General features: G+C 63.9%; 47 protein-coding genes, 1 pseudogene and 2 riboswitches (2 of these 50 cut by a window edge). Of the genes and pseudogenes, 17 read left to right on the forward strand and 31 right to left on the reverse strand.

Annotated elements, in window-relative coordinates:
* The 6 genes from argS to FLQ44_RS06645 form a co-directional block, all read right to left on the reverse strand.
* A protein-coding gene (argS, locus tag FLQ44_RS06620; RefSeq protein ID WP_147693638.1) for an arginine--tRNA ligase crosses the window boundary here: on the reverse strand, positions 1–1,509 show its 5' portion. 210 nt of this gene lie to the left of the window's left edge; 1,509 of the gene's 1,719 nt are visible here — the first part of the coding sequence; it begins with the start codon at positions 1,507–1,509; the stop codon falls past the left edge of the window.
* A 115-nt stretch (positions 1,510–1,624) separates the two neighbouring features.
* Positions 1,625–2,665 (reverse strand): MBL fold metallo-hydrolase, encoded by a 1,041-nt coding sequence (locus FLQ44_RS06625; RefSeq protein ID WP_170252854.1) that lies wholly within the window; start codon positions 2,663–2,665, stop codon positions 1,625–1,627.
* An 84-nt stretch (positions 2,666–2,749) separates the two neighbouring features.
* Positions 2,750–4,099 carry a prephenate-dependent tRNA uridine(34) hydroxylase TrhP gene (gene trhP, locus FLQ44_RS06630; protein ID WP_147693640.1) on the reverse strand — a complete coding sequence of 450 codons (1,350 nt, stop codon included), beginning with the start codon at positions 4,097–4,099 and terminating at the stop codon, positions 2,750–2,752.
* 15 nt (positions 4,100–4,114) lie between these two features.
* The gene (locus FLQ44_RS06635; RefSeq protein WP_147693641.1) at positions 4,115–4,534 is read right to left on the reverse strand and encodes a hypothetical protein; all 420 of its coding nucleotides are present in this window, start codon (positions 4,532–4,534) and stop codon (positions 4,115–4,117) included.
* Between the two features lie 156 nt (positions 4,535–4,690).
* Positions 4,691–4,903, reverse strand: coding sequence for a hypothetical protein (locus FLQ44_RS06640; RefSeq protein ID WP_147693647.1), 213 nt, complete (start codon positions 4,901–4,903; stop codon positions 4,691–4,693).
* Positions 4,887–5,738 carry a ferritin-like domain-containing protein gene (locus FLQ44_RS06645; protein ID WP_147693649.1) on the reverse strand — a complete coding sequence of 284 codons (852 nt, stop codon included), beginning with the start codon at positions 5,736–5,738 and terminating at the stop codon, positions 4,887–4,889. Before FLQ44_RS06645 ends, FLQ44_RS06640 begins: the two co-directional genes overlap by 17 nt.
* A 108-nt stretch (positions 5,739–5,846) precedes the next feature.
* Here FLQ44_RS06645 and fliW point away from each other — a divergent pair, with 108 nt between their 5' ends.
* From fliW to FLQ44_RS06660, 3 genes are all read left to right on the forward strand, one after another.
* A complete protein-coding gene (gene fliW, locus FLQ44_RS06650) occupies positions 5,847–6,287 on the forward strand; it encodes a flagellar assembly protein FliW (protein ID WP_147693651.1) in 441 nt (146 codons plus the stop codon).
* A gap of 191 nt (positions 6,288–6,478) precedes the next feature.
* Positions 6,479–7,195 (forward strand): GTP cyclohydrolase I, encoded by a 717-nt coding sequence (gene folE / locus FLQ44_RS06655; protein WP_147693653.1) that lies wholly within the window; start codon positions 6,479–6,481, stop codon positions 7,193–7,195.
* 8 nt (positions 7,196–7,203) lie between these two features.
* Positions 7,204–7,632, forward strand: coding sequence for a BLUF domain-containing protein (locus FLQ44_RS06660; protein WP_147693655.1), 429 nt, complete (start codon positions 7,204–7,206; stop codon positions 7,630–7,632).
* A gap of 319 nt (positions 7,633–7,951) precedes the next feature.
* Here the strand turns inward: FLQ44_RS06660 and FLQ44_RS24560 are convergent, their stop codons facing one another.
* From FLQ44_RS24560 to FLQ44_RS06685, 5 genes are all read right to left on the reverse strand, one after another.
* On the reverse strand, positions 7,952–10,804 hold the full coding sequence (locus tag FLQ44_RS24560) for an HD domain-containing phosphohydrolase (protein ID WP_170252856.1): 2,853 nt from the start codon (positions 10,802–10,804) through the stop codon (positions 7,952–7,954).
* A gap of 314 nt (positions 10,805–11,118) precedes the next feature.
* Entirely contained in the window at positions 11,119–12,363 is a 1,245-nt protein-coding gene (locus FLQ44_RS06670; protein ID WP_147693658.1) for a GGDEF domain-containing protein, read from the reverse strand.
* A 123-nt stretch (positions 12,364–12,486) separates the two neighbouring features.
* On the reverse strand, positions 12,487–13,194 hold the full coding sequence (locus FLQ44_RS06675) for a GntR family transcriptional regulator (protein ID WP_147693659.1): 708 nt from the start codon (positions 13,192–13,194) through the stop codon (positions 12,487–12,489).
* A 173-nt stretch (positions 13,195–13,367) separates the two neighbouring features.
* On the reverse strand, positions 13,368–14,795 hold the full coding sequence (locus FLQ44_RS06680; protein WP_147693661.1) for an aldehyde dehydrogenase family protein: 1,428 nt from the start codon (positions 14,793–14,795) through the stop codon (positions 13,368–13,370).
* A gap of 82 nt (positions 14,796–14,877) precedes the next feature.
* Positions 14,878–15,780, reverse strand: coding sequence for a dihydrodipicolinate synthase family protein (locus FLQ44_RS06685; RefSeq protein WP_147693663.1), 903 nt, complete (start codon positions 15,778–15,780; stop codon positions 14,878–14,880).
* Between the two features lie 314 nt (positions 15,781–16,094).
* Between FLQ44_RS06685 and FLQ44_RS06690 the strand changes: the two genes are divergently transcribed.
* From FLQ44_RS06690 to FLQ44_RS06700, 3 genes are all read left to right on the forward strand, one after another.
* Positions 16,095–17,096 carry a 4-hydroxyproline epimerase gene (locus FLQ44_RS06690; protein WP_147693665.1) on the forward strand — a complete coding sequence of 334 codons (1,002 nt, stop codon included), beginning with the start codon at positions 16,095–16,097 and terminating at the stop codon, positions 17,094–17,096.
* A 2-nt stretch (positions 17,097–17,098) separates the two neighbouring features.
* Positions 17,099–18,352 carry an NAD(P)/FAD-dependent oxidoreductase gene (locus FLQ44_RS06695; protein ID WP_147693666.1) on the forward strand — a complete coding sequence of 418 codons (1,254 nt, stop codon included), beginning with the start codon at positions 17,099–17,101 and terminating at the stop codon, positions 18,350–18,352.
* A 258-nt stretch (positions 18,353–18,610) separates the two neighbouring features.
* Positions 18,611–19,738, forward strand: coding sequence for a branched-chain amino acid ABC transporter substrate-binding protein (locus tag FLQ44_RS06700; protein WP_147693668.1), 1,128 nt, complete (start codon positions 18,611–18,613; stop codon positions 19,736–19,738).
* 98 nt (positions 19,739–19,836) lie between these two features.
* Here the strand turns inward: FLQ44_RS06700 and FLQ44_RS06705 are convergent, their stop codons facing one another.
* The gene (locus tag FLQ44_RS06705; RefSeq protein ID WP_147693670.1) at positions 19,837–20,760 is read right to left on the reverse strand and encodes a LysR family transcriptional regulator; all 924 of its coding nucleotides are present in this window, start codon (positions 20,758–20,760) and stop codon (positions 19,837–19,839) included.
* Positions 20,761–20,864: 104 nt separating this feature from the next.
* On the opposite strand from FLQ44_RS06705, the gene FLQ44_RS06710 reads away from it, so the two are divergent.
* The 3 genes from FLQ44_RS06710 (at position 20,865) to FLQ44_RS06720 (ending at position 23,411) form a co-directional block, all read left to right on the forward strand.
* Positions 20,865–21,641 carry an SDR family oxidoreductase gene (locus FLQ44_RS06710; protein ID WP_147693672.1) on the forward strand — a complete coding sequence of 259 codons (777 nt, stop codon included), beginning with the start codon at positions 20,865–20,867 and terminating at the stop codon, positions 21,639–21,641.
* Positions 21,642–21,737: 96 nt separating this feature from the next.
* Entirely contained in the window at positions 21,738–23,132 is a 1,395-nt protein-coding gene (locus FLQ44_RS06715) for an aldehyde dehydrogenase family protein (RefSeq protein ID WP_147693674.1), read from the forward strand.
* Between the two features lie 9 nt (positions 23,133–23,141).
* Complete coding sequence (locus FLQ44_RS06720) at positions 23,142–23,411, forward strand: hypothetical protein (protein ID WP_147693676.1); 270 nt, start codon at positions 23,142–23,144, stop codon at positions 23,409–23,411.
* A gap of 131 nt (positions 23,412–23,542) precedes the next feature.
* Here the strand turns inward: FLQ44_RS06720 and katG are convergent, their stop codons facing one another.
* The 11 genes from katG to FLQ44_RS06775 all read right to left on the reverse strand — a co-directional run bounded on the left by katG (position 23,543) and on the right by FLQ44_RS06775 (position 39,545).
* Complete coding sequence (gene katG / locus FLQ44_RS06725) at positions 23,543–25,753, reverse strand: catalase/peroxidase HPI (RefSeq protein ID WP_147693678.1); 2,211 nt, start codon at positions 25,751–25,753, stop codon at positions 23,543–23,545.
* A gap of 189 nt (positions 25,754–25,942) precedes the next feature.
* Positions 25,943–27,139, reverse strand: coding sequence for an amino acid aminotransferase (locus FLQ44_RS06730; RefSeq protein WP_147693679.1), 1,197 nt, complete (start codon positions 27,137–27,139; stop codon positions 25,943–25,945).
* Positions 27,140–27,473: 334 nt separating this feature from the next.
* The gene (locus FLQ44_RS06735) at positions 27,474–28,523 is read right to left on the reverse strand and encodes a porin (RefSeq protein WP_240801200.1); all 1,050 of its coding nucleotides are present in this window, start codon (positions 28,521–28,523) and stop codon (positions 27,474–27,476) included.
* A gap of 387 nt (positions 28,524–28,910) precedes the next feature.
* Positions 28,911–29,666, reverse strand: a complete 756-nt coding sequence (gene cobA, locus FLQ44_RS06740; protein ID WP_147693681.1) for a uroporphyrinogen-III C-methyltransferase — start codon at positions 29,664–29,666, stop codon at positions 28,911–28,913.
* Positions 29,667–29,778: 112 nt separating this feature from the next.
* On the reverse strand, positions 29,779–32,472 hold the full coding sequence (locus tag FLQ44_RS06745) for a nitrate reductase (RefSeq protein WP_147693682.1): 2,694 nt from the start codon (positions 32,470–32,472) through the stop codon (positions 29,779–29,781).
* 30 nt (positions 32,473–32,502) lie between these two features.
* Entirely contained in the window at positions 32,503–32,817 is a 315-nt protein-coding gene (nirD, locus tag FLQ44_RS06750; RefSeq protein WP_147693684.1) for a nitrite reductase small subunit NirD, read from the reverse strand.
* Positions 32,818–32,989: 172 nt separating this feature from the next.
* Positions 32,990–35,422 (reverse strand): nitrite reductase large subunit NirB, encoded by a 2,433-nt coding sequence (nirB, locus tag FLQ44_RS06755; RefSeq protein ID WP_147693686.1) that lies wholly within the window; start codon positions 35,420–35,422, stop codon positions 32,990–32,992.
* A gap of 352 nt (positions 35,423–35,774) precedes the next feature.
* Positions 35,775–36,566 (reverse strand): ABC transporter ATP-binding protein, encoded by a 792-nt coding sequence (locus FLQ44_RS06760; RefSeq protein ID WP_147693688.1) that lies wholly within the window; start codon positions 36,564–36,566, stop codon positions 35,775–35,777.
* A 1-nt stretch (position 36,567) separates the two neighbouring features.
* Positions 36,568–37,446 (reverse strand): nitrate ABC transporter permease, encoded by an 879-nt coding sequence (ntrB, locus tag FLQ44_RS06765; protein WP_147693690.1) that lies wholly within the window; start codon positions 37,444–37,446, stop codon positions 36,568–36,570.
* Between the two features lie 11 nt (positions 37,447–37,457).
* Complete coding sequence (locus tag FLQ44_RS06770) at positions 37,458–38,723, reverse strand: CmpA/NrtA family ABC transporter substrate-binding protein (RefSeq protein WP_147693692.1); 1,266 nt, start codon at positions 38,721–38,723, stop codon at positions 37,458–37,460.
* A 243-nt stretch (positions 38,724–38,966) separates the two neighbouring features.
* Positions 38,967–39,545, reverse strand: a complete 579-nt coding sequence (locus FLQ44_RS06775) for an ANTAR domain-containing response regulator (RefSeq protein WP_147693694.1) — start codon at positions 39,543–39,545, stop codon at positions 38,967–38,969.
* A gap of 98 nt (positions 39,546–39,643) precedes the next feature.
* On the opposite strand from FLQ44_RS06775, the pseudogene FLQ44_RS06780 reads away from it, so the two are divergent.
* A pseudogene (locus FLQ44_RS06780) lies at positions 39,644–39,871 on the forward strand (TfoX/Sxy family protein); the annotation flags it as partial.
* A complete protein-coding gene (locus FLQ44_RS06785; RefSeq protein ID WP_147693697.1) occupies positions 39,864–40,436 on the forward strand; it encodes a DNA-3-methyladenine glycosylase I in 573 nt (190 codons plus the stop codon). The pseudogene FLQ44_RS06780 and the gene FLQ44_RS06785, both read left to right, overlap by 8 nt.
* A gap of 5 nt (positions 40,437–40,441) precedes the next feature.
* On the opposite strand, the gene FLQ44_RS06790 is transcribed toward FLQ44_RS06785, so the two are convergent.
* Positions 40,442–41,197: a substrate-binding periplasmic protein gene (locus FLQ44_RS06790; RefSeq protein ID WP_170252858.1), complete on the reverse strand. Its 756-nt coding sequence runs from the start codon at positions 41,195–41,197 to the stop codon at positions 40,442–40,444.
* A 146-nt stretch (positions 41,198–41,343) separates the two neighbouring features.
* Between FLQ44_RS06790 and FLQ44_RS06795 the strand changes: the two genes are divergently transcribed.
* Complete coding sequence (locus tag FLQ44_RS06795; protein ID WP_206208707.1) at positions 41,344–42,897, forward strand: flavin monoamine oxidase family protein; 1,554 nt, start codon at positions 41,344–41,346, stop codon at positions 42,895–42,897.
* Positions 42,898–43,268: 371 nt separating this feature from the next.
* Positions 43,269–44,651 carry an ATP-dependent RNA helicase DbpA gene (gene dbpA / locus FLQ44_RS06800; RefSeq protein WP_147693700.1) on the forward strand — a complete coding sequence of 461 codons (1,383 nt, stop codon included), beginning with the start codon at positions 43,269–43,271 and terminating at the stop codon, positions 44,649–44,651.
* A 68-nt stretch (positions 44,652–44,719) separates the two neighbouring features.
* On the opposite strand, the gene FLQ44_RS06805 is transcribed toward dbpA, so the two are convergent.
* The 5 genes from FLQ44_RS06805 to FLQ44_RS06825 form a co-directional block, all read right to left on the reverse strand.
* A complete protein-coding gene (locus FLQ44_RS06805) occupies positions 44,720–45,355 on the reverse strand; it encodes a YitT family protein (RefSeq protein ID WP_147693702.1) in 636 nt (211 codons plus the stop codon).
* A gap of 192 nt (positions 45,356–45,547) precedes the next feature.
* Complete coding sequence (locus FLQ44_RS06810) at positions 45,548–46,186, reverse strand: YitT family protein (protein WP_147693704.1); 639 nt, start codon at positions 46,184–46,186, stop codon at positions 45,548–45,550.
* A 192-nt stretch (positions 46,187–46,378) separates the two neighbouring features.
* Positions 46,379–47,326, reverse strand: coding sequence for a homocysteine S-methyltransferase (gene mmuM, locus FLQ44_RS06815; RefSeq protein ID WP_147693706.1), 948 nt, complete (start codon positions 47,324–47,326; stop codon positions 46,379–46,381).
* Between the two features lie 140 nt (positions 47,327–47,466).
* The gene (locus FLQ44_RS06820; RefSeq protein ID WP_240801201.1) at positions 47,467–49,335 is read right to left on the reverse strand and encodes a methyl-accepting chemotaxis protein; all 1,869 of its coding nucleotides are present in this window, start codon (positions 49,333–49,335) and stop codon (positions 47,467–47,469) included.
* A 344-nt stretch (positions 49,336–49,679) separates the two neighbouring features.
* Entirely contained in the window at positions 49,680–50,561 is an 882-nt protein-coding gene (locus FLQ44_RS06825; protein WP_147693707.1) for a LysR family transcriptional regulator, read from the reverse strand.
* Between the two features lie 104 nt (positions 50,562–50,665).
* Between FLQ44_RS06825 and FLQ44_RS06830 the strand changes: the two genes are divergently transcribed.
* The 4 genes from FLQ44_RS06830 to FLQ44_RS06845 all read left to right on the forward strand — a co-directional run bounded on the left by FLQ44_RS06830 (position 50,666) and on the right by FLQ44_RS06845 (position 55,080).
* Positions 50,666–51,313, forward strand: coding sequence for an NAD(P)-dependent oxidoreductase (locus tag FLQ44_RS06830; protein ID WP_147693709.1), 648 nt, complete (start codon positions 50,666–50,668; stop codon positions 51,311–51,313).
* On the forward strand, positions 51,310–51,759 hold the full coding sequence (locus FLQ44_RS06835) for a nuclear transport factor 2 family protein (protein ID WP_147693710.1): 450 nt from the start codon (positions 51,310–51,312) through the stop codon (positions 51,757–51,759). Before FLQ44_RS06830 ends, FLQ44_RS06835 begins: the two co-directional genes overlap by 4 nt.
* Before the next feature lie 170 nt (positions 51,760–51,929).
* A riboswitch (glycine riboswitch) is annotated at positions 51,930–52,017 on the forward strand.
* Between the two features lies 1 nt (position 52,018).
* Positions 52,019–52,110, forward strand: a riboswitch (glycine riboswitch).
* A 148-nt stretch (positions 52,111–52,258) separates the two neighbouring features.
* Positions 52,259–53,515, forward strand: coding sequence for a serine hydroxymethyltransferase (gene glyA, locus FLQ44_RS06840; protein WP_147693712.1), 1,257 nt, complete (start codon positions 52,259–52,261; stop codon positions 53,513–53,515).
* Positions 53,516–53,679: 164 nt separating this feature from the next.
* Positions 53,680–55,080, forward strand: coding sequence for an L-serine ammonia-lyase (locus tag FLQ44_RS06845; RefSeq protein ID WP_147693713.1), 1,401 nt, complete (start codon positions 53,680–53,682; stop codon positions 55,078–55,080).
* An 88-nt stretch (positions 55,081–55,168) separates the two neighbouring features.
* Here FLQ44_RS06845 and FLQ44_RS06850 read toward each other — a convergent pair whose 3' ends face one another.
* Both FLQ44_RS06850 and FLQ44_RS06855 read right to left on the reverse strand, forming a co-directional pair.
* Positions 55,169–56,410, reverse strand: a complete 1,242-nt coding sequence (locus tag FLQ44_RS06850; RefSeq protein WP_147693715.1) for an NAD(P)/FAD-dependent oxidoreductase — start codon at positions 56,408–56,410, stop codon at positions 55,169–55,171.
* Positions 56,411–56,522: 112 nt separating this feature from the next.
* On the reverse strand, positions 56,523–57,008 hold the 3' portion of the coding sequence (locus tag FLQ44_RS06855; RefSeq protein ID WP_147693717.1) for a transporter substrate-binding domain-containing protein. It continues 297 nt past the right edge of the window; only the last 486 of its 783 coding nucleotides appear in the window; its start codon lies off the right edge, out of view — the gene reads right to left on this strand; its stop codon occupies positions 56,523–56,525.

Here is a 57,008-nt window from a genome sequence, read left to right on the forward strand (position 1 = left end):
CACCACGTCTTCAAACTGGGTCAGCGCCACGGCCAGCTGCTTCTCGGCCGCCTCGGCAATGACAATGCTGGCGGCCGGGTTGAAGTCTTCCGCCTTGCGCAGCACGCTCTGTACACGGGTGTAGGCGTATTGCAGATAGGGCGCGGTGTTGCCCTCGAAGCTCAGCATTGCGTCCCAGTCGAAGATGTAGTCGGTGTTGCGGCTCTTGCTCAGGTCGGCGTACTTCAGCGCGCCAATGCCGACTGCCTGGGCAATGCTGCGGCGCTCGGCTTCCGGCAGCTCGGCGTTCTTGCTGCTCACCAGCTGGTAGGCACGCTCGATGGCTTCGTCCAGCAGCTCGACCAGCTTGATGTTCTCGCCGGAGCGGGTTTTCAGCGGCTTGCCATCCGGGCCCATGATGGTGCCGTGGCCGATATGCTCGAAATCAGCCCCTGCCGGCAGCCAGCCGGCCTTGCGCGCTACGGTAAACAGCTGCTGGAAGTGCAGGCTCTGACGCGAGTCCACCACGTACAGCGCACGGTCGAGCTTCAGCGTGCCGATACGGAAGCGGATGGCGCCCAGGTCGGTAGTGGCGTACAGGTAGCCACCGCCCTGCTTTTGCACGATAAAAGCCGCCGGCTCGCCTTCCTTGTTTTTGAACTCGTCCAGAAACACCACTTGCGCGCCCTGGTCTTCGGTAAGCAGGCCTTTTTCGCGCAGCTCGCTTACCAGCACCGGCAGGTCGGCGTTATAGAAGCTTTCGCCACGCACGTCGCCGTCGTCCAGCAGCAGGCCCAGCTTCTGGTAAATGGCGTTGCAGTGGGTCAGCGACAGCTTCACGAACTGCTGCCACAGCGCCAGCACCTCGGCGTCGCCAGACTGCAGTTTCACCACGTAGTCGCGGGCCAGGTCGGCAAAGGCTTCGTCTTCGTCAAAGCGTTTTTTGGACTGTTTGTAGAAGGTGTCCAGGTCTTTCAGCTCGACCGCGGCGTCGCCGGCTTGCTGGGTTTCCACCATATAGGCCACCAGCATGCCGAACTGGGTACCCCAGTCGCCCACGTGGTTCTGGCGGATCACGTCGTGGCCGATAAAGCTGTTCACACGCACCAGTGCGTCGCCGATGATGCCGCCACGCAGGTGGCCGATGTGCATCTCTTTGGCCAGGTTCACCGACGAGTACTCCACCATCACGCGGCGCGATTCGGCCTTGGCAATGCCCAGGCTGTCGTCGGCCAGCGCTTTTTCCACACGGCCAGCGATAAAGGCCGGGTCGAGGTGGATGTTGATGAAGCCGGGGCCGGCGATGTCCACCTTGCTGGCGATGCCTTGCAAGTCCAGCAGGGCAATGACTTGTTCAGCCAGCGCACGCGGGTTGGTCTTCAGCGCCTTGGCGGCACCCATCACGCCGTTGGCCTGGTAGTCGCCGAATTCCGGTTTGGAGGCAGGTTGCACGACGGCAGGGGCGCCGGGCGCGCCGGCGGCGGCCAGGGCAGCGGCAACGCGGTCGCTGATCAGTTGCTGAATGGTCATGGTGGGCCTTTATAAAATCAAAGGCCGGGCGACAAAGCGCCCGGCTCGAATGCAATGCAGCAATTTTACGACCAAAGCGCCCTGCGGCCAACCTTTGCCGCAAGCTGCACACACTTTATGGCAGGCGCAAGGTGCCACCCAGCGGCAACAGGCGAAAGGCCTGCTCGCTTACCCCCAGCTGGCGGCGCGCGGCAGCCAGGTCGTCCAGCGGCGCGTCCACCGCCTCGCTGGCCAGCGCAAACACGCCCCAATGGATGCCCACCGCCTGGCGCGCCTTCACATCGCGGAACATCTGTACGGCTTGCAATGGGTCCACGTGCTGCGAGGCCATGAACCAGCGCGGCAGGTAAGCGCCCACCGGCAACAGCGCCAGGTCGATAGTGCCCAAGCGGCGGCCGATATCGGCAAACAGCGGCTGCACATAGCCGGTATCGCCCGAGTACCACACCGTCTTGCCCTGCCCTTTTACCGCCCAGCCGGCCCACAGCGTTTCGTTGGTATCGGCCAGGCTGCGCTTGCTCCAGTGCTGCGCTGGCGTGGCGGTGTACTGCAGGCCGCCCACGTCGGCACTTTGCCACCAGTCCAGCGCGGTGATGCGGGTGGCACCACGGTCGCGCAGCCAGGCGTCCATACCCAGCGGCACCACAAACTGCGGCTGGCCGCCGGGCTGCGCCAGCAAGGCGTCGATGCTGTCGCGGTCGAGGTGGTCGAAGTGGTTATGCGAGATCAGCACCACGTCGATACGCGGCAGCTGTGCCAGCGTGGCCGGTACCGGCAGGTAGCGGCGCGGCCCTAGCCACTGCACCGGTGACACGCGCTCGGAGAAGATCGGGTCGATCAGCACGTTTTGCCCACCCAGCTGCAGCAGGCCACTGGCGTGGCCCAGCCAGGTGTAGCTGGGCGTGCTGCGGTTGGCCGCCAGCCAGGCCAGGTCCGGCTGTACGCGCGGGATGCGTTCGGGGCGCTGCACCACGTCGGGGCCGGTCCACTCTTCCCAGCGCCAGCGCAGGATGTCGCCCAGCCCCGGCTGCCGGAAGGGGTACAGGTTGCGGTAGCCATCCGCCGTGTGATGGGGCGGGCTGCCTGGCGGCGGCGCATCGCCCCCGCATGCGGTCAACGTCAGGGCGGCCAGCGCCGCGGCGATACCGTGCTTCATGCCTGCTTCCTGCGCAAAAAAACGCATTATGACAAAAGGCCGCCTCTGTGGGCGGCCTTTCGATACAACTAGCGCGGTGGCAACTTACAGCAGACGTGCCAGCAGTGCTTTTTCCATACCGGCCATACCTGGAATCTTCACCTTCACGCCGTTACCCGGTGCCACGCTGGTGGCTTCGCCGTTGCGGGTCATTTCGGTGAGCTCTACGGTGCGGTTGCCGCTAGGGTGGATGATTTCCACGCGGTCACCCACAGAAAAGCGGTTTTTCACGTCGATCAGCGCCCAGCCGTCGGCGTCCACTTCCATCACGTCGCCTACGTACTGGCTTTGCTTGGCGATGGAATGACCAGACAGGTAGTTCTGGTGCTCTTGCGTCTGGTGGCGCTCCAGGAAGCCCGGGGTGTAGCCACGGTTGGCCAGGCCGTCCAGCTCGGCCAGCAGGCTGTAGTCGAACGGGCGGCCAGCCACGGCGTCGTCGATGGCGCGGCGGTAGGTCTGGGCGGTACGCGCCACGTAGTACAGGCTCTTGGTGCGGCCTTCGATCTTCAGCGAGTCCACACCGATTTTCACCAGCTTCTCCACCTGCTCGACGGCGCGCAGGTCTTTGGAGTTCATGATGTAGGTGCCGTGCTCGTCTTCGATGATGGGCATCAGCTCGCCGGGGCGGTTGGCTTCTTCGATCAGGTAGGTCTTGTCGGCCAGCGGGTGGCGCTGCTGGCTGCCGCAGGACGAGAAGCTCTGGTTGGCTTCTTCCAGCGCTTTGCCAAAGTCGAAGTCGATTTTTTGCGGCTTCACGTCACCGGCGTCGTCGCCCTGGGTGTCGTGCACCTTGTAGTCCCAGCGGCAGGCGTTGGTACAGGTACCCTGGTTCGGGTCGCGGTGGTTGAAGTAGCCGGACAGCAGGCAGCGGCCGGAATAGGCAATGCACAGCGCGCCGTGCACGAATACTTCCAGCTCCATATCCGGGCATTCCTGGCGGATTTCGGCGATTTCGTCCAGGCTCAGCTCGCGCGACAGGATGATGCGCTCCACGCCCATCTTCTGCCAGAACTTCACCCCCATGTAGTTGGTGGTGTTGGCCTGTACCGACAGGTGGATAGGCACGTGCGGCCAACGTTCGCGCACCATCATGATCAAGCCGGGGTCGGCCATGATCAGCGCGTCCGGCTTCATCTCGATCACCGGCTCCATGTCGGCCATATAGGTTTTGATCTTGCTGTTGTGCGGCAGGATGTTGCTGGCCACAAACAGCTTTTTGCCGCGGGCGTGGGCTTCTTCTATGCCGATGCGCAGCTCTTCCAGCTTGAAGTCGTTATTGCGTGCGCGCAGGCTGTAGCGCGGCTGGCCGGCGTAGACGGCGTCGGCACCAAAGTCGTAGGCGGCGCGCATTTTGTCCAGCGTGCCGGCGGGCAGAAGCAGTTCGGGTGATTTCATTGATCTTCTCGCGTCTCAGTGCAACAGGCAGGACATGGGCAGCGGCGCGCGATCTGGCGCGACAAAACCGCGGCGGGCGTCATGTTCCTGCAGTTTTTGTTCGGAATAATGCTGCGCTACCAGTGCCTGGGTGCCACCGAGCAAGTCGGGGTTGGCCGCGACAAAGTCGTCCCAGCAGGCCTGCTGTGCGGGCGCGGCGTCCAAGCGGCTGTACATGATGGCCAGCAGGGCCATGGTCAGCGTGTGATGATACTTTTCTGCCGCGCCGTGGGCCATGGCGTAGCGCGACAGCGTATGCGCGCAGCGGGCGGCGGCTTCGCGTGCCGGGTAGCGGCTGCGGTAAGCCCACGCCGCCTGCAGGTGCGCGCGGTGGTTAAACTCGGCGGCAGGCAGCGCGTGGCTTTCCAGCTCGCGCAAAAATGCCTGAAAATCCATGGGTGTCTCCGGATACAAGACAATACAAAAGGCTCCGGGTAGGAGCCTTGTCTGGTTAAGGGTTTGTTGCGGCGCGATTATGCGCGTGCCCCTATCCAGCGTCAAGGTAGCAAACGGTCACAATGGCGACATAAAGCCCTGTTTTTCAACACCCTTTTAGCGACGGGGTTTTTTCATCAGCGCCAATATGCCCATGAACTGACCCACTACGCCGGCCAGCATCAGCAGCGCCGCCAGCGCGGCCTCCCAACCATTACCACCCGCCGCGGCGCGCGCGGCAGAGGCCAGGGTAAACAGCACGGTGCCGGCCAGGGTGACGACGATGGCCAGGCGGCGGTTGTGCCGCAGGGTGTCAAACAGCTTGTTCATGCTTGCTCCGTGTAACAGTACGCTGCCGGGTAACGCTAAAGTCTTCCAGCATGCTAAGTTCGAATTCGGTAAAACCGGCTGCCAGCCGGGCCGGGCGGTTCATCTCGCCGCGCAGCAGGGCCACATGGTACTGGCCCAGCAGGCTGCGAAAAGTTTCCAGCGGGTCTAGCCCGCGGGCGTCGCACAGCGTGGTAAACCAGTAATTGCCGATGCGCACGTGGCCTACCTCGTCGTGCAGGATGGTGGCCAGCACCGCCGCGCTGTCGTGGTCGCCAATAATGGCCAGGCGGCGCTGTATCGGCGGCACGGCATCCAGGCCGCGCGCCTCCATCACCCTGGGCACCAGCGCCATGCGCGTCAGCACGTCGTGGCCGGTTTGCACCGCCATGTCCCACAGGGTGTTGTGCGCGGGAAAGTCGCCGTAGTCGTAGCCCAGTGCGGCCAACCTTTGCTGCAATAGCAAAAAGTGCTGCGCCTCTTCTGCCGCCACGCGCAACCAGTCTTCCACAAAGGCATCCGGCATATCACGAAAGCGCCAGGCGGCGTCCAGCGCCAGGTTGATGGCATTGAACTCGATATGCGCAATGGCGTGCAGCAGTGCCGCCCGCCCCTCGGCGTTACCCAGGCCACGCCGTGGCACCTCGGTGGCCGCCACTAGCGGCGGGCGCGCCGGCCTGCCTGGCGCAGGCACCGGGTACAGCGGGCCACCGGCGCGCGCATAGCCGCCCGCCAGCCATTGCCGGTACAAGGCTTGCGCCTGCGCGGGCTTGGCCACGATGCAGTCGCACATCAGCGCGGCTTCTATTGCCGGGTACAGGGAAAGGGCGTCGGTCATGGGGCGGCATTGTACCTGCCACCCCCGCCAACAGAAAGCTGACAAAAGTCAGTGGCCGGGCCGCACGCCTTGTGCATAATGAAAGCCTGACCACACAAGGAGCACGCCATGCTGTTCAATTCCAGCCTGCTGGGCGAAGTAGACGTCGACGAAAACACCATCATCACTTTTGCGCATGGCCTGGCGGCGTTTGAAAACTGCACCCGCTTCAAGCTGTTTCACGACGCAGACCGCAACAGCCCGCGTGTGTACTGGCTACAATCGCTGGACAACCCGGACGTGCTGTTCAGCGTGACCGACCCCGGCCGCCTGGGCATACGCTACGAAGTGCTGCTGACCGACGACGAGATCGCCAGCCTGGCGCTGGCCCGCCCGGAAGACGCCATGGTGCTGCTGATTGTTTACCGCGAGGTGGACAGTAAAGAAACCAACCCGCTGCTGGCCCAGCTGCGCGCCAATGTACGCAGCCCGCTAATCATTAACCTGGCCAGCCTGCGCGGCATGCAAAAGCTCAACCTGGAATGCGATATCGTGTTCCGTAATACCTGAGCCCGCTGCAACGCCACGCTGGCGCACCCTGACGGTGCGCTGCTGGCTGGTGCCACCCCGTGGCGGCATCTGCCGCACGCAAACCCCTACTTCGCAAGGTGTTGCCTTTCGCCGCCCGCACAGCTATCTTCCAAGCGCCCTACTCTATAGAAACCCAAGCGTGCTACCCGCACGATGAGGAGCATAACCGCGTGAGCCAAGACAGCACCCAGCACACCGCCCCGACCTACGTACCGGTATCCGCGCGTATTCGCGAGCGTATCCGCGGCGCAAAACGCCGCTTCCACGCCAATGACAATATTGCCGAGTTCATCCAGCCCGGCGAAATGGACGAGCTGCTGGACGAGGTGCAGTCCCGCATGAAAGACGTGCTGGACAGCCTGGTGATCGACACCGAAAGCGACCACAACACGCAGGACACTGCCCGCCGCGTGGCCAAGATGTACCTGAACGAAGTGTTCAAGGGCCGCTATACCAGCCAGCCGCCGGTTACTGAATTCCCCAATGCCGAGCGCCTGAACGAGCTGATGATCGTAGGCCCCATCACCGTGCGCAGTGCCTGCTCGCACCACTTCTGCCCCATCATGGGCCGGGTGTGGATCGGCGTGATGCCCAACGAGCACAGCAACCTGATTGGCCTGTCCAAGTACGCCCGCCTGGCCGAGTGGATCATGAGCCGTCCGCAAATCCAGGAAGAAGCCGTGATCCAGCTGGCCAAGCTGCTGATGGACAAAATGAACCCGGACGGCCTGGCCATCGTGATGGAAGCAGACCACTTCTGCATGCACTGGCGTGGCGTCAAGGACGTGGATTCCAAGATGATCAACAGTGTGATGCGTGGCGTATTCCTGACCAACCCGGACCTGCGCCGCGAGTTCCTGTCCCTGCTGCCCAACAAGAAAGCCTGAGGAAAACCATGCTTGTTCGCCTGCTCTACGCCAGCCGCAGCAGCCAGCCGCATACTGCCGCACTACTGGAAACCATTCTGACCCAGTCCCATGCCCACAACCCGGCCCGCGGCATTACCGGCATCCTGTGCTATAGCGGCGACATTTTCATGCAGGTACTGGAAGGCAGCCGCGCCGAAGTCAGCGCGCTATACAACAGCATCGCCAAAGACCCGCGTCACCACGATGTGGAAATCCTGATGCTGGAAGAAATCAGCCAGCGCCGCTTTGCCGGCTGGACCATGGGCCAGGTCAACCTGGCCAAGGTGAACCCCAGCCTGCTGCTGCGCTACTCGGAAAAGCCGCAGCTGGACCCGTTCCGCCTGACCGGCTGCAGCTCGCTGGCCCTGCTGGAAGAGCTGATCGCCACAGCCGCTATTGTTGGCCGCAGCCACTGACATCACCGCAGCGGATACACACGCCCGGCCAGCACTGCTGCCCGGGCGTTTTGCTGCCTGAAACGGCAGTAGCCACAACAGGCGGTATGCGTTGCCATCGGCACCGCCCTGCCCCTCCCCAGCCGCGCCACGCTGTAAGCGTGACGTTGGCTAACCAGATGCAGCCCCCACGGTTATCACGCTTGCGCTGATAGCGCAGGTCAGCCCACAGCAGCCAACCGCTTGCCAAGCCTTGCTGATGGCTCGCTACACGGCAATATGCGCGCAGCTGACGCCGGGAGGGTTGCCGCTAGCGGCGTGCCTTGCCATGGCCGCATTTTCATGGCTGGCTCCCGTTTATCTTGCTACTGCCGGCGGGCAGATAGGCGGTGACATCGTCCACATCTGCCTGCTCCGCCACCAGAAAGCGCGCGGCGTACTGCCGGGCCACGCCGCCCTGCAGAAAAACGGTAAACAGCTCGGCATCGATATGGCCCTGCTCTGCCATGCTTTTCATGATGGCCAGGGTTTGCGACAAGGGCTTGGCCGGTTTGTAGGGGCGGTCGGATGCCGTGAGCGCCTCGAATACGTCGGCAATGGCCATCATGCGCGCCAGGGGGCTCACCTGCTCGCCACGCAGGCCACGCGGGTAACCGTTGCCGTCGATGCGTTCGTGATGATTGCCGGCAATTTCCGGCACGGCGGCCAAATGGCGCGGGAACGGCAGCGCCGATAACATCATGATGCTCTGCATGATGTGCTCATTGATTTTGAAGCGCTCTTCTTCGGCCAGCGTACCGCGGGCGATCTGCAAGTTTTTCAGCTCGCCGCGGTCGTACTGCAGCGCGGGCACCGCCATGGCAAAGCCCCACGGGTTGCCGGGGCCAAAACGCTCACTATCGCTACGGGCGATACGGTGCTGCGGCTTGTCGGCCAACAGCGGCTCAGCCACCGGCAGTGCGGGCGCGGGCGTGGCTTCCATGCGGCGCAACTCGTCGGCAGATACGCCCAGCCTGTCATCCAGCGTGCGCTGCCATTGTCGGGCAGCAATGCCCTGCAGGCGTGCCACCCGCTCCGGTGCCATGTACTCGCCACCCTGATTGCAGGCGGCAACAAAGGCAAACTCTTCGTCCAGCTGCGCCCACACCGCCTCGCACTGTTGCTGCGCCTCGGCCGCCGGTACGCCGGCAAGCTGTTGCTGCAGGCTGGCAATGCGGGCATCGCGTTTAAGCACCTCAAAGCGCATGCGTACCTCGTGGATACGGTCGTACAGCGTTTCCAGCTTGGTGGCTTTGTCCACCACGTACTCAGGGGTAGTCACCTTGCCGCAATCATGCAGCCAGGCGGCAATGTGCAGCGCTTCCCATTGTTGCTCATCCATGCTGAAGCCGGCGTAGGGGCCACTTTGCTGGCGGCAGGCAGCATCGGCCAGCAAGCGGGCCAGCTCGGGCACCCTGGCGCAATGGCCGCCGGTGTAGGGGCTTTTTGCATCGATGGCGCCGGCCATCAGCTCAATAAAAGCAGCAAACAGCGCCTTCTGGCTGGCAATCAGCTCCCGGGTTTCCAGTGCCACCGCGGCAAAGCCGGACAGTGCCTGCACAAAAGACTGCCGGGCGGCATCGAGCGGTGCCGCCGCCAGCAGCACCAGTACGCCGATAGCTTGCCCCTGGCGGTTGCATAGCGGTACCGACCAGGCATGCGGGGCAGCAATGGCCAGCGCCTGCTGCAGGGCGGCATCCGGCTGCCAGGGCTGCGGTTGGCGGCTAGCCAGCACGGTGGCAGCATGTGCCAGCAAGGGCTGCAGTGCCTCGCCCGCTGGCGGCGACAGGGCCGCGCCCTGCCAGTGCGCGGCGGCCAGCTGCAAGCGCTCGCCCTCCCCCATCAACAGCAGGCCACCGGGTAGCCGGGTAACGTGACAAGTACCGGCCAGCAGCTGGGGCAGCAGGCGCTGAAAATCTTCTTCCTGGCTGATACGCGCCAGCAGCGCCAGAAAATCGCCCAGCGTCGTCTGGGTAAGCTCTAGCGTGGCCGCCATGTGATCTACCTCGACAATGCGCGAGCGTATGGCGAGCGGCTGATCGAACTGCAGCCGGCGCATGCTTTCAGACGCCTGCATCAGGCGGGCAAGCGGGCTGGCGATGCGTGCGGCCAACCACCAGGCCAGCAGCATGGCTGCCACCAACAAACCCAGGCAAAGCAGCAACAATTGCTGACGCATGGCCAGCGCGTCGGCCAGTAACGCCTGCTCCGAAACCGCCAAGGCCAGGAACAGCGGGCGGCGTTCTACCTGCGGCAGCGGCAGCCGCCCACTGAGCCAGCGCTGGCCAGACAGTGACACCGCTTGCAGCGTGGCAGAGGGCGCAATGGCCTGCCAGGCCGCTGCCAGCCCGGCATCGGCGCCGGCGGTTGTCGCCGCCAGTACACCACCGTGTTCATCCTGTAGTTGCAGGCTGGCCCCCACAGGCAGGGGCATGGCCGCCAGCTGGTTCGACAAGGTTTGCAGGCGCAGGTCGGCCCCTACTATGCGGCGCCCGTCGGCAAGCGACTGCGCGAGTGAAATACCTTGCTGTCCGGTGCTGAAGAAACGATAAGGTGCGGTGAGGATGCGCTCGCCGGCGGCGGCCTGCGCCTGCAGGTACCAGGGCCGCTGCCTGGCGTCAAAGCCCAGATGCTGCTGCGACTCGCGTAGCGAAAGCTGGCGGCGTGCGGCATCCAGAAATACATAGTGTGACCGGCTGGCGTCCGGGTAGCGTTCCACGGTCTGCACCAGATAATGCGCGGCATCGGGGGCGGCAAAGTGCTGGCGGTCGGCATGGCCTAACAGGCGCCTTACCAGAAAATAATTACCGTCTTCGTCGGCACTATAGAACGCTACCGCCGCCGGGGCAGCCTGCAGGGCCGTCAGGTACGCCGGCAACGCACGCAGCCGTTGCGCCACGTCGCCTTGCAGGCCATTAGCGACATCGGCAGACAGCAGCAATAACGATGACCGTACCGGGTCCAGCAAGCGTTCAAAACCGCTTATCAGGCTATGGCCCGTATGGGTAGCGGTACTCACCGCTGCACGCTCCAGCATGATGGATGATCGCTGATAGGCCAGCCACACGATGCTTCCGCTGGTGAGCAATACCAACAGGCAAAAGGCGGTGGCGATATGGATGCGCAGAGAATAAGTACGGGTGGGCAGAGGCATGGAAGCTTTCCGGAAACGGGGGGCTGCCGCATCGGCTTGCATTCGGCATCAGCAAAATAATGCAATCACATTGCATTAAAGTCGATGGATTCCATGTTAAAAAGCCAGCCTGTCGCCACCCTGCAACGCCGGGGCAAGAAAAAGCCCGCCCCACTGGGGCGGGCGCGGCTAACTGGCCAGGCAATCTAAAGGAGCAACATTTTCCGAGAAGCAGACACCACTATAGCGGGCCAAGCTGTCAATTCGCTTTCAGCGCCACCATGGCCAGCGCCGCTACGGCGCCCTGTCGCAGCCACCGCCTCTGCATACACACGCTAGCCCGTTACCACTACGTTGCGGCCAGCATGCTTGGCCTGGTACAGCGCGGCATCAACACGGCTGATCAGGCCATGCAGCGCCTCGGCAGGCTGGTGCTGTACCACCCCCTGGCTGATGGTAATCGCCGGCAAACCATCATGCACCATGCCGGCCACCGTTTGACGCAGGGTATCGGCCAGCTGCAGCGCATTACCCAGCTTGCCAACCGGCAGCAGCAACAGAAACTCCTCCCCACCCCAGCGACACAGCGTATCGCTCTCGCGCAGGCGAGACGCCAAGGCATGCGCCAGCGCCACCAGCAGGCGATCGCCAGCCTGGTGGCCATAGTTATCGTTAACCTGCTTGAAATGATCCACATCCACCAGAATCAGGCAGAAATCGGCATCCTGCGCCCGTTTGCCAGCCAGCGCCTGCTCCAGCTGTACCATCATGTGGCGGCGGTTCCATAGCCCGGTAAGCGGGTCTCGCAGGGCCGCTTGCTCCAGCTCGCGCTTGCGCTGCTCTTGCTCGGTAATATCGTGAATCACGCACAGCATCAGCCGGCGGCCGTCCAGCACAATAGGGCCGGCGTACGTCTGCACATGGCGCAGGCTGCCATCGGCCAGCCGGTGTTCAAAACGCAAGGGCCGGTGCCCGCCCGGCAGCTGGGCTACGGCGTGCATTACCGGCAGGATGTTGCGCCCGGCTGCATTGATTTCCCAGGTATGCTTGCCGGCAAACACCTCGCGGGGGTAGCCGTAAAAGCGCGTGGCGGCTTCGTTGGCATCCAGAATGCGGCCGTCGGCGTGCGGGTCGATCAGCAGCATGGGGGCAGAGTTGGTGCGAAACAGCAGCTCGTAAAAACCGCGCACTTCAGTATCTGGCGCGGGGCTGGACAAGCATGCGCCTGCCGGTGGCCAGCCATGCAGCGTGGCATCGCCCGAGGCCAGCGCTTCTACCAGAATGGCCCCGGCGTGCTCACCCATGCTTAACAAGGCAAGCCGGCAGGACAAAGGCACCGCCTGACCGTGGCGCTGGAAGGTCCAGATTTCTACAACCTGCTCGCGAGCCAGCACCGCTGGCGTGTAGTCGGCCAACCTCGCCAACGGCCTGGCGGACAGGCTACCGTGGCGCAGCGTACTCACACCGCAGCCATCGGCTAGCGCCTGGGCGACATGGTTGGCAAAAAGCACCTCTTCGGTGTGTGGCGACACAATCCACACCGGGGTGCTTAGCGCGTTCAGAGCTGGGTAAACAGACATGGTTCCGACACCAACCATTGGCATATCGTTAGTTTGATACTAGCGATGCGCCGGATTGGTTTCAATAAAATAAACCGGCAAATGATGCGCCGCACAAAGAACAGTTTGTCCCCAAAAACAGGCTTAACCTGCCGCAGGCTTGCGGCCACGGCGTGGCTTGGGCGTGGCCTCGTGCGCGCGGTACCAGGCTTCCAGCGCCTCTTCGGCGTGCAGGATGTGCTGGCGTAAAAAAGCGGCGGCGCTGATGGCGTCCTTTTGCTTGCACAGCGCCAGCAGCTGGCTGTGCTCGTGGTGGGCGCGGTCGCTAAAACCGGTCAGCAGAATCTGCATGCGCGTGTAGCGGTCGGTACGGTTGTGCAGCTGCTCGATGATGGCCTGCGTCTGGCTGCGCCCGGCCGCACGGTACAGCGCCAGGTGAAACTGGGCATTCAAAATACCCCACGCGCCAATGTCCTTGTTGCGCAGCGCCACTTCAAACTGCCCCAGCAATGCCTCGGCTTCGGCGATATCCGCGCTGGTCTGGCGCGGTATGGCCTCCAGCAGCACATCGCACTCCAGCAGCACGCGCACGCGCAGCAGCTCGACAATCTCGGGCAACGATAGCTGCGCCACCACCGCACCACGGTTTTCATTAATGGTGACCAGCCCTTCGGCTTCCAGCTGGCGCAGCGCCTCGCGGATCGGCACCCGGCTCATGCCCAGCTGGCGCGACAGCGCCTCTTGCCGTAGTTGGCCGCCATCGGCCCATTCGCCTGCCAGAATGCGCTGGCGAATGGCCTCGGTAGCCACTTGCACCAGGCTTTGGCTGCCTGTCTCCTGCTGTGTACTCATAAAGCATCACCTGTAAAAGATGGCCCAACCCTAACACAGCGGCAAAAAAAACGCCCCCATGCGGGGGCGGCAAGCTGCACAAGGCAGAGCAAACCCTGTTGCCGGCAGCGCAGCGGGGGCCGCACTACCGGCCAGGCACGTTCAACAGTGGCGCAACAGTACGTCAAGCATGCCTACAGGCCGAGATAAGCGGTTTTCACCGTGGTGTAAAACTGTGCCGCGTAGCGCCCCTGCTCACGCGGGCCTTGGCTGGAGCCTTTGCTGCCGCCAAACGGCACGTGATAGTCCACCCCGGCGGTGGGCAGGTTCACCATCACCATGCCCGCCTGGGCGTGGCGGCGAAAATGCGTCGCCAGCGCCAGCGACTGCGTACAAATACCGGCGGCCAGGCCATAAGGCGTGTCGTTGGCCAGCGCCAGCGCGTGCTCGTAGCTGCTAGCGCGCAGCACGGCCGCCACCGGGCCAAATATTTCCTCGCGGCTGATGGCCATCTGCGGCGTGCAGCCGGCAAACAGCGCCGGCTGCTGGTAGTAGCCGGGCGTGTCCAGCTGCAAGGCCTCGCCACCGTACAGCAGCGTGGCGCCCTCGGCCTGCCCCTGCGCCACGTAGCGCAGGTTGGCCGCCAGCTGTGCCTCGCTGGCTACCGGGCCGATCTGCGTGTCCGGCGCCAGCGCGTGCCCTACCCGCAAGGCAGCGGTGCGCTCGGCCAGCCTGGCCACAAAAGCATCGTAGATACCCTCACAGACAATCAGCCGGCTGCTGGCGGTGCAGCGCTGGCCAGTGGAATAGAACGCCCCGTTGATCGCGCACTCCACCGCCTGCTCCAGCCTGGCGTCGTCGGCCACCAGCAAGGGGTTCTTGCCGCCCATTTCCAGCTGCAGCTTGATACCGCGCGCCGCACAGCTGGCGGCCAGCGCCTGGCCGGTGGCTTGCGAGCCGGTAAAGCTCAGCGCATCAATACCCGCCTCCAGCATGGCCGGGCCCAGCACGCGGCCGCTGCCCATCACCAGGTTGAACACGCCGTCCGGCAGGCCGGCACGCTGCAGAATATCCGCCAGCGCCCAGCTGCTGGCCGGCACCAGCTCGGCCGGTTTCAGTACCACGGTATTGCCAAATGCCAGCGCCGGGGCGGCTTTCCACGCCGGTATGGCAATAGGAAAGTTCCACGGTGTAATCAGCCCCACCACGCCCACCGGCTCGCGGCTGATGGTGACTTCCACGCCGGGGCGCACCGACTCCAGCCACTCGCCCTGGCCACGCAGCGCCTCGCCGGCAAAAAACTTGAAGATCTGTCCGGCGCGGGCCACTTCGCCCACCGCCTCGGCCAGGGTCTTGCCTTCTTCACGCGCCAGCAGCGTACCCAGCTCCTGCTTGCGCGCCAGGATCTCGCTACCGGCCGCATCCAGAATATCGGCACGCTGCTGCACCGTAGTGGCACGCCAGCCGGGCAGCGCCGCGCGCGCGGCCGCCACGGCGTCGCACATATCGTCGGCACTGGCCGCGGCGTACTCGCCCACCACGTCGTGCAGGTCGGAAGGGTTACGGTTGACGATGGCGTGGCCGCTGCCGCACCACTGCCCGTCGATCAGGTTGCAAAACATGGTTTGACTCCCAGAGGGCGGCACTGCCGCCCGTTTGGCAACGCGTGCGGCCAACCCGCCCAGCAAGGTTGGCCGCAGCAGCTTACAGCGCCGGCAGTGCCGGGCGGCTGGCGATACCGGCGGCGATAATGGCCTGCACCTGCTCGCGTTCGGCACCGGCCAGCGGCAGGCGCGGGGCACGCACGTGTTCGCTGCCCACCCCCACCATGGCCTCGGCCAGCTTCAGGTTCTGCACCAGCTTCATCGAGACGTCCAGGTGCAGCAGCGGGGCAAACCAGCGGTAGATGGCGCGCGCTTCTTCCACGCGGCCAGCGCGGGCCAGCCGGTAAATGGCCACCGTTTCTTTCGGGAACGCCACCACCAGGCCGGCCACCCAGCCATCAGCGCCCATCAGCAGGCTTTCCAGCGCCAGGTCGTCCACGCCGCTGAAGATGGCAAAGCGGTCGCCCACGGCATTGATCACATTCGTCAGCGTGCGGATGTCGCCGCTGGATTCCTTGATGGCCACGTACTTGGGCTCGGCGGCCATTTGCGCGTACATCTCTGGGGTGATGTTGACGCCATACGCCACCGGGTTGTTGTAGATCATGATCGGCAGCGGGCTGGCATCGGCCACGCGCTGGTAGTGGTTTAGCGTTTCACGCGGGTCGGACACATAACGCATGGCCGGCAGCAGCATGATGCCGTCGGCACCAGCGGCGTGCGCGGCCTGCGCCAGCGCAGCGGCGGCACGGGTGCTGTCTTCGGCCACGGTCAGCAATACCGGCTTGCTGCCGGCCACTTCCTTGGCGGCTTTCAGGATGGTGATCTTTTCATCGGCGGTCAGCGTGGACGCTTCGCCCAGCGAGCCGCAAACAATAATGCCGTCGGCGCCGCAATCCAGCTGCCACTGGATGTGGCGAGTGGTAGCGGCCAGGTCCAGGCTTTCGTCGGCGTGGAATTTGGTAGTAACGGCGGGGAAAACGCCAGTCCAGAGATGTGCCATCAGGGTGCTCCTTGCAGGGTGTGGGTGCAGCGCGGTGGCTGCGGGTCCATTTCATGCTATAGAGTTTTGCATCCAAAAAACAAGCATTTTTGTATACAAAACTGCGTTTATTTGGCCACACAACATTGCCGCAATGCAGCAGTGGATTTTTACAACAACATTATAATATATTGTTTTTATTGGTTTTTAATGCCATTTTTCATGCGGAAAAGTTGATATGCAAGCTGTGGCATTTCAACAAATATTGCATCCATTATTGTATTCAAAACTGCCACTGCTTACAGTAAAGCCACCGCAAGCAAAGGAGCATGGCAATGGCAGTGACAGAGTTTGAATGCATAGACGGCCACACCTGTGGCAACCCGGTACGGCTGGTCACACGCGGCGCCCCCGCGCTGGCCGGCAACACCCAGGCCGAGCGCCGCCAGGACTTTCTGGCGCGCTTTGACTGGATGCGCACCGGCCTGATGTTCGAGCCACGCGGCCACGCCCAGATGTCCGGCGCCTTTCTGTACCCGCCCACCCGTGACGACTGCGACGTAGCAGTGCTGTACATCGAAACCAGCGGCTGCCTGCCCATGTGCGGCCACGGCACCATCGGCGTGGTGACCATGGCTATCGAGCACCAGCTGGTGACACCACGCACGCCAGGCGTGCTGAACCTGGACACGCCAGCAGGCAAGGTGGTGGCCGAATACACGCAAGTTGGCCGCAAGGTGCAGTCGGTCAAGCTGACCAATGTGCCGTCCTTCTTGCTGCTGCGCGATGTAAACGTAGACATCGCCGCGCTGGGCCGGCTGAAAGTGGATATCGCCTACGGCGGCAACTTCTACCCCATCGTGGAAGCGCAGGAAAACTACCGCGACATGGCCGACTACACGCCCGGCCAGCTGGTGGCCATGGGTAACGAGCTGCGCGACTACATCAATGCCCACTACGACATCGTGCACCCGCTGGACCCCACCATCCGCGGCGTGCGCCACGTACAGTGGACCGGCGCGCCAAAACAGCCCGGCTCGCACGCGGCCAACGCCGTGCTGTACGGCGCCGCTGCGCTGGACCGCTCGCCGTGCGGCACCGGCACCTCGGCGCGGCTGGCGCAGCGCTTTGGCCGCGGCCTGATGCAGCCGGGCGACGTACTGGTACACGAAAGCCTGATCGGCAGCCAGTTCACCGGCACCATCGAAGCCGTTACCGAGGTGGCGGGCATCCCGGCCATCATCCCCGGCATTGCCGGCTGGGCCATCACCACCGGCTACAACCGCATCTTGCTGGACGACGCTGACCCGTACGTGCACGGCTTCGTGGTGGGCTGAACATGGCAAAACCGCAGCAACACATCATCGTGGCCGGCGCCGGCATTGTCGGTATCGCCACCGCGCTGCAGCTGCAGCGTGCCGGCCACCGCGTCACCCTGCTGGACCGTGGCGAACCGGCGCGCGAAACCAGCTACGGCAACGCCGGCGCACTGGCGGTGAGCGACGTGATCCCGCTGGCCGAGCCCGGCGTACTGCGCAAGGTACCCGGCTGGATGCTGGACCCGCTGGGCCCGCTGGCGGTGCGCTGGCGCTACCTGCCCACGCTGGCACCGTGGCTGGCGCGCTTTGTGGCCGCCAGCCGGCCGCGCCGCGTGGCCGAGCTCACCCGCGCGCTGGCTGCGCTGCTGGGCCGCGTCAACGACGACTACGCACCACTGATCGCCCACGCCGGCCTGCAACACCTGTGGCGCCGCCACGGCAACCTGACGCTGTATCGCAGCCAGGCGGAATACCAGGCCACCCTGCCCGCCTGGCACACCAAGGCCGCGCATGGCGTGCAGTGGCAGCCGCTGGACCGCGCTGCGCTAGAGACTGCCTCGCCCGGCATTGCCACCGAATGGCAATACGCCGTGCAAGTGCCCGCCTGGTCGCACGTGGACGACCCGTACACCTTCAGCCGCGGTCTGTTTGATGCCTTCATGCGTGATGGCGGCTGTTTCGTACAGGACGAAGTCTTGCAGGTACGCCACAGCGGCGGGCAGTGCCAGGGGGTAGACACCGCCAGCCACGGCACGCTACAGGGCGACGCGGTCGTGATTGCCTGCGGCGTGTGGAGCGACCGCTTCGCCCACCAGGGCCACTACCGGCTGCCGCTGGAAAGCGAGCGCGGCTACCACGTGACGCTGCCGCACGCAGGCGTGGCGCTGCACCACTTTATCCAGTGTGCCAGCGAGAGCTTTGTGATTTTGCCCATGGCCAACGGCGGCCTGCGCCTGGCCGGCACCGTGGAGCTGGCCCACCGCGATGCCGCGCCAGACTGGCGGCGCGCCCACATCCTGCTGGACAAAGCACGGCGCATCGTCGGCGACTTCAGCACCAAGGACATGAGCGTATGGATGGGCAACCGGCCATCCTTACCCGATACCGTGCCAGTGATCGGCCCGGCGCCGGATGTGGCCGGCCTGTACTTTGCCACCGGCCACGGCCACCTGGGCCTGACGCTGGCAGCCACCACCGGCGCGCTGCTGGCGGCACAGATAGGCGGCCAGGCTTGCGGCATCGACATGGCGCCGTACCGGCTGAACCGTTTCTGAGCACGCGCACCGGCATGGGCGATTATTGACAATAGTTTGTATGCAAGTGGTGCAAGCCGGCGACAGGCGCCGCTAGCCACCGCACAGGCAACACCTTGTTTTACATAGGATTGATAAAAAAACCGGCTAGCCGGCCAGCAGGCACGCCACGTGCAATGCCACCGCCGCCTTACCGGCAATACCCGCCCGGCACCCCGCCGGGTAAATCGGCCGCGCTGCGGCCAACCTGGACCTTGTAACGAGAAATGGAGTGAACACATGAAGCAGCAACAACTGGCGGTATGGGTTGCCGGCGCAGTCCTGGCCATGTCGTCTCCGGCATTTGCCGACACCGTGGTGAAAATCGGCTTTGCCTCGCCGATGTCCGGCCCGCAGGCGCACTACGGCAAAGACAACGAAAACGCCACCCGCATGGCCATCGACGACCTCAACGCCAAGCCCATTACCGTGGCCGGCCAGAAAGTGAAATTCGAGCTGGTATCGGAAGACGACCAGGCCGACCCGCGCGTGGGCACCCAGGTGGCACAGCGGCTGATGGACGCTGGCGTAAAGGCGGTGATTGGCCACTTCAACTCCGGCGTATCCATCCCCGCCTCGCGCATCTATTCCGACGCAGGCATCCCGCAGCTGTCGGTCTCCACCAACCCGGCCTACACCACCAGCGGCTACAAAACCACCTTCCGCCTGGTAGGCAGCGACAGCCAGATCGGCGGCTCGCTAGGCCGCTACGCGGTGATGCAGCTTAAAGCGCAGCGCATCGCCGTGATTGACGACCGCACCGCCTACGGCCAGGGCATTGCCGACGAGTTCGTGAAGGCGCTGGCCGGCATGGGCAAAAAGCCGATCAAGCGCGAATACACCAACGACAAAGCCACCGACTTCACCGCCATCCTCACTGCGCTGAAAGCCCAGAACCCCGACGTAATCTTCTACGGCGGTGCCGATGCCCAGGCCGCGCCGATGGTACGCCAGATGAAACGCCTGGGCATGAAAGCCCGCCTGATGGGCGGCGATATGCTGAACACGCCCACCTTCATCCAGCTAGCCGGTGCAGACGCAGCGGGCCACTACTCGGCCGTGGCCGGTGGCGAGCTGGGCAGCCGCCCGGCCGGCAAAGACTTTGAAACCCGCTACAAGGCGCGCTTCAAACAGGATGTCGTGCTGTTGGGGCCGCAGTTTTACGATGGCGTGATGATCGTGGCCGACGCCATGAAACGCGCCAACAGCACCGAGCCGGCCAAGTTCCTGCCGCTGATCGCCAAAACCGCCTACAAAGGCGCCACGGCCGATTTCAGCTTTGACGCCGCCGGCAACCTGAAAAACGCACCGGTGACCATCTCCCAGGTAGAAGGCAACGACTGGAAAGTGCGGTCGGTCGTACAGTAAGCGGCCCGCTGCGGCCAACCTGGCCATACGGTAAAGGTTGGCCGCATGGCAAAGCACAAGGCCCCGCCAGCGGCGGGGCCTTGTTGCGTCACTACGCGCTAGGGCTGCAGCGGGGGCCACATGGCATCGGTATGCTGCTGCAGTACGCTCTGCACCCAGCCATGAAACAGCTGCACGCGGCGCGACAGCTGGCGGCGGTGCGGGTACACCAGATGCACCGGCAGCGCTGCCGGCAACGCCTGCGGCAGCACCGCCTGCAAGGCACCGCTGGCCAGGTGGTGCGCCACGTCGTAGCGCGGCACCTGTATCAGCCCCAGCCCCGCCAGCGCGCAGGCAATATAGGTTTCGGCATTGTCGGCGCTGGCGCGTACCGGCAGCAGCATGCTGCGCTCGGTTTCCCCCTCCTGCCAGCACCACGGCGCCTGGCGGCCACTGCTGCGCGATACATAGCCCACCATCACCTGCCTGGCCATGTCGGCCATATCCAGCGGCACGCCCTGTGCGGCCAGGTAGGCCGGGCTGGCACAGTTGACCATGGCAAAGTAGCCCAGCGGGCGCGCCACCAGGCTATCACCCTGCACACCCCCTACGCGCAGCGCACAGTCCACCCCTTCGCGCACCAGGTCTACCAGCCGGTCGCTGCTGCCTAGCTCTACCTGCAGCTTGGAGTACTGCGCCAGAAAACCGGGCAGCGCCGGTGCCAGCAGCCGCCGTGCTATACGGCTGGGCACATCTACACGCAGGCGGCCGGACACCAGGTCGTCCCGCGGGCGAAACTGCTGCTCCAGCTCTGCCATATCGGCAATCAGCGCCGCAGCCCGCTCGGCCAAGGCGTCGCCATCTTGCGTCAAGCTCACCTGGCGCGTGGTGCGGTGAAACAGCCGCACGCCCAACCGCTCTTCCAGCTGGCCCAGTGCCTGCGACACGGTGGCACGCGGCAGGCCCAGCTGCTGTGCCGCCAGGGCAAAGCTACCGCTTTCCTTGATACGCAGAAACACGCGCAGTTGATCGATACGGTCCATTGTTTGCGATTTACGGATAAACAAATCCGATACTACTTGTTTATTGTGATATTTCAATCATTCAACACTGGCGGCTCCCACCACAGCGTAACAAGGAGCCTCATATGTCTGATCTGCACAGTATTCGTGGCAAGGTAGTCCTGATCGCCGGCGGCGCCAAAAACCTGGGCGGTTTGCTGGCACGCGACCTGGCGGCGCACGGCGCCAAGGCAGTAGCCATCCATTACAACTCGCCGGCCAGCGCCGCCGACGCAGAAGCCACCGCCAGCGCCGTGCGCGCTGCCGGCGTGCAAGCTGTCACCCTGCAGGGCAACCTGACCACCGCCGCAGCCATTGAAAAGCTGTTTGCCGATACCGTGGCAGCGGTTGGCCGCCCGGACATTGCCATCAACACCGTGGGCAAGGTGCTGAAAAAGCCGATGGTGGATATCAGCGAGGCGGAGTACGACGAAATGAGCGCCGTTAACGCCAAGTCGGCGTTCTTCTTTCTGAAAGAAGCCGGCAAACAGCTGAACGACAACGGCAAGGTGTGCACCATCGTCACCTCGCTACTGGGCGCGTTCACGCCGTTTTACGCCTCTTATGCTGGTACCAAGGCCCCGGTAGAGCACTTCACCCGTGCTGCTGCCAAGGAGTTCGGCGCACGCGGCATTTCGGTGACTGCCGTCGGCCCCGGCCCGATGGATACGCCGTTCTTCTACCCGGCAGAAGGCGAAGAGGCCGTGGCGTATCACAAAACCGCCGCCGCGCTGTCGCCGTTCTCGCCCACCGGGCTAACCGATATCCAGGACGTCGTGCCGTTCATTCGCCATCTGGTCAGTGACGGCTGGTGGGTCACCGGGCAAACCATCCTGATCAACGGCGGCTACACCACCAAGTAAGTGCTGCGCCACGGCCTGGCCACAAGCCCGCAGCCGTGGCAAACCCGGCACACACCCTCCCGGCCCGCCAGGGCCGGGCCCTCGATGGAGCCCGCCATGAACCCGTACCAAGACCTGCTGGATACCCAGCAAGCGTTTTTTGCCAGCGGCGGCAGCAAAAGCGCCGCCTGGCGGCTGGATCAGCTGGACCGCATGGCCCGCCTGCTGCAAGACAACCAGGCGGCACTGTGCGACGCGCTATACCAGGACTTTCACAAGCCACCATTCGAGCAGCAGTTTGAAATCAGCGTACCGCTGGGGGTGATCGACTACTACCGCAGCCACCTGGCCACCTTGATGGCACCCCAGCAGGTGGCCATACCGCCGGGGCTGGAGGCCAGCGGCCACCGCGGCATGATCTACAAAGAACCCTACGGCAGCTGCCTGGTGATCGGCCCGTTCAACGCCCCCATCCTGCTACTGCTGGACCCGGCCATTGCCGCACTGGCCGCGGGCAATACCGTGGTACTGAAGCCGGCCAACACCACGCCCACCGTGGCCGCCCTGCTGGCCACGCTGATACCGCAGTACTTTGCGTCGGAGGCGGTCAGCATTGTGACTGGGGGGCGCGAGGAAATCGGCGCGCTGCTGGCCCTGCCCTTCGACTTCATTTTCTTTACCGGTAGCGCCAGCGTCGGCAAGGTGGTGATGCGCGCCGCCGCCGAGCACCTGACACCGGTGATTCTGGAGCTGGGCGGCCAGAACCCCACCATCGTGGACGAAACGGCCAACCTTACCGCCGCCGCCGAGCGCATTGCCTGGGGGCACAACGCCATCTCCGGCCAATGGTGCATCGCGCCGGGCTATGTCTGCGTGCAGCGCAGCGTGGCAGACGCCTTCATCGCCGAGCTGAAAGCCGCCATCGTACGCATGTACGGCAGCGACCCGCAGCACAGCCCGGACTTCGCCCGCATGATCTCCGAGCACGATACCGAACGCGTGGCCGGCTACATCCAGCCAGACAAGGTGGTGCATGGTGGCCGTTACAACGTAGCGGCACGCTATGTGGAGCCGACGGTGCTGTACCCCGCCAGCTGGGACGACCCGGCCATGCAGCAGGAAATCTTTGGCCCGGTGCTGCCGGTCCTGGTGTACGACGAGCTGGACAGCGTGCTGGCGCAGATTGCGCGCAAGCCCAAGCCGCTGGCGGCCTATTTGTTCAGCGAGCATGCCCCTACCGTGGAACGCTTTCTGGCGACGCTGTCGTTTGGCGGTGGCTGCATCAACCAGACCAACCTGCACTGCTGGATAGACAGCCTGCCTTTTGGCGGCGTGGGTTACTCCGGCATGGGCAAGTACTACGGGCAGGCCGGCTTCGATGCGCTATCCAACCGCAAGGGCATACTGCTTGGCCGCAGCGATGCCGAAATCGATGTATTCCCGCCCTACGCCGGCAAGGACATTGCGGCCAACCTGTCGGTATTCAGCTGGCCAGCTGGCGCAGATAATTAAGGAGAAAACATGCACGTTATTCTGGTAATCGCAGGCGGCTTCGGGCTGCTGGGTTTGTTTGTGCTGTTTGGCTGGCTATGGGGTGCCAACACAGCGGCCATGGCGCTGGCGGCAAAGGCCTTTGTACCGGTCTGGCTGGTGGTGGCGCTGGTGAATATGTGGGTAGGCGTTACCCACGCCGGCTACACGCTGCGCGAGGAGCTGCCCATCATGCTACTGGTGTTTGCCGTGCCAGCCGTGGCCGCAGCCGTAGCGGTGTATCTGCTGGCGCGCAGCTAGCCTGGCTGCGGCCAACCCTGGCGTATCGAGAAAGGTTGGCCGCATGGCCAAGCACAAGGCCCCGCCTGCGGCGGGGCCTTGCTGTTGGTGCGGCAGCCACCCGCATGACACGGGCGGCGGCAATACAGCGCTTACTTCAGGTCGAAACGGTCCAGCGTCATCACTTTGTCCCAGGCCCGCACGAAGTCGCGCACAAAGCGGGCTTCGCCATCCTGCTGGGCGTACACCTCGGCCAGAGCCCGCAGCTGCGAGTTGGAACCGAACACCAGGTCAACGCGGCTGGCCGTCCACTTCACGCTACCGCTGTCGCGGTCGCGGCCTTCAAAGCGGCTGGCTTCTTCCGAGGTCGGCGCCCACACGGTACCGATATCCAGCACATTGGCAAAGAAGTCGTTACTCAACACGCCAGGGCGCTGGGTGAAGACGCCATCCTGCACCCCACCGGCGTTGGCGCCCAGTACCCGCAGGCCGCCTACCAGCACGGTCATTTCCGGTGCGCTCAGCTTCAACAGCTGGGCCTTGTCCACCAGCAGCTGCTCGGCTGGCACGCGGAAAGCCTGCTGCTGGTAGTTGCGGAAGCCATCGGCCTGCGGCTCCAGTACGGCAAACGATTCCACGTCGGTGTGCTCGGCCAGCGCGTCCATGCGGCCAGCGGCAAACGGTACCGTTACGGCGTGGCCTGCCGCAGCAGCGGCCTGCTCGACAGCGGCGCCACCGGCCAGCACGATCAGGTCGGCCAGCGACACTTTCTTGCCGCCCTGCTGCGCGGCGTTAAAGCGCTGCTGAATGCCTTCCAGCACAGCCAGTACGCGGGCCAGCTGTGCCGGCTGGTTCACGGCCCAGTCTTTCTGCGGGGCCAGGCGAATGCGCGCACCGTTGGCACCACCACGCTTGTCGGAGCCGCGGAAGGTGGATGCAGACGCCCAGGCGGTAGACACCAGCTCGGCCACGCTCAGGCCGCTGGCCAGTACCTCGGCCTTCAGCGCGGCCACGTCGGCAGCGTCCACCAGTGCGTGGTCTACCGCCGGGATCGGGTCTTGCCAAATCAGGTCTTCTGCCGGCACTTCCGCCCCCAGGTACAGTGCTTTCGGGCCCATGTCGCGGTGCGTCAGCTTGAACCAAGCGCGGGCGAAGGCGTCGGCAAAGGCTTGCGGGTCCTGATGGAAGCGGCGCGCAATCGGCTCGTAGACCGGGTCGAAGCGCAGGCTCAAATCGGCCGTGGTCATCATCGGCGCGTGCTGTTTGCTGGCATCGTGCGCATCCGGAATCATGTGTTCCGGTTTCACGTTCTGTGCCACCCACTGGTGGGCACCTGCCGGGCTCTTGGTCAGCGCCCATTCGTAGCCGAACAGCATGTCAAAGTAGCCGTTATCCCAAGTGGTAGGGTTGGGTTTCCACGCACCTTCGATACCGCTGGTGGTGGTATGCACGCCCTTGCCGCTGCCCAGCTGGTTGATCCAGCCCATGCCCATGGCTTCCAGCGGGGCAGCTTCCGGCTCCGGGCCCACCAGGGCCGGGTCGCCGGCACCGTGCGCCTTGCCGAAGGTGTGGCCACCGGCCACCAGCGCCACGGTTTCTTCGTCGTTCATGGCCATGCGGGCAAAGGTTTCGCGTACGTCACGGCCGCTGGCTACCGGGTCGGGGTTGCCGTCCGGGCCTTCCGGGTTCACGTAGATCAGGCCCATTTGCACGGCGGCCAAGGGGTTGTCCAGCTCGCGGTTGCCGCTATAACGGCTGTTTTCTTTGTCGCTGGTGGCCAGCCATTGCTTTTCGCCGCCCCAGTAAATGTCTTCTTCCGGCTGCCAGATGTCGGCGCGGCCGCCACCAAAACCGAAGGTCTTGAAGCCCATGGATTCCAGCGCACAGTTGCCGGCCAGGATCATCAGATCGGCCCACGACAGCTGGTTGCCGTATTTCTGTTTGATCGGCCACAGCAGGCGGCGTGCCTTGTCGAGGTTGCCGTTGTCCGGCCAGCTGTTCAGCGGGGCAAAGCGCTGGTTGCCGGTACCGCCACCCCCCCGGCCGTCGGCGGTACGGTAGGTACCGGCACTGTGCCAGGCCATGCGGATGAACAGGCCACCGTAGTGGCCCCAGTCGGCCGGCCACCAGGCTTGCGAGGTGGTCATCAGCGCGTACAGGTCTTTCTTCACGGCGGCCAGGTCCAGCTGCTGGAAGGCTTCTGCATAATCGAAATCATCGCCCAGCGGGTTGGACGCTGGGGCGTGCTGGTGCAGGATGCCCAGGTTCAGCTGGTTGGGCCACCAGTCACGGTTGGCGCGGGCGCCAAAAGTGGCTTTGGTGGCAGAGGCGCTGTGGAAGGGGCATTTCTGTTCGGTGCTCATGCTGTCTCTCCTTGCTTGGGGTGTCTGTCTGACTTGGTGAGATCAGCATAGTTGCTTGTGGCCGGCATGACTATTGAATTGATTTAATCAAAGCAATGGAAATTTACTATCGCATAGCCAGCGGCAATAACAAAGAGACAAAAAACCCCGCCACACGGGCGGGGCTGCCTTGGGCTACGGGCGACTGGCTTAGCCTTTCAGCACCTCGGCCATGGCGTCGGCCACGTATTCCACGTTGCGGCTGTTCAGGCCGGCCACGCACATGCGGCCCGAGCGCACCAGGTACACGGCGAACTCTTCGCGCAGGCGGTCTACCTGCTGCGGGCTCAGGCCGGTGTAGCTGAACATGCCGCGCTGCTTGATAAAGTAGCTGAAATCACGGCCCGGCACCTTGGCGCTCAGCACTTCGTACAGCTTCTGGCGCATGGCCTTGATGCGCACGCGCATCTCGGTCACTTCGCCTTCCCACTCGGTGCGCAGTGCCGCGTCGTTCATCACGATGGCAGTCACCTGGCCGCCGTGGGTAGGCGGGCTGGAGTAGTTGCGGCGTACGGTGGCCTTCATCTGGCCCAGTACGCGGCCAGCTTCTTCAGCGGTACCGCACACCACGGACAGGCCGCCACAGCGCTCGCCGTAGAACGACAGGTTTTTGGAGAACGAGTTGCTCACCACAAAGCTCACGCCGGCTTCAGTCATGGCACGGATGGCAAAGGCGTCGTCGTCCAGGCTATCGCCAAAACCCTGGTAGGCAATGTCCATGAACGGCAGCAGGTCGCGTGCTTTTACCACCTCGATCACCTTGCGCCATTGGTCTTTGTCCAGGTCCACACCGGTAGGGTTGTGGCAGCACGGGTGCAGCAGCACGATGGTTTTGGCGGGCAGCTGGCTAAAGCAGGCGACCATGTCGTCAAACTTCACCCCGCCGGTAGCGGCGTCGTAGTACGGGTAGTCGTGCACGGTAAAACCGGCACCTTCGAACATGGCGCGGTGGTTGTCCCAGGTAGGGTTGCTTACCCATACATCCACGTTGGGGAAATAGCGCTTGAGCAGGTCGCCGCCAATCTTCAGCGCGCCGGAGCCGCCAATGGTCTGGATCGTGGCGATGCGGCCAGCCTGTACGGCTTCGTGCTGTGCGCCCCACAGCAGCTGCTGCACGGCGGTACGGTAGTTGGCCGCGCCTTCCATGGGCTGGTAGCTGCGCGGGCCGGCTTCGGCCACGCGGCGCGCTTCGGCTTTTTGTACCGACGGCAGCAGCGGAATGCGGCCTTCTTCGTCGTAATACAGGCCGATACCCAGGTTTACTTTCGGGCTGCGGGTGTCCTTGTTGAAGGTTTCCACCAGCGTGAGGATGGGGTCGCCTGCATAGGCTTCAACGTGTGCAAACATGATCTTGTGGTTTCTCTCTCTAACGTCTGGTACCGCGCAGGACGCAGTACACGGGGGTATCCGTCGATAAAAGTAACACAACCGCGCCAGCACGCCAGACCACCGCCCAAAAAAGAATAAAATGCGCAATGAAATATCAATTTATTGCAAATAAATAGCACCTCACCACCACCAAACCCCAGACAGAAACGACTGAATTCCATCAGTGATGCCAGCACACTGATGCACACCCTCTGTACATTGGCTAGAAGACAGCGTGCCATCTGGCGATGCCGCCAAGGCAAATAAAAAAGCCAGCTCGCAAGCTGGCTTTGGTACGACTGCGACAGGTAGCTTAGAAGCTTACCTTCATGCCTACGCCCAGACCTGTCGGGTTGGAGCCTGCACCCACACCGCTCAGGCCAGCACCGCCGAAGGTACGGGTAGCCGCGTCTTCGTTGGTGATACGGCTGTAGTAAGCGTAGGTTTGAGTACGCTTGGAAAGATCGTATATGGCACCCAGGGTCACTTGGTCGGCACCGTCTTTAGCGCCAGACTTGGACTCGCCCATGGTAGCGTAAACCAGACCTACGGCAACTTTACCGAATTTCTGCTCGGCACCAACAGTCCAGGCGGACTGTTTCAGGTCACCGGTAGATTGTTCGTTTTTCTCGTGCTCGTAGCCCAAGCTCAGCTTGGTATCGTCAAACTTGTAACCCAGCGACAGCTTCATGAAAGACTGGTCCAGATTCGTATTACCCACTACAGCGTTTTTCTGCTGCTGTACGTCATAACCCAAGCCTGCACTCAGGCCATCCATAGTGTAGCTGGCTGCTAGGCTCCAGCGAGCCTTGTTGGTGCGGGCGCCGCCAACCGTGGTACGGGCTTCGTCAAAACCATAGGAAGCACCTGCCTGCAAACCGCTGTAGGTTTTGGTGTAATAGTGGATGGAGTTCTGCATGCGTGTATCACCACGGCAATACACTGCCGAGGGGACACAAATGTCAGCAATGGTCTCAACCATGGTATTCACCATGCCTGCCTTGGCGATGGACTTATACACGGAATCATTGTGACCCAGCAGGATGCGGCCGAAATCACCTTCTAAGCCGACAAAGCTGTTACGGGTAGCAAAAGTACCTTTACGGGTGCCACCATCGTCCATGGAGATTTCCTGCTCGATCTGCCACAGCGCTTTCATGCCGTTGCCCAGATCATCAGAGCCTTTGAAACCCAGTTTGGAGGTATTCGACGAAACACGGCCAACGGATTGCAAGTCGTTCGCAGCATTGGTAGCGCCAGTAGCCTTCACCGTTTCAACGGAGGTGCTGATAGCGCCGTAAATGTTAACGTCGGCCATGGCAAAAGGTGCGGCCAGCGTGGAAGCAACTGCAACAGCAAGCATTCTCTTTTTCAGCACAATAAAACTCCTGCAGTAAGGTGGAAACGAAAAGTGTGAAGCACACATGCCGCCTACTTTACCGACCAAATGTTTAAAAAGGGTTAAAACGCCATGGCATAGTACGTAGACAGCGCACCCGACAGCAAGCTTAGTCAAACAGCCCCTAAAAATCGGACTCGGCACCACATCGCTGAATTAATACAGCTTACTGATCAATAACTTAAAAACTTCAATACACTTCAAATCGCAATGAGCATAACATAGCCAAAATATACAAATAATGCATCGATTCTATAACGCTACATTTTTGCAAAATGTGTAGTAAAGCCACTACATTTTTGGAGTATTTACTCTTTTCTTCCCGTTTTGAAGTCGTGACACACACGGAACTCACGCCACCGCCACCTGCGGATCAGCCACTGGTATCACGTTCATCGCATGCTCCACCACCTCACCCAGAATGATCACCGCCGGGCTGGCCAGGCCGCTGGCGGCCACATCATCCTGCAAATGCTGCAGCGTGGTCACCAGGTGCTGCTGCTCAAGGCAGCCTGCTCGGTGCACTACGGCTACCGGCAAGTTGGCCGCAAACCCGGCGGCCAACAGCTGCGGCACCAGCTGCGGCAAGCCGGCCATGCCCATGTAACAGACCACGGTGAGCCGGCTGTGCGCCAAGGCAAGCCAGTCTGGCTGGCTGCCATCCTGCGTGTGAGCGGTCACCAGCGCCACGCCACGTGCCACGCCACGATGGGTCAGCGGCAGGCCCAGGTCGGCGCCGGCGGCAAAACCGGCCGTAATGCCGTTGACCGCCTCTACCGCCACGCCGCGCTCGGCCAGCCACGCCCATTCCTCGCCGCCGCGGCCAAAGATGAACGGGTCGCCGCCTTTCAGCCGCGCCACCTGCCGCCCCTGGCGGGCGTAGCGGGCCATCAGCCGCAAAATGAAGGCTTGTGGCGTGGACTTGCAGCCACCACGCTTGCCCACCGGCACGATACGGGTGCCGGGGCGGGCAAAATCCAGGATATCGCGCCCTACCAGGTCGTCCACCAGCCAGACGTCGCAAGCCTGCAGCACGCGCAATGCCTTGAGCGTGAGCAGCTCCGCGTCACCGGGCCCCGCGCCAACCAACCATACCTTGCCATTCATGCTGCATTCCTTTCTGCGTCCGCGCCCAGGGTTCGGGCCGCTTTGCACGATACATCAAGCCAAAAGTTCTGCCAGACCGTTTTCTTATAACCAAATAGCTTCATAACAATCGCTATACCGTGGCGCGCTGGCATAGCCGCTTCAGCTCCGGCACACAGCTGCCGCAGCCGGTACCGCAGCGCAGCTCGCGCTGCAGGCCAGCCACGTCCAGCCCGCGTGCCACGCCCGCCACGATGGCGTCTTCGCGCACGCCCTCGCAGCTGCACACCACACGCGCCAGTGCCACGCCGCCGGCCCTGCCCTGCAGCAAGGCGGCGAGGCTGGCCGGTGGCTGGCCGCCATCCAGCCAGGCGCTCAGCGCAGGCGCCGCCGCCGTATCACCCGCCAGCAGATAGCCCAATGGCTGGCGTGCGGCCAACCATACGCGGCGCAGCACGCCACGCGCCGGGTCGTCAAACGCGGCCAGCACGGCACCGGGCGGCTGCAATACGCTAGCCAGCTGCTGCAGTACCGCAAGCGATGGTGCCTCGGCCGCGGCCAGCTCTAGCTGCAGGCCTGGCTGCCCAGCCAGGCTGATGGCCACCGCCACGGCGTAAGGGAAGCCTTCACGCAACGCGTCCAGCGGCGGGCGCAAGTTGGCCGCATCACCCCGTACTTGCAGCGACGCACGCCACGGCAGCCGCGCTGGCACCACGCTGACGGCAGCCAGCTTCAGCTCCGGCTGCTGCGACAGCGGGTCTACGGCACGGCTAGCCAGCGCGTTGATGCCCAGCCCGCCCAGCGTGGCGCTGCCCCAGTGCATGGGTACGAACACCACGCCGGGGCGCAAGCCGTCGTCGGCCACCACTGGCAGCACCACGCTGCCGCGCTTGTTGCGCAGCGTGGCCAGCATGCCGGCCTGCAGGCCGTGGCGGGCCATGTCACGCGGGTGCATGGCCAGCTGCGGCAGCGCCACATGGCGGTTTAGCGCCGGTACCAGCGCGGTGCGGCTCATGCTGTGCCAGTGGTCGCGCAGGCGGCCGGTGGTCAGGCGTAGCGGAAAATGCGCTGATACTTTGTCGGCCGGTGCTTGCCAGCCGATATCGACAAAGCGAGCGCGGCCGCTGAGTGTGGGGTAGACGCCATCGCCGTACAGGCGGCTGCGGCCAACCTGGCCGTCAAACGGCCACTGCTGCGGCCCGAGTTGATCCAGCAGCGCGTAATCCAGCTGGCTGTAGTCCAGGTCGCGCCCGGCGGTGGCGGCGGCGTGCTCGGCGAACACCGTCGCCGCGTTGGCAAAGGTAAACAAGCTCTCCCGTTCCGGCGCGATGGCAGCGGCCAGGCGCTGCGCCACAGCGGCCACAATGCGCCAGTCCTCGCGTGCCTGCCCTGGGGGTGGCAGCGCGGCGCGTACGCGGCTGATGCGGCGTTCGCTATTGGTCATGCTGCCGTCTTTTTCCGGCCAGGTGGCGGCTGGCAGCACGATGTCGGCAAACGGCAGCGTGTGGCTGCTGGCAAAGGCTTCTTGCACGATGACGCAGTCCACTTTTTGCAAGGCTTCGCGCACCAGGGTTTGGTCCGGCAGCGAAAAAGCCGGGTCGGTACAGGCTATCCACAACAGCTTGATGTGCCCGGCCGCGGCGGCCTCGAACAGCGCCACCGCCGGCAGGCCAGGGTTGGCCGGCAACGCGGGCACGCCCCACAGCGCAGCCACCTCGGCGCGGTGTGCCGCGTCGGCCGGGTCGCGGTGGCCGGGCAGCACGGTGGCCAGGCCGCCTACCTCGCGCCCGCCCATGGCGTTGGGCTGGCCGGTAAGCGAAAACGGCCCGCTACCGGGGCGGCCGATGTGGCCGGTGGCCAGGTGCAGGTGGATCAATGCGGCGTTTTTGTCGCTGCCGTTGCTGTACTGGTTTAGCCCCATGGTGTAGCAGGACAGCGTGGCCGGGCTGGCGGCAAACCAGCGCGCGGCGGTGACAATATCGTCTTCGTGCACGCCGCACAGCTGGCTGGCGGCGCGCGGCGTGTACTCGCGCAGGCGCGCCCGCAGCGCGGCAAAGCCTTCGGTGTGCTGTGCAATGTAGTCGCGGTCGATCAGGTCTTCCCAGATCATCACATTGAGCATGGCGTGAAACAGCGCCACGTCGCTGCCGGGCAGCACTGGCAGGTACAGGTCGGCCAGGCTGACTGTGTCTGTGCGGCGCGGGTCGACCACAATGATTTTCATGGCAGGGTTGGCCGCACGCGCTGCCTCCAGCCGCCGAAACAGCACCGGGTGCGCCACCGCCATATTGGAACCGGCAATAAACACGCAGCCGGCGTGGTCGAAGTCTTCGTAGCAGGAGGGCGGCGCGTCGGCGCCCAGCGTGCGCTTGTAACCGGCTACTGCGCTGGACATGCATAGCCGCGAGTTGGTATCGATATTGTTGGTACCCACCAGGCCGCGCGCCAGCTTGTTGAACAGATAGTAGTCTTCAGTGAGCAGCTGGCCGGACAGATAAAAACCCACCGCATCCGGGCCATGCTGCGCGATGGTGGCGGCCAGCTGGTGGCTGACGGCGTCCAGCGCACTGTCCCAGCTCACCGGCTGGCGCGCTTCGTCCTTGCCGGTGCGCAGCTGCGGCTGCAGCAGGCGGCTACCCGTCACGCCCACGGTCTGCCCCAGCGTGCGGCCCTTGCTGCACAGGCGGCCAAAGTTGGCCGGGTGCTGCGGGTCGCCCGCCACACCCAGGCTGCCATCGGCCTGCGGGCTGAGCAGCACGCCGCAGCCGGTGCCGCAGTAGCAGCACACGCTGGCGATGGCGCTGCCGGGTTCGCTTATGGCATTCATGCTCGCTCCTTGCGGCCAACCTGGCCGCGTTCAGTCCAGCGCCAGGTAGACGGTGCCGTCTTGCAGCTTCAGCGCAATGTGGCCGCTACAGCCTTCGTCCGGCGCGCAGGCCTGGCCGGTGGCCAGGTCGATGTGCCAGTTGTGCAGCGGGCAGGCCACGCGGTGGCCGGACACGATGCCCTGCGACAGCGGCCCGCCTTTGTGCGGGCAGCGGTCCAGCAGCGCAAAGGCCTGGTCGTCGATGGTGCGGAACACGGCAATGTCGACCTGCCCTGCCCGTTTCAGTACCCGCGCGCCCTGCGCCGGGATGTCTGCCAGGCGGCAGACGGCTTTCCAGTTGTTCATGGTTGGTTTCCTTTTTTGGCCACGAAAACACACGAAAGAACACGAAAAACGGCACGGCATTGCCGATGCCCATCGCGACGAGGCTGGCATGACAGCCAGTGTCAGTACCGCGCCAACCGGCTTGTGCATTTTTCCGTGCGGTCGGTGTGCTTCCGTGGCGACATCAGATTTTCTACACCGTCAAGGGCGCAAACTCGTGCTGCGCCACGCCGCCGGCGTAGCGTTCGGCCCACGGGTCTTGCTCGAACGACAGCGCAAACTTCAGCCGTGCGTACAGCTCGCTGCGGCCAACTGCATCGTCCAGCACGCGCTGTTTGATGTAGTCCATGCCCACCCGCTGCAAAAAGTGCACGGTGCGTTCCAGATAAAACGCCTCCTCGCGGTACAGCTGCAGGAAGGCGCCGCTGTACTGCATCACCTCGTCGTGCGTTTTTACCTTGCAGAAAAACTCGGCCACCTCGGTCTTGATGCCGCCGTTGCCACCGATGTACAGCTCCCAGCCGGAATCCACGCCGATGATGCCCACGTCCTTGATGCCGGATTCGGCGCAGTTGCGCGGACAGCCGGATACCGCCAGCTTCACCTTGGCCGGGCTCCACATGCCGAACAAGTCTTTTTCCAGGTCGATACCCATCTGCGTGGAGTCTTGGGTGCCAAAGCGGCAGAACTCGCTGCCAACACAGGTTTTCACCGTGCGTAGGCTTTTGCCGTAGGCGTGGCCGGACGGCATGTCCAGCTCGCGCCATACCGCTGGCAGGTCTTCTTTCTTTACCCCCAGCAGGTCGATGCGCTGGCCGCCGGTGACCTTTACCATCGGGATGGCGTATTTGTCGGCTACGTCGGCAATGCGTCGCAGCTCGGCAGGGTTGGTCACCCCGCCCCACATGCGCGGGATCACCGAGTAGGTGCCGTCTTTCTGGATGTTGGCGTGCACGCGCTCGTTGATGAAGCGTGCCTGCGGGTCGTCTGCGGCTTCGCCCGGCCAGGTAGAAATCAGGTAATAGTTCACCGCCGGGCGGCAGCTGGCGCAGCCATCGGGGCTACGCCAGCCCAACACACGAAAGGCCTCGGCCAGGCTGGTGAGGTGCTGTTCGCGGATGGCGGCCCGCAGCTGGCCGTGGGTGATGTCGCTACAGCCGCATATGGGCTTTTCCGACTTGGGCTTCACGTCGGCGGCGCCGCCCACGCAGCTGATCAGAATCTGCTCCACCAGCCCGCTGCACGAGCCGCAGGAGCTGGCGGCTTTGGTGTGCTTCTTGATGTCGTCCACAGTAAACAGGCCTTTTTCCTGAATGGCCTTGACGATGGTGCCTTTGCACACGCCGTTGCAGCCGCACACCTCGGCCTCGTCCGGCAGGCCGGCAGCACGGTTCTGCCCCTGGTGGCCGGTATCGCCCACTGCGCCTTCGCCCAGCATCAGCTGATCGCGGATAGCGTGCACCGGCTGCTGCTCGCGAATCAGGCGGAAATACCAGGCGCCGTCGGCGGTATCGCCAAACAGGCAGGCGCCCACCAGCTTGTCGTCTTTGATGACCAGCCGTTTGTAGATGCCGGCCATCGGGTCGGACAGCGTGATGTCCTCGCAGCCGTCGCCGCCCATGAAGTCACCAGCAGAAAACACGTCCATGCCGGTGACTTTGAGCTTGGTGCTGGTAGCGGCCGGTACATAACGGGCAATGCCCAGGCTGGCCAGATGGTTGGCCGCCACCTTGGCCATGTCGAACAGCGGCGCCACCAGGCCGTAGCTGACACCACGGTGGCTCACGCACTCGCCCACGGCGTAAACGCGCGGGTCGAAGGTTTGCAGGTGGTCGTTTACCACCACGCCACGGTTGCAGTGCAGGCCGCTGGCCTGCGCCAAGGCGTCGTTAGGGCGAATGCCCACGGCCATTACCACCAGCTGCGCCGGTACGCTCTCGCCATCCTTGAACTGCACCCCGGCCACGCGGCCATCGGGCCCGGCTACCAGCGCGGCGGTTTGCTTTTGCAGCAAGAAGCGCAGGCCCTTGGCCGCCAGGCTCTGCTGCAGCAAGTTGGCCGCGGTGCGGTCCAGCTGGCGCTCCAGCAGCCATTCGCCCAGGTGCACCACCGTTACCTGCATGCCGCGCGCCAGCAAGCCATTGGCCGCCTCCAGCCCCAGCAGGCCGCCGCCGATCACCACCGCGTGGCGATGGTTGGCCGCCGCATCAATCATGGCTTGTACGTCGGCAATATCGCGAAACGTCACCACGCCGGGCAGGTCATTGCCCGGCACCGGCAAGATAAACGGGCTGGAGCCGGTGGCCAGCAGCAGCCGGTCGTAAAGCACGCTGCTGCCGTCAGCGGTGTGTACCAGGCGGCGGCCGCGGTCCAGCGCCACCACTGGCTGGCCCAGGTGCAGGGTAATGCCGTGCGTGGCGTACCAGCTTTCCTCGTTCAGCATGATATCGGGCAGGGTTTGTTCGCCGGCCAGCACCGGCGACAGCATGATGCGGTTGTAGTTGGCGTGCGGCTCGGCACCGAATACGGTGATGTCGTAGGCGTCTGGCGCCAGCGCCAGCAGCGCCTCCAGCGTGCGCACACCTGCCATGCCGTTGCCCACCATGACCAGTTTGGGTTTGTTCATTGCCTTGCGTCCTTTCCAGCCGGCTGCGCCACCGCGGCGTTGCTGCGGCACGGCCAAAAAAAAAGCCCGCCACCGTGGGCACCCCCACGGTAGCGGACTTCCTTGTCCCGCTCTTGCGCCGCCATTGGCGCAAGAGACCTTTGCGTATACTGGCTACAGCAACTGCCGTGCCAGCCTGGCAGTACTGTTTCAGCCGCTTTTGCGGCCAACCCTGCCTAGCCCTGGTGCAGCGCCGCACCAGTTTGCTGCATGCCGGCCTGATTGCCCCGAGGCGGCGCAGCCAGACATGCCGATGAAAAAACCGGGCACGGGGCCCGGTATCAACGCGCTTGGCGGGACAAACTGTTTCCGGCTAAGCCGCTTCCCGCTTGTGCTTCTGGTATAGAAAGTCCAGCACCGCGCTGCGGCAGGCGTGGTAGGCCGGGTCGCTGGCTAGCGCCAGACGGTTGCGCGGGCGTGGCAGGTCTACTTGCAGGATTTCGCCTACCGTGGCCGCCGGGCCGTTGGTCATCATCACGATACGGTCGGACAGCAATACGGCTTCGTCCACGTCGTGCGTCACCATCACCACCGTGCTGCCGGTTTTTTCCACAATCTTGACCATCTCGTCCTGCAGGTTGGCGCGGGTCAGCGCGTCCAGGGCGCCGAATGGCTCGTCCATCAGCAGCACCTTGGGCTCCATGGCCAGCGCACGAGCAATGCCCACGCGCTGCTTCATGCCGCCCGATATCTCGTGCGGGTGCTTGTCGCGGGCGTGCTGCAGGCCCACCAGTGCCAGGGCTTCTTCGGTACGGGCGGCCAACTGTAGCTTGCTTTCCTTGGCACCAAACACGCGCTCTACCGCCAGCAGGATGTTGCCGTAGCAAGTCAGCCACGGCAGCAGGCTGTGGTTCTGGAACACCACGGCGCGCTCGGGGCCGGGGCCGTCGATCTCGCGGCCATTGCACAGCGCTATGCCATCGCTGGGGTCCAAGAGGCCGGCGATGATGTTCAGCACGGTGGATTTACCACAGCCGGAGTGGCCGATCAGCGACACGAACTCGCCCTGGCGTATGGTCAGGTTCACGTCTTGCAGCGCTACGAAGCGGCCTTTTTTGGTATCGAAATGCTTGCGGATGTTTTCCAGCTCGACAAAGCGGTCCATATCAGTTCTCCTGCCCGAAGCTGGCCTTGCGCGCCAGCCATACCAGAGCCTGCTCCAGCAGCAAGCCCACCAGCCCCACCACAAAGATGGCGATCAGGATGTGCTCCACGTTCAGGTTGTTCCATTCGTCCCATACCCAGAAGCCCAGGCCCACGCCGCCAGTGAGCATCTCGGCGGCCACAATCACCAGCCAGGCGGTGCCCACTGCCAGGCGCACGCCGGTAAGCATGTGCGGCAGCGTGGCGGGCAGCAGGATGACGGTGAACACCTTCCACTCCGATAGCCGCAGTACGCGCGCCACGTTCAGGTAGTCTTGTGGTACGGCGCGCACACCGGCGGCGGTGTTGAGGATCATCGGCCAGATGCTGGAGATAAAGATGACCCAGATCGACGCCGGGCTAGCGGCCTTGAACACCAGCAAACCAATGGGCAGCCAGGCCAGCGGGCTTACCGGGCGCAGCAGGCTGATCACCGGGGCCGTCATGCGCGCCAGAAAGTCGAAGCGCCCGATCAGGAAGCCCAGCGGAATACCCACCAGCGCCGCCATGCCAAAGCCCATGCCGACACGCCCCAGCGACATCAGGATGTTCCAGCCTATGCCCTGGTCGTTGGGGCCGTTCTGGTAGAAGGGGTCGGCAAACAGCACGCGCGCCGACGCCCAGGTGCTGACCGGGCCGGGCAAGCTGCCGCGGCTCAGCTGCGACACCAGCGTCCACAGCAACAGAAAAGCCAGCAGGCCCAGCAGCGGCGGCACCACGGCACGCAGCAGCGGTACCACCGGCGCCAGCCAAGGGGTGGCGGCCAGGCGGGCCGCCGGCGATACCGTCTTGCGGCGGCGCGGCAGCGGCAAGTTGGCCGCAACGGGTTTGGCAACAGTCATGTCACACCTCCTCAGGCCTTGATCTTGAAGCTGGCGGCGTAGGCGGCCGGGTTCTTGCCGTCCCACACCACCCCGTCTATCAGCTTGCTGCTGCGCATGTCACTGGCGGGCACCGGCACGCGGGCCATGGCGGCGGCGTCTTTATAGATGGCGGTCTGGTTGATTTGCTTGGCCACGCCCAGGTAATCGGGGTCGGCTTTCAAGAGGCCCCAGCGCTTGTGCTGGGTCAGGAACCACATGCCGTCGGACAGATAGGGGTAGTTGACCTTGCCGCCGTCGAAGAACTTCATCAGCTTGGGGTCTTGCCATTTTTTGCCCAGGCCGTCTTCGTAAACGCCCAGGAAGCGGCCTTCTATCACCGGCTCTGGCGCGTTGACGTAGGCTTTGTCGGAAATCAGCTTGGCCACGGCGGCGCGGTTTTTCACGTCGTCGATGTAGCGCGAGGCTTCCAGCAGCGCCGCCACCAGTGCGCGGGCGGTGTTGGGGTTCTGCTTTACCCAGTCGCCGGTAGTGCCCAGCACTTTTTCCGGGTGATCGGGCCAGATCTGCTGGCTGGTGGCCACGCTAAAACCGATGCCGTCGGCGATGGCGCGGGCGTTCCATGGCTCGCCCACACAGTAGCCGTCCATATTGTCTACCCGCATATTGGCCACCATCTGCGGCGGTGGCACCACGATGGTTTTCACGTCCTTGAGCGGGTTCACGCCGTGTGCGGCCAGCCAGTAATACAGCCACATGGCGTGGGTGCCGGTGGGGAAAGTCTGGGCAAAGGTGTATTCGCGCGGCTCGGCCTTGATCAGCTTGGCCAGTGCCGGGCCGGTGGTGGCGCCCTTGTCTTTGAGCTGGTTGGAAAGCGTGATGCCCTGGCCGTTCTGGCTTAGCGTCATCAGTACGGCCATGTCTTTCTTGGGGCCGCCCACGCCCAGGTGCACACCGTAGATCATGCCGTACAGCGCGTGCGAGGCGTCCAGCTCGCCGTTCACCAGCTTGTCGCGCACCGCCGCCCAGCTGGCCTCTTTGGAAGGCACGATGGTGATGCCGTATTTCTTGTCGAAGCCCATTTTGGCGGCCACGATGACCGAAGCACAGTCGGTGAGCGGGATAAACCCCACTTTGACCTCGGTTTTTTCCGGTTTGCCTACAGGGGCAGCCAGCGCAGGCAGGATAAAGCCGGCAGGCAAGGCGGTAGAGGCCATCAGTGACAAGGCTCCCTTGAGAAAGTCGCGGCGGGCGTTGGCCGCAGTGGGGGGGGTGTCGGGGTGTTGACGCTGTTTCATGGTTTGCTCCTAGCGGTAGCCACAAAAGAAAAGCGTCCGTCGCCCTCTCATCAGAAAGGGCAACGGACGCCGTTGTCCGTACTCCCAGGCTTGCGCCGCCGTTGGCACCTTCCTGTTGAATGTTCTGGCGCTACCTTGCGCCTGCTGTCACATGAGCAAGCGTCGTGCCAGCCTGAAAACCTGCTTTTACTACCACGCCCGCGGTTTTGTGCACCGCAATAGCGCACCACGCACCAGCGCGGCTCAGCTTTGCAGCCATTCGGCCAGGCTGATGATTTCTTGCGCCACGTCGGCCAGGCGTTTTTGCTGCTGCATTGCCCGCTCCCTCAGCTGTTTATAGGCAGCCTGCTCGTCCAGGTTTTTCATCTGCATCAGCACGCCCTTGGCTTTTTCGATGATCTTGCGCTCGGCCAGCTGCTGCTGGGCGCTAGCCAGCTCGCTACGCCGTGTCTGCTCCAGCTGGTGGCGCTCGATGGCCACCTCCAGCAGGGGCTGGATGCGCGCCGCCTCCACACTGCCCACCACATAGGCCGCCACCCCGGCCGACAGCGCTGCGCGGATGGTGTCGCGGCGGCTGTCGTCGGTAAACATCACCACCGGCTGGCCATGGCGCGCGCCCATCACGCACACCTGCTCCAGCATGTCGCGCGAGGGTGCGTCGCTGTCGATCAGCACCACGTCGGGCCGCGCGGCAGCCAGCATGTCGGCCAGCTGCAGGTTGGCCGCCACCTCGGCCACCACGCGCACGCCCGCTGCCGCCAGCGCTTCTTTCAGCGCGGCGGCCTTGCCGGAGCCATCGTTGACCAGCATCACGCTTAACATGAGTAACCTGTCTTTGGAGTGTATTAGCCATAAAAGCAGCAAGGTCTGTGCCATGCCACTGACAACACGCTGGCAGCAGGGCCGCGCTACACTGGCGGCATGAGCACATGCTGCAGGCTGCGGGCATTACTGACGTGGCCAACTTGCGCGAGCTGGGCGCCGTGGCAGCCTACCTGCAGGTAAAGCGCAGCGGCCAGCACGCCAGCTTGAACCTGCTGTGGGCGCTGGAGGGCGCCCTGAGCGGGCGCAGCTGGCAAGCTGTCGCCCGCGAAGACCGCCTGGCTTTGTTACTGGCACTGGAAGACCTGGAGAAAACACATGACTGAACCGATACGCTGCGGCTGGTGCGGCACCGACCCGCTGTATGTGGCCTACCACGACCACGAGTGGGGCCGCCCGGTACACGACGACCACAAGCTGTTCGAGATGCTGATACTGGAAGGCGCGCAGGCCGGGCTGTCGTGGATTACCATTCTGCGCAAGCGCGAGCACTACCGCCGCGTGTTTCACGACTTCGACCCGGTGAAGGTGGCGGCCATGACCGACGCCGATGTAGAACGCCTGCTGCAGGACCCGGGCATCGTGCGCAACCGGCTAAAGGTCAACAGCGCCATTCGCAACGCACGGGTGTTTCTGGCCATGCAGCGCGAACACGGCAGCTTTGCCGCCTGGCTGTGGGCGCAGGTAGGTGGCCAGCCATTGCTAAACCACTGGGCCACGCTGGCAGAGGCCCCGGCCAGCACGCCGCTATCGGACAGCATCAGCAAGGCGCTGAAAAAGGCCGGCATGAATTTTGTCGGCAGCACAGTGATCTACGCCTTCCTGCAGGCTACCGGCGTGGTCAACGACCACCTGGCAAGCTGCCACTGCCACCCGGCCAAGCACCCGTAAGCGGCTCAGTGCCAGGGGTTGGCCGCCAGCAGCCGGGCGTAGCTGCCATCGCGCTGGATCTGGCCGATGGCCTGGTTAAGCTGTGTCAGGCTAAGTGGCGACGCTGGCGACAGCGCACACTGCGCCCGCACACGGTGCAGCACCTGCGGCGGGTTCAGCGGCAGCTTGGGGAAATCATGCTGCAGGTAATAGCGTAGCGCCGCCTCACCCACGATGGCGTAATCGTAGCGGCCCGCCAGCAGCTTTTGCAGATTGGCCTTCACCGACGCACTATCGCTGCGCACAAACTGCTGCTCCAGGATCTGTTCCACCCTGGGGTAACGGTAGCCGCCCAGCGTGCCGATAGGCTTGCCGGCCAGCTGGGTAATGCTGTCCAGCGGCGCCACCCGTGTGCTGCTGATCAGCAAATCGCTGACGTCAATAAACGGCGTACTCCAGCGAAACGGGCCCGGCAGCCATTCGGGGATATAACCGCACAGCACATCCGCCTTGCCTGCTTGCAGTGCCTGGGCCAGGCGCTTGCGTGGCAGACTCAGGTAGCGCACCGGGCGTTTCAATTTTTGCGCCAGCAAGGCCCCCAGCGACGACTGAAACCTTGCACCGGATTCCGTCAGGCCCTCGGATACCGGTTTCTCCCTTAACAACACCCGCAATGGCTGCGTGGTAGCCTGCGCGGGCCATACCAGCCCCGCCAGCACCGCTGCGGCCAACCCTAGCCTGGCCACATGGCCGGCCAAGCCCCTGTTTTTTATCTTCGTCATGGCAGCCCTCCTTGGTACAGCCTTGCTGGTATACGCCACGGCCCAAGCTGTCGCCAGAAGCATTTAGGGCTTCGATAATTGTTTTTTCCACCGGTTTGCCCCCGCACCCGCCCGCCATGCCAGACACAAAGACAGCGGGGAAAGATATGCCTGATGCACCGGCGGTAGCAGACGAAAACCGCGCATCCCATCTTCATAGCCAGCCGCAGCCCCCCTGCTTTGCTGATGCCGACAGCCGGCATGATGTAGCCTGCAACCAGCTAGCCAAGGCACCGCGGCCAACACGCGGCGCGGTTTTTATCGTGACCCTGCAGCAAGGCACACTGCCGCTAGCTAAACAATGGAGCACACCCATGCACAAGCGTACTTTCCTGCAGCTGGCCGCCCTGTCGCTGGCCAGCACCGCCCTGGCCACCCCGGCGGCGAAGCGCCAACGCATTGTGGTGGTGGGCGCCGGCATGGCTGGCCTGGCGGCAGCGCGGGCGCTACACGACGCCGGCCACCACGTTACCGTACTGGAAGCCCGCAGCCGCCTGGGCGGGCGGGTGTGGACCAGCCAGGCCTGGCCCGGCCTGCCGCTAGACCTGGGCGCGTCCTGGATACACGGCAGCCGTGGCAACCCGCTTACCCAGCTGGCCAGCACCGCCGGTGCTGCCACCTACCCCACCTATTACGAGCGCAGCGTGCTGTACGACAGCGATGGCGAAGAGGCCGATGCCACGCTGGAGCGCGAGCTGGCCGCCTGGCGCAGCCGCGTGGACAGCGCGGTACGCACCGCACAGCAGGCCCCCGCAGACCAGCCGCTACTGGCCGTGCTGCAACAGCAGCTAGGCTGGGCCAGGCTGTCGCCGCGCGAGCGCAGCCAGCTGCTGTTTGTATTGAATAGCGATATAGAACAGGAATACGCCGGTAGCGGCGAGCAGCTATCGGCACACTGGTTTGACAGCGCCGAAGGCGGCAAGGGCGACGACAGGCTGTTTCCCGGCGGTTTTGGCCAGCTAATCACCTATCTGGCACGCGGGCTGTCCATCGAAACCGGGCAAGCAGTACAACGCGTGGACTGGCACGGCCAGGGCGTAACCGTGCACAGCGCCAGCCGGCACTGGGTGGCCGACCGCGTACTTCTGACCCTGCCACTGGGGGTGCTGCAGGCCGGTAGCGTGCAGTTTTCGCCCAGCCTGCCTGCGCCGCATCGCCAGGCGATACAGGCGCTGGGGGTGGGCGATTTCAACAAATGCTATCTGCGCTTCGAGCGCGTGTTCTGGCCGCAGCAAGACTGGCTGGAATACCTGCCGCCGCTGGCAGAGCGCGGCCAGTGGGTAGAGTGGCTGAACGTGCACGGGGCCAGCGGCCAACCCGTACTGCTGGGTTTTAATGCCGCGCAGTTTAGCCGCACGCTGGAAGGCTGGCCGGACCGAGCCATTGTCGACAGCGCCATGCTGCGCCTGCGCCTGCTATTCGGCGCGGACACGCCCGCCCCGATCGCCGCGCAGATCACCCGCTGGCGCAGCGACCCGTACGCCGGCGGCGCCTACTCGTTTAATGCCGTAGGCAGCACGCCCGCCATGCGCGACACCTTGGCCGCACCACTGGCAGGCAAGCTGTTTTTTGCCGGGGAAGCCACCTCGCGCCAGCACTTTGCCACCGTACACGGTGCCTATTTGTCCGGCCTGCGCGCCGCCCGCGAGATGGCGGGCTGACCAGACCCGCGCCAGCAGGTGCACGCCCCACGCCGGCGCAATCACCACCCACGGTGATGATGAAACCGTAGGCCAGTACCTTGCCACCACGCTGCTGCGCCACGAAAGACGGCTCGCCACGCGGCTGGTGGCAGCCCACCACCAGCCGCTTGGTGCCCATAAAAGCAGGACGGGGCTTGCGGCCAAAAGTCTCGCGGCGAAACGGCCGTGCCAGCGTGCTGATGAAATGGTTGCGATTGATCATGCCCAGCGCCTGGCCAGCCAGCCGGGCAGCCGGCCGTACATCGCGTTAAAACCGCGCCCAAGGTTGGCCGCAGCGCCGCCACCTGCTACACTCCGCGCCTTGCCATATCAACCCACGCCAAGTCATTGTGAACAAAGCCAAATTCAGCACCCTGCAACTGCCGCAAAACCTGCTTTCCAACCTCGATAGCCTGGGCTACACCAGCATGACCGCCATCCAGGCAGAAAGCCTGCCAGCCGTACTGGATGGCCGCGACGTGATCGCACAGGCCAAAACCGGCAGCGGCAAGACAGCAGCATTTGGCCTGGGTCTGCTCACCAATATCAACCCGCGCTGGTTTGCCATCCAGGCACTGGTACTGTGCCCCACACGCGAGCTGGCCGACCAGGTCGCGCAGGAAATCCGCCGCCTGGCGCGCTGCATCGACAATATCAAGGTCATCACCCTGTGCGGCGGTACGCCCATGGCGCCGCAACGCGCCTCGCTGGAACACGGTGCCCACATCGTGGTAGGCACCCCTGGCCGCCTGCAAGACCACCTGTCGCGTGGCACGCTGGAGCTGGCCGGCGTCAAAACCCTGGTACTGGACGAAGCCGACCGCATGGTAGACATGGGCTTTATCGAAGAAATCGTCGGCATCGTGCGCGCCTGCCCGCGTAGCCGCCAGACGCTGATGTTCAGCGCCACCTACCCGGACAACATCCGCAAGCTGGCCGAACAGTTCATGAAGCAGCCGCACATGGTGAAAGTAGAAGCCCTGCACGACGCCGGCCAGATCGAGCAATGGTGGTACGAGATCGACCCGGACCAGCGCCTGGACATCGTCGCCCGCGTGCTGCACAGCGTGCGGCCAACCTCTGCCCTGGCCTTCTGCAATACCAAACAGCGCTGTAAAGAGCTGGTGGCCGAGCTGCAACAAGCCGGCTTTAGCGCCGAAGCGCTGTACGGCGAGCTGGAACAGCGCGACCGTGACCAGATTCTGGCGCGCTTTGCCGGCAAGACCATCACCGCGCTGGTGGCTACCGACGTGGCCGCCCGTGGCCTGGACATCAAGGACCTGGACCTGGTGATCAACGTGGACGTGGCGCACGACCCGGAAGTACACATCCACCGTATCGGCCGTACCGGCCGTGGCGACAAGCACGGCCTGGCACTGACGCTGGTCAGCCCGAGCGACGCGCGCCGCGCCGCCAGCATCGAGGAATACCAGAAAGCCGACCTGGCCTGGGAAGAGCTGGCCGACCTGAAGCCGGCCCCTGGCGGCCCGCTGCAGCCACCGATGGTGATGCTGGAAATTGCCGGCGGCAAACGCGAAAAGCTGCGCCCGGGCGACATTCTGGGCGCGCTTACCGGCGAAGGCGGCGTGGATGGCAAACAGGTGGGCAAGATCACCGTGTTCGAGTTCAACACCTTTGTGGCGCTGGATCGCCACATTGCCCAGCAGGCTTTCGAGCGCCTGAGCGCAGGCAAGATCAAGGCCAAGAGCTACAAGATGCGTTTTGTGGAATAAGCCGGCCTGGTAAGGCATGGCACAAAAAAACCGGCCTCTGGCCGGTTTTTTCATGGGTAGCGCGCAACTCAGGTGCCGATATAACGATCCGGCCGGTGGTTCATGGCAATCACCATATTCAGCGCCGCCGCCCCCAGAATGGAACCCAGCAACGCCGGCACGCTGACCAGAAACAGCGACGCCAGCAGGATGACCATATCCACCCCCAGCTGCAGCTTGCCGGCACGGATGCCGTAACGGTCCTGCAGGAACAGCGCCAGAATGTTCACCCCGCCCAGGCTGGCCTTATGGCGAAACAGCGCAATAAAACCCATGCCCATCATCAGGCCGCCAATCAGCCCGCTGTAAAACGGGTTCAGCCCGCCAAAATGGGCAAACTGGCCATGCAGGCTGGTAAACACCGATAGCAGGCTCACCGCCACAAAGGTCTTCAGCGTAAACAGCCAGCCCATGCGTTTGACTGCCAGCCAGTAAAACGGCAGGTTGATCAGCGAAAACGCCACGCCAAACGGCACGCCGGTCTGGTAGTGCAGCAGAAAAGCCAGCCCCGCGGTGCTGCCGGTCAGCAGGCCGGCACTCTTGAACATGGCCACGCCAAAGGAAATCAGCAGCGTGCCCACCACAATGGCCAGCGCATCTTCCAGCCAGGTATGGCTGAGCTGATCGTCGTTATGGGGTGTCAGGGTGGTAGCAGTGGCACTCATGTCGGGCTTTCTATTGCGTTGCAACAATTTTGCCATTTTATCAATACTGCCAATTATCGCAATGAACAAACACTAACTTATCGCCAAAGCAAAAACATTGGCAACAACATTGCGCCAATATCAAAACAGGCGCTTGCAACACGCATTGATGGCATGACAAGCAAGCGCGGCCGCAATATTTCACCCCACGCGTCAAGACTGGGCAATGTAGCGGTCGGGCCGGTGGTAAAAACCGATCACCAGGCTCATGGCCGCCGCGCCGATCAGGGACCCCAGCAGCTGCGGCCAACCTGCTACCAGCAGCGCGCTGGCCATCACCAGCAGGTCAAAACCGAACTGCAGCTTGCCCGCACGCAGGCCATAACGCTGCTGCACGTATAGCGCCAGGATGTTCACCCCGCCCACGCTGGCCTTGTGGCGAAACAGCGCAATCACGCCCATGCCGATCAGCAAGCCCCCCAGCAGGCCGGTGTAATACGGGTTAAGCGCCCCGGCAAACGGAAACAGCGTGCGGTGCAGGCTGGAAAACAGCGACACCAGCGCCACCGCCACAAAGGTGCGCAGCGTGAAGGCACGCCCCATATGGCGCAGCGCCAGCCAGTAAAACGGCAGGTTGATCAGGAAAAACAGCCAGGCAAACGAGGCACCGCTGTAGTAATGCAGCAGGAACGCCACGCCGGCGGTGCCACCGGTCAGCAGGCCGGCCTGCGCGAACATGGCCATGCCCAGGCCGATGAAGGAGGTACCAATCAGGAATGCCAGCAGGTCTTCTGGCCAGGTATGTGCCAGCGGATTGTGTCCGCCATTCAGGCACTTGCTTTCGCTAGTCATGTGCTTACCGTGGTGGTGTATCGGGACAAAGCCGCCAGGCTTGCCGGGTAGGCAGGCTGGCGCATGTTTCGATAAGCAACAAGCTTGCCAGCGCATAGCGCCGCGCTGGGGTGGCGGCACGGCGCAAACGCACAAGGCCCCGCCGGGCAGCGGGGCCTTGTCGCATACATGAAAACAACGGTACGGGCAGACCTAGCGGGCAACCGGGCGCAGCCAGGCGCTTAGCGCGCGGATGTCTTCAGGCGTGGTGCGGCAGCAGCCGCCAATGCAGGCGGCACCGGCGGCGCGCCACTGGCGGGCAGCGTCGGCAAAGGCGCCAGGATCGCTGCTGCCGTGCCAGGTTTTGGTGGTGGCGTCGTAGCTTTCGCCCGAGTTGGGGTAAGTCAGCAGGCGCTTGCCCGAAACCCGTGCCGCCTCGCCCAATAATGGTGCAATGTGGCGCGGCGCGGTGCAGTTCACGCCCACCGCCACTATTTGCGGGAAGTCGGCCAGCGCGGCTACCGCATCGGCCAGCGGGGTGCCGTCGCTCAGCTTGGCTGCATCGCGGCACGAAAAACTGACCCAGGCGCGCGCGTCGGGGAACTCGTCACGCAGCAGCGTGGCCAGCGCCAGCGCTTCTTCGGCGCAGGGGAAGGTCTCGCCGGCCAGCAGGTCGGGGCCAGCAGCCAACAGGGCGGCAATACGCGGGCGGTGGAAATCCATCAGCTGCTGCACGCTCAGGCCGTAGCCGCCACGGTATTCGGAACCGTCGGCCAGCATGGCACCGTACGGGCCCACCGAGGCGGCTACCAGCGGCGGCTGGCGGCCGGCCAGGTTGGCCGCATCGGCACAAAACGCATCGCGCGCTTCTTGCGCCAGGCGTACCGACTGCTGCATCAGCGCTACGGCCTGCTCGTGGCCAATGCCGCGCTGGGCAAAGCCTTCAAAGCTGGCCTGATAGCTGGCGGTGGTGGCTACGTCGGCACCGGCGGCGTAGTAGTCGTAATGTACCTGGCGGATCAGCTCGGGCGCTTCCAGCAGCACACGCGCCGACCACAGCGCGTCGTTCAGGTTGCAGCCACGGCGCTCCAGCTCGGACGCCATGGCGCCATCCAGAATGATCACATCATTAATAGCCACTGCGGCCAACGGGTCTTGCATAGCTGCCTCTACATGCGAAGCGAGCCCGGCTAAGGGGGCTCGCGTGTTTGAAATAAACCCTGCTTGCAAGGCAAACAGGGTTTGTCTGGTTGCGGGCAGGCTGCCAATAAGCCAGGCCGGCTTGCTGGCAGCCACCACGATTACAGGCGGAACCGGGCTACCAGGGCTTTCAGTTCATCGCCACGGGAAGCCAGCACATTGATGGTGGCCAGGGCTTCTTGCAGGCTGGTATCGGTTTGCTGCGCCATCACGTTCACACGCTCGGCACTGCGCGCCATTTCGTTGGTGGCCACGCCCTGCTCGGCGGTGGACGAGGTGATTTCGCTCATGCGCGAGGAGATTTCCTCGGCGCTGTGCTTGATCTCTTCTACCTTGCTGGCCGCTTCACGCGACAGGGTCACGCCGGAGCTCACTTTCTCGTTGGTGACATCGGCGTGAGTAATGGCCTCGCCGGTGCGGCGGATCACGGTGTCGATCATCTCGGCGATCTGCACGGTGGCGGTGGCGGTACGCTCGGCCAGCTTGCGCACTTCGTCGGCTACCACGGCAAAGCCGCGGCCGCTTTCGCCGGCACGGGCTGCCTCGATGGCGGCGTTCAGCGCCAGCAGGTTGGTCTGGTCGGCAATATCGCGAATCACGCCCACAATGCCCTTGATCTGCTCGGACTGGCCAGACAGGCTGCCCATTACGCCATGCAGCGACGATACCGCATGCAGGATGGACTGCACCTCGCGCTCTACTTCGGTCATGGCGTGGTGGCTTTCCACCGAGTTGCTGCGCGAACGCGATACCAGCGCCTCGGTTTCACCCACGTGGTCGGCAATGTGGTTAATGCTGACGGTGATTTCCTCGATGGTGGCGGCGGTAGCCGACAGCTCGCTGGACTGCACGCGCGAATCCTGGGCGATCTGCTCGGCCACGCGGTTCAGGTCGGCCGCATCGCGTGCCAGTGCATCCGATTCGTCACGCACGGTGATGAACATCTCGCGCAGCTTGGCCACAAACTGGTTGAATGCTTCGGCGATCTGGCCGACTTCGTCACGGTTGCCTACCGGCAGGGTTTTGGTGAGGTCACCCTGGCCGCTGGCCACTTCGGCCATGGCTTTATGCAGCACATTCAGCGGCGCCAGCATTTTGGCTACACCGGCGTAAGCCAGGACACCTGCCAGCAGCAGTGCCGCTATCGCCAGACCAGCCATCACGGTCAGCAGCTGTTTTACCGGGGCCAGTGCGGCCGCTTTTGGCACCACGACACCAAACAGCCAGCTGGTTTTCGGCACAGGGTACAGGGCTACCAGGCTGGTGGCATCGTCTACCGATACTTCCTGAATCTGGCCATCTTTGCCCAGCGCGCCCAGGTCAAAGCCCGGCATCACTTCGCCGATTTTCTTCAGGCCGGAATCTTTTTGCGGGTGGGCAATCACGTCGCCTTCGGCGGTGACCAGGAAGGCAAAGCCATCACCGGGCAGCTTGGCCGCGGTGACTTCTTGCACTACGCGTGCCAGGGTCACGTCACCACCGGCTACGGCCACCAGCTGGCCGCCGTCTTTACGTGCCTGGGCAAAGGTGATGATGGGGCGCTTGGTGGCAGCATCGATATACGGTGGCGAGGCGATGGGGCCGGCGGCATCCTTGGCAGCCACATACCACGGGCGGCCGGTAGGATCGTAGCCCGGCGGCACCGGGGCGGCACCGGTAAACTGGGTCATGGTTTTATCCGGCTGGCCCACGTACATGTCGTCGAAGCCACCGGCGTCACGGGCTTGGTCCAGCATGGGCTTCAGCTCGCCGGTGCCAAAACGCGGCAGCACCGAACCCACGATTTTCTGGCGGCTATCCACCCATTCGCTGACAAAGCTCACTTTGTTGTCAGCCGCCATCTTGATTTCGTTCTGGATTTCCTGCTCCAGAGCCGAGCTCATTTTCAAGTACGCCACGGTACAGAACACCACCGACAAGGTAGTGAGTACCAGCAGGACAAAGATCATCAAGCGCGTGCGTAGTGTCATGATTCGAGCTTCCCCTGAATGTCTATTGATATGTTTTTTCGGACAGCGGGATGGTACTACCAAGCACGCCAGCCAGATTCCCCAAGCAGCACAAAACAACTTGCATACAAAATACTGTTGAAATGGCACGTAATCATGCCCTTCAGGGCCGCATAAAAAACGTTTCCGCCCCACTTGTAAGCTTTTTTATAGAATTTATGCGCCAGCAGGCCGGTTTTGACCATAGATATCTTTAAATTTGGTCACACCCTTTTGTTTGTTAGCCAAACATTGCAATACATACAAGTTTTTTTACGTGCTCATTAAATGCACATGTCAATTAATGCACAATAAACAGTCAATCGCTAGTGCATGGATTGTTGCAATAAAGCAATAGCGTGCCGCACCTTGGCCGGCAGCACGTCACGGCGCGGCGTCACGGCGTACACCGGCAACACCGGCGCCTGCCAGTCTGGCAGCACCTGCAGCAGCACGCCGGCCTGCAATTCGGCACGTACCTCGGGCGCCGGCTGCATGGCAATGCCCAGGCCACCCAGCGCAAACGCCCGCGCCGACAGCATGCTGTTACTGGCAATACGGCTGCGCAGGCGTAGCACCTCTATCTCGTCCTCCCGCTGCAAGCGCAGCGGCGACAACCCGTGCTCTTGCTCCAGCCCTATCCAGTCGTGCTGGTATAGCTGGCCAGGCTGCTGGGGCATACCACGCGCCGCCAGGTACGCCGGGGACGCCACCAGCACAAAAGGCCAGTCGGCAAGATGGCGGGCCACCAGCGTGGAGTCGGGCTGGTTACCGGCGCGCAGCGCCAGGTCGATACGGTGCTGCACCAGGTCGATCATTTCGTCCTGAAAAAACAGCCGCAGGCTCAGGCCAGGGTTGGCCGCCAGCAGCGGTGCCAGCGCCTGCCCCAACACACCACTGGCAAAGCCGCTGGGCGCGGCAATGCGCAGCTCGCCCACCGGCTCGTCGCGCAGCGCGGCCATCTGTACGCTGGCCTGGCTGGCTGCGGCCAACATGGCGGCGCAGCTGCGGTAAAACACGCTGCCCGCCTCGGTGAGCGTGAGTTTGCGGGTGGTCCGGTGCAGCAGCGCTACCTGGTGCTGCTGCTCCAGCCGCTTGATGTGCTGGCTCACGGCCGACGCCGTCATGCCCAGCGTGCGCCCGGCAGCGTTCATGGAGCCGTGTTCGATCACGGCGGCAAATACGGCCATGCTGCGTAGCTCGTCCATTACCAACCTCAGCTTAACAATGATTGAATTTCAAAGCGGATTATCAGCCGAAACCGCGTGATCTACCATGCAGTCATTCCCTCCCCCACCCGAAAGGACACAGCATGAACATCGCACTTATCGGCGCCAGCGGTTTTGTTGGCCAGGCCCTGCTGCAAGAACTGCTCGCCCGTGGCCACCAGGTCACCGCACTGGTTAGCCGCCCGGAGCGCATGGCCGCTGCGGCCAACCTTACCGTGAAAGCCAGCAACGCTTACGACGCCGACGCCATCGCCCGCGACGTAGCAGGCCACGACGTGGTGATCAGCGCCTTTAACCCGGGCTGGGACAAAGCCGATATCCGCAGCCTGTTCCTGCAAGGCCACGACGCCATCGTGGCGGGCACCAAGGCCGCTGGCGTGGCGCGCTTTATCGAGGTAGGCGGCGCCGGCAGCCTGTACGTGGCACCGGGCCTGCAGCTGATCGACACCCCGCACTTCCCCGCCGAATACAAAGAAGGCGCCGAAGGTGCCCGCCAGGCACTGAACCAGCTGCAAGGCGAAAGCGTGCTGGACTGGGTATTCGTATCGCCACCCGCCCTGCTGGCACCGGGCGAGCGCAGCGGCCAATACCAGCTGGGCGCCAACGAACTGCTGATGGACGGCGACGCACCGGCAGGCATCAGCGTGGCCGACCTGGCCGTGGCCATCGTGGACGAGGCCGAACAAGCCCGCCACCACCGCCAGCGCTTTACCGTGGCCGCCGCCAAATGAAGCGCCTGCTGATCGCCGCCACCTTGGCCGCAGGCCTGGCCAGCGCTGCCCAGCCGGCACTGGCCGGCCCGCGCGAAGACGCCAACAAGGCCTTGGTACTGGCTTTTTACGACGCCGCCTTCAGCAAGCTGGATGCCGAACAGGCAGCCACGTATCTGGCACCCGGCTATATCCAGCACAACCCGGAAGTCGCCAACGGCATCGCGCCGCTGCAAGACTACGTGCGCTGGATTCGCGCCAATACCCCGCAAAGCCGCGCCAGCATCAAGCGTGTGCTGGCCGATGGCGACCTGGTGATGCTGCACGTGCACAGCCAGGACAAACCCGGCGAGCGCGGTGTGGCGGTGGTGGATATCTTCCGCGTGGCCGATGGCAAGATTGCCGAGCACTGGGACGTGATCCAGCCGGTACCCGCACAGGATGCCAACGGCAACGGCATGTTCTAGCCCGCCGGCAAAACACGCCTCACGCCGCCCTGCTTGCCCCGTGCAAGGGGCGGCGTTTTGCTGCGTTTGCACATCGATAAATACCCGCCACGCATTGACACCAGCGCGTCAGGTCTTCTAGATTCTGCAAGCCACGCGTGACACGGCAGGGCCCCGCCCCGCCGCACCGCGCCGCACACACAGGAGAGACTGCCCACGCGGCAGCGCCGAAGGGGAATCGCCCCAGAAACTCTCAGGCAAAAGAACTGTGTGTGTCCGGCACTCTGGAGAGAAGGTTGGCCGCAACGCCGCCTCGCCGAAGGACACACGGTGCGCCCGCACCGCAATATCTCAGGCAAAAGGGACAGAGGGGGCATCGTCCGGCATGGCCGGGCGGGTGCCATCGCCTGCGTCCCAGCCATGCCCTGCCCGCCCATGCCGCCACGCGGCACCCTGGGCACCCCGCCAAAGAGCCATGCACGCGGCTGCAACTGCAGCCAGACACGCCATGGAGAGAGATATGTTTACGCAAGACATGCAGATTGCCGGTTTCGACGACGCCCTGTGGGCCGCCATCCAGGCCGAAACCCGGCGCCAGCAAGACCACATCGAGCTGATTGCCTCGGAAAACTACACCAGCCCGCGCGTGATGCAGGCGCAGGGCACCCAGCTCACCAACAAGTACGCCGAAGGCTACCCCGGCAAGCGCTACTACGGCGGCTGCGAGCACGTGGACGTGGTAGAGCAGCTGGCCATCGACCGCGCCTGCCAGCTGTTTGGCGCCCACTACGCCAACGTGCAGCCGCACTCCGGCAGCCAGGCCAACGCCGCCGTGTACATGGCGCTGCTGCAGCCGGGTGACACCATCCTGGGCATGAGCCTGGCCCATGGCGGCCACCTGACCCACGGCGCCAGCGTCAATTTCTCCGGCAAGATCTACAAAGCCGTGCAGTACGGCATTGATACCGACACGGGTGCGATTGATTACGACGAAGTGCAACGGCTGGCCACCGAGCATCAGCCCAAAATGCTGGTAGCCGGTTTCTCTGCCTACTCACTGGTGGTGGACTGGGCGCGCATGCGCCAGATAGCCGACAGCGTGGGCGCCTGGCTGTTCGTGGACATGGCGCACGTGGCCGGCCTGGTAGCCGCCGGGCTCTACCCCAGCCCGCTGCCGCACGCCCACGTGGTGACCACCACCACCCACAAAACCCTGCGCGGCCCGCGCGGCGGCCTGATTCTGGCGGCTAACCCGGACGAAACCCTGGTGAAAAAGCTGCAGTCGCTAGTGTTCCCCGGCATCCAGGGCGGCCCGCTGATGCACGTAATCGCCGCCAAGGCGGTGGCGTTTCTGGAAGCGCTGCAACCCGAATTCAAAACCTACCAGCAGCAGGTGCTGGATAACGCCCGCGCCATGGTGGCGGTGTTTCAGCAGCGCGGCTATACCGTGGTATCGGGCAAAACCGACGACCACCTGTTCTTGCTGAGCCTCATCGACAAGGGCATCACCGGCAAGGCCGCCGACGCGGCACTGGGGGCGGCCTGCATTACCGTCAACAAGAACGCGGTGCCGAACGACCCGCAAAGCCCGTTTGTGACCAGCGGCATCCGCATCGGCACCCCGGCCATCACCAGCCGGGGTTTCGGTGTAGCCGAGGCGGGCCAGGTTGCCCACTGGGTAAGCGACATCCTGGACGATATCGATAATGCAGAGGTCGCCGCCCGCGTACGCCGCCAGGTGGCCGAGCTGTGCGCGGCCTTCCCGGTTTACCGCTAACGCCGGCCCCAGCTGCATTGCAGCATCGGTAGTCCACACAGCGGCGGCATTGCTCAGTACAATGCCGCCGCTGCCTGGGCAGCACCCACACACCACGGCCCACACGGCCGGACAGACAACACCCGAGGCGCCACCCGCGCCCGCACCATAAAAAGAGAAGCAGCATGGCTATCAGCGTATTCGACCTGTTCAAGATCGGCATTGGCCCGTCCAGCTCCCACACCGTCGGCCCCATGCGTGCCGCACGCCAGTTTGTGGCCCGGCTGGAAAAAGACGGCCTGCTTGCCGCCACCGCCAGCGTGAAGGCCGAAATGTTCGGCTCGCTGGGCGCTACCGGCAAAGGCCACGGCACCGATACCGCCGTGCTGCTGGGCCTGCAGGGCGAATACCCCGACCTGGTGGACACCGACGCGGTAGACGGCATGTTGGCCGCCATCCGCGCCGACAAAGCCATCCGCCTGCTGGGCAGCCACGTGGTGCCCTTTGTCGAGGGCGAGCACCTGATCCTGCACAAGCGCAAGGCACTGCCCTACCACCCCAACGGCATGATTTTCGAAGCGTTTGCGGCCAACGGTGACAGCCTGTCCAAGCGCGCCTATTACTCGGTAGGCGGCGGTTTTGTGGTAGACGAAGCCGCCATCGACGCCGGCTTCACCCCGCCGGGCGTCACCGAGCTGAAGCACCCGTTCAAGACCGGTGCCGAGCTGCTGGCGCTGTGCCAGCGCCACGGCAAATCCATCAGCCAGATCATGCTGGAAAACGAGCTGGCCTGGCGCAGCGAAGAAGAAATACGCGCCGGCCTGCTGAATATCTGGCATGTCATGCAAAGCTGCGTGAAGCGCGGCTGCGAGCGCGAAGGCATTCTGCCGGGCGGCATGAAAGTAAAGCGCCGCGCCGCCGACATGTACCAGAAGCTGCTGGCGTCGCCAGAAGCCGCGCTGCGCGACCCGCTCACGGTCATGGACTGGGTCAACCTGTACGCGCTGGCAGTGAATGAAGAAAACGCCGCCGGTGGCCGCGTGGTGACCGCCCCCACCAACGGTGCAGCCGGCATCATCCCGGCGGTGATGCACTACTACGCCCGCTTTATCCCTGCGGCCAACGATGACGGCATCGTGCGCTTTTTGCTGACCGCTGGCGCCATCGGCATCCTGTTCAAGCTGAACGCCTCGATCTCGGGTGCCGAGGTAGGCTGCCAGGGCGAGGTAGGCTCGGCCTGTTCCATGGCGGCCGGCGGCCTGGCCGAAGTGCTGGGCGGTACGCCGGAGCAAGTGGAAAACGCCGCCGAAATCGGCATGGAACACAACCTGGGCCTGACCTGCGACCCGGTAGGCGGCCTGGTGCAAGTGCCGTGCATCGAGCGCAATGCCATGGCGTCGATCAAGGCCATCAACGCCGCGCGCATGGCGCTGCGCGGCGACGGCCAGCACTTTGTGTCGCTGGACCGCGTGATCAAGACCATGCGCGACACCGGCCGCGACATGAGCACCAAGTACAAGGAAACCGCACGCGGCGGCCTGGCGATCAATGTGATCGAGGTGCCGGTAAATATTGTGGAGTGCTGATCGCCAGGGTTGGCCGCAACACATGGCACAAGGGTCTGTCCCGCCGCACGGCGGGACAGACCCTTGTAACTTGATCTACGCAGCCCACTCAGACAAAGCGCGCTGGCGAGTACGGCGCGGGGTCGGTAAACGGCCGCTCGCCCAGCATCATCTCGGCCAGCAGGCGCCCCGATACCGGTCCCAGCGTCAGCCCCAGGTGGCTGTGGCCAAAGCTGAACCACAAGCCCGGGTGGCGCGGCGCGGCGCCGATCACCGGGCGCATGTCCGGCAGGCACGGGCGGCAGCCTACCCACGGCTCGGCATCCACCCGTGGCCCCAGCGGAAACAGGCCCTGCGCCAGCGCCTCGGCCTGCGCCAGCTGGTTTGGCGTGGGGGGTGCATCGCGGCGGGCCAGCTCCACGCCGGTAGCCAGGCGCAGGCCACGTGCCATTGGCGCCACCAGAAAGCTGTTTTCCATGTCCACCACGGTGCGCTGCAGGCCAGGCCCGCTGGCGTGATAATGCATGTGATAGCCGCGTTTTACCTGTAGCGGAATACAGTAGCCCAGCGGCGTAAAGACATCGTCCGACCACGGCCCCATGGCCAGCACCACCTCGCGGGCACTTAACACCCCACTATCGGTAAGCACCTGCCAGCCGCTACCCGCTTGGCGCAGGCTCTTCACCGCGCACTGTTTGAGTACCCCGCCCAGTGTCTGAAAATAGGCAGCGTAGCCGCGCACCAGCGCGCCAGGGTCGCGGATGCTGTGCGGGTCGTGCCAGTGAATCGCCCCGCTAAAACCCTGCCCCAGCCCCGGCTCGGCCTGGCGCAGCGCCGCGGCGTCCAGCACGGTGAGACCCAGGCCGTATTCTCGGGCGATACGCTGGGCGTTGGCCGCTTCGTCAAAAAATGTGGCTTCGCCACGCCAGGCTTCCAGCAGTCCCTCGCTACGGCGCAGCTCGGTCACACCGGCGGCGCGAATCCAGGCGTCGTGTTCGGGCAGGCAGGCTTCCAGCAAGGGCAGCATGGCGCGGCCGGTGGCAGCCAGCCTGGCCGGTGCCGACTCGCGCCAGTACTGCCACAGCCAGCCAGCGTAGGACGGCAGCGTGGCAGGGTGGTAACGCACATCGGGCGAGCGGTTGGCCGCCAGGCGCAGCACCGACGATAGCTGGCGCGGAAAACCATACGGGATCACCGCCGCCCGCTCCAGCAGGCCGGCGTTGCCGTGGCTGGTTTCCTCGCCCGGCGCACGGCGGTCCAGCAGCCATACCTGGCGGCCACGCTGCTGCAGCGCCAGTGCTGCCGATACGCCGACCATGCCGGCACCCAGTACGATTACATCTGCATCCATGCTGCTTGTTGCCTTCCTGCTGCCGCGCCAGGGTTGGCCGCGGCGATAATGAACTGGCGGCGGCCAAGCCTGGCGCACCGCCACCCGGCGGGTAGCCGGGCGGGTAAAAAACTTATTGGGCGATGATGTCACGCTTGAAGTACTTCTGCGACAGGCGGCTCAGGGTGCCATCCTGCTTCAGCGAGCGAATAGCCTTGTCCAGCTCGGCTTTCAGCGGGTCGCCCTTGCGCACGCCCAGGCCGGTGCCCTCACCCAGCGTGGCAAAGTCGCTCAGTATCTTGCCCTTGAACTCGAATGCCTTGCCCTGCGGCTTGTCCAGAAAGCCTTCCTGCGCATTCTGCCCTTCTTGTACCGAGGCATCCAGGCGGCCGGCCGCCAGGTCTAGGTAGATCTGGCTCTGGTCACGGTAGGCCACCACCTTCACGCCCTGATGTTCCCAGTGTTTGCGCACAAAGTCCTCCTGCGTGGCGCCCTGCAGCACGCCCACTGCTTTGCCTTTCAGCGCGGCCACGGTGGGCAGCAGCGGGCTGTCGCGCCGCGCCACCATCTGGATGGGCACGATGTAGATGGGCACGGTGAAGTCGATGGATTCGCGGCG

Origin of the sequence: Vogesella mureinivorans, assembly GCF_007644035.1 — a bacterium.
Classification (GTDB): domain Bacteria; phylum Pseudomonadota; class Gammaproteobacteria; order Burkholderiales; family Chromobacteriaceae; genus Vogesella; species Vogesella mureinivorans.

What these genes read in the sequence shown, in the direction of transcription:
- FLQ44_RS06835 (WP_147693710.1), top strand. Translation starts at nt 51,310, where the DNA reads ATGAAGCGCCTGCTGATCGCCGCCACCTTGGCCGCAGGCCTGGCCAGC.
- FLQ44_RS06805 (WP_147693702.1), bottom strand. Translation starts at nt 45,355, where the DNA reads ATGAGTGCCACTGCTACCACCCTGACACCCCATAACGACGATCAGCTC.
- FLQ44_RS06795 (WP_206208707.1), top strand. Translation starts at nt 41,344, where the DNA reads ATGCCTGATGCACCGGCGGTAGCAGACGAAAACCGCGCATCCCATCTT.
- FLQ44_RS06670 (WP_147693658.1), bottom strand. Translation starts at nt 12,363, where the DNA reads ATGTCTGTTTACCCAGCTCTGAACGCGCTAAGCACCCCGGTGTGGATT.
- FLQ44_RS06645 (WP_147693649.1), bottom strand. Translation starts at nt 5,738, where the DNA reads ATGACCGACGCCCTTTCCCTGTACCCGGCAATAGAAGCCGCGCTGATG.
- ntrB (WP_147693690.1), bottom strand. Translation starts at nt 37,446, where the DNA reads ATGACTGTTGCCAAACCCGTTGCGGCCAACTTGCCGCTGCCGCGCCGC.
- FLQ44_RS06775 (WP_147693694.1), bottom strand. Translation starts at nt 39,545, where the DNA reads ATGTTAAGCGTGATGCTGGTCAACGATGGCTCCGGCAAGGCCGCCGCG.
- FLQ44_RS06680 (WP_147693661.1), bottom strand. Translation starts at nt 14,795, where the DNA reads ATGTTTTGCAACCTGATCGACGGGCAGTGGTGCGGCAGCGGCCACGCC.
- FLQ44_RS06720 (WP_147693676.1), top strand. Translation starts at nt 23,142, where the DNA reads ATGCACGTTATTCTGGTAATCGCAGGCGGCTTCGGGCTGCTGGGTTTG.
- FLQ44_RS06625 (WP_170252854.1), bottom strand. Translation starts at nt 2,665, where the DNA reads ATGAAGCACGGTATCGCCGCGGCGCTGGCCGCCCTGACGTTGACCGCA.
- FLQ44_RS06770 (WP_147693692.1), bottom strand. Translation starts at nt 38,723, where the DNA reads ATGAAACAGCGTCAACACCCCGACACCCCCCCCACTGCGGCCAACGCC.
- FLQ44_RS06845 (WP_147693713.1), top strand. Translation starts at nt 53,680, where the DNA reads ATGGCTATCAGCGTATTCGACCTGTTCAAGATCGGCATTGGCCCGTCC.
- FLQ44_RS06735 (WP_240801200.1), bottom strand. Translation starts at nt 28,523, where the DNA reads ATGCTTGCTGTTGCAGTTGCTTCCACGCTGGCCGCACCTTTTGCCATG.
- trhP (WP_147693640.1), bottom strand. Translation starts at nt 4,099, where the DNA reads ATGAAATCACCCGAACTGCTTCTGCCCGCCGGCACGCTGGACAAAATG.
- FLQ44_RS06830 (WP_147693709.1), top strand. Translation starts at nt 50,666, where the DNA reads ATGAACATCGCACTTATCGGCGCCAGCGGTTTTGTTGGCCAGGCCCTG.
- FLQ44_RS06705 (WP_147693670.1), bottom strand. Translation starts at nt 20,760, where the DNA reads ATGGACCGTATCGATCAACTGCGCGTGTTTCTGCGTATCAAGGAAAGC.
- fliW (WP_147693651.1), top strand. Translation starts at nt 5,847, where the DNA reads ATGCTGTTCAATTCCAGCCTGCTGGGCGAAGTAGACGTCGACGAAAAC.
- FLQ44_RS06635 (WP_147693641.1), bottom strand. Translation starts at nt 4,534, where the DNA reads ATGGATTTTCAGGCATTTTTGCGCGAGCTGGAAAGCCACGCGCTGCCT.
- FLQ44_RS06700 (WP_147693668.1), top strand. Translation starts at nt 18,611, where the DNA reads ATGAAGCAGCAACAACTGGCGGTATGGGTTGCCGGCGCAGTCCTGGCC.
- cobA (WP_147693681.1), bottom strand. Translation starts at nt 29,666, where the DNA reads ATGAATGGCAAGGTATGGTTGGTTGGCGCGGGGCCCGGTGACGCGGAG.
- FLQ44_RS06660 (WP_147693655.1), top strand. Translation starts at nt 7,204, where the DNA reads ATGCTTGTTCGCCTGCTCTACGCCAGCCGCAGCAGCCAGCCGCATACT.
- mmuM (WP_147693706.1), bottom strand. Translation starts at nt 47,326, where the DNA reads ATGCAAGACCCGTTGGCCGCAGTGGCTATTAATGATGTGATCATTCTG.
- FLQ44_RS06810 (WP_147693704.1), bottom strand. Translation starts at nt 46,186, where the DNA reads ATGACTAGCGAAAGCAAGTGCCTGAATGGCGGACACAATCCGCTGGCA.
- FLQ44_RS06760 (WP_147693688.1), bottom strand. Translation starts at nt 36,566, where the DNA reads ATGGACCGCTTTGTCGAGCTGGAAAACATCCGCAAGCATTTCGATACC.
- FLQ44_RS06715 (WP_147693674.1), top strand. Translation starts at nt 21,738, where the DNA reads ATGAACCCGTACCAAGACCTGCTGGATACCCAGCAAGCGTTTTTTGCC.
- FLQ44_RS06695 (WP_147693666.1), top strand. Translation starts at nt 17,099, where the DNA reads ATGGCAAAACCGCAGCAACACATCATCGTGGCCGGCGCCGGCATTGTC.
- FLQ44_RS06820 (WP_240801201.1), bottom strand. Translation starts at nt 49,335, where the DNA reads ATGACACTACGCACGCGCTTGATGATCTTTGTCCTGCTGGTACTCACT.
- FLQ44_RS06825 (WP_147693707.1), bottom strand. Translation starts at nt 50,561, where the DNA reads ATGGACGAGCTACGCAGCATGGCCGTATTTGCCGCCGTGATCGAACAC.
- katG (WP_147693678.1), bottom strand. Translation starts at nt 25,753, where the DNA reads ATGAGCACCGAACAGAAATGCCCCTTCCACAGCGCCTCTGCCACCAAA.
- nirD (WP_147693684.1), bottom strand. Translation starts at nt 32,817, where the DNA reads ATGAACAACTGGAAAGCCGTCTGCCGCCTGGCAGACATCCCGGCGCAG.
- FLQ44_RS06685 (WP_147693663.1), bottom strand. Translation starts at nt 15,780, where the DNA reads ATGGCACATCTCTGGACTGGCGTTTTCCCCGCCGTTACTACCAAATTC.
- FLQ44_RS06640 (WP_147693647.1), bottom strand. Translation starts at nt 4,903, where the DNA reads ATGAACAAGCTGTTTGACACCCTGCGGCACAACCGCCGCCTGGCCATC.
- FLQ44_RS06710 (WP_147693672.1), top strand. Translation starts at nt 20,865, where the DNA reads ATGTCTGATCTGCACAGTATTCGTGGCAAGGTAGTCCTGATCGCCGGC.
- FLQ44_RS06745 (WP_147693682.1), bottom strand. Translation starts at nt 32,472, where the DNA reads ATGAATGCCATAAGCGAACCCGGCAGCGCCATCGCCAGCGTGTGCTGC.
- FLQ44_RS06785 (WP_147693697.1), top strand. Translation starts at nt 39,864, where the DNA reads ATGACTGAACCGATACGCTGCGGCTGGTGCGGCACCGACCCGCTGTAT.
- nirB (WP_147693686.1), bottom strand. Translation starts at nt 35,422, where the DNA reads ATGAACAAACCCAAACTGGTCATGGTGGGCAACGGCATGGCAGGTGTG.
- FLQ44_RS06690 (WP_147693665.1), top strand. Translation starts at nt 16,095, where the DNA reads ATGGCAGTGACAGAGTTTGAATGCATAGACGGCCACACCTGTGGCAAC.
- glyA (WP_147693712.1), top strand. Translation starts at nt 52,259, where the DNA reads ATGTTTACGCAAGACATGCAGATTGCCGGTTTCGACGACGCCCTGTGG.
- FLQ44_RS06790 (WP_170252858.1), bottom strand. Translation starts at nt 41,197, where the DNA reads ATGACGAAGATAAAAAACAGGGGCTTGGCCGGCCATGTGGCCAGGCTA.
- FLQ44_RS06730 (WP_147693679.1), bottom strand. Translation starts at nt 27,139, where the DNA reads ATGTTTGCACACGTTGAAGCCTATGCAGGCGACCCCATCCTCACGCTG.
- FLQ44_RS24560 (WP_170252856.1), bottom strand. Translation starts at nt 10,804, where the DNA reads ATGCCTCTGCCCACCCGTACTTATTCTCTGCGCATCCATATCGCCACC.
- FLQ44_RS06850 (WP_147693715.1), bottom strand. Translation starts at nt 56,410, where the DNA reads ATGGATGCAGATGTAATCGTACTGGGTGCCGGCATGGTCGGCGTATCG.
- FLQ44_RS06675 (WP_147693659.1), bottom strand. Translation starts at nt 13,194, where the DNA reads ATGAGTACACAGCAGGAGACAGGCAGCCAAAGCCTGGTGCAAGTGGCT.